This window comes from Nonomuraea sp. MG754425, from assembly GCF_021699195.1.
GTDB lineage: Bacteria > Actinomycetota > Actinomycetes > Streptosporangiales > Streptosporangiaceae > Nonomuraea.
Genome location: NZ_SSXE01000043.1, coordinates 1 through 56,441, shown reverse-complemented (window position 1 = coordinate 56,441; position 56,441 = coordinate 1). Strand labels below are relative to the sequence as shown.

Sequence of the window (56,441 nt, the reverse complement as noted above, 5' to 3'; positions counted from 1 at the left end):
CCGTAGGAGACGATCGTGAGTTCCCGCGCCGGGGCCCGGACCAGGGCCTCGACCAGGGCCATCGGCTTGCGGCGCGAGCCCCAGCCGCCGACGCCGACCGTCATCCCGCTCTGCACCGTCGCGGCCACCTGCTCGGCCGTCATCACCTTGCCCACTAGAAGCGCTCCCGGTGCCGGTCGCCGATGCCCATGAGGTTCAGCTCGAAGGTGAAGCCCTGCTCGAAGCGGTAACTGCGCCTGACGTCCACCGGGTCGATGCCGTTGAGCGACTCCTTGGCCCGGCGGATCACGTACGGGTCCTTGTCCGCGATCTGCTCCGCCACCTCCATGGCCGCCTCCCGCAGCCTGCCGGACGGCACCACCTCCAGCACCGAGCCGAACGCGCGCAACTCGGCCGCGGTGACGTTCCGGCACGTGTACACCATGGCCCGGACGAGCTGCGGCGGCACCAGCCGGGCCAGGTGGGTGGCCGCGCCGAGCGCGCCCCGGTCCACCTCGGGCAGCCCGAAGTAGGCGTCCTCGCCGGCCACCACGATGTCCGCGGTCCCGGCCAGGCCGACGCCGCCGCCCAGGCAGAAGCCGTGCACGGCCGCGATCACCGGGACCGCGCACTCGTACACGGCGGCGAACGCCTCGTGGCAGGCCCGGTTGACGCCGACCAGGGCGGCGAAGCCCTCGGCGTCGCGCAGTTCCTTGATGTCCACCCCGGCGTTGAACCCGCGCCCCTCGGCCCGCAGCACGACCACCCTGGTCGCGGGATCGTCCCCGGCCGCCCTGACGGCCCGCGCCAGCTCCTCCCAGCCCCGCACCGGCAGCGCGTTGACCGGTGGCACGTCCACGACCACCTCGGCGATCGGCCCGTCCCGCAGTGAGATCCCCAATGTACCTCCCTAACGCTTGCTTGGTACGGCGCCGGCGGCTCGCCGCCCGCCCCGCTCGAAGGCACCTCGCCGCGCCTGCACGCCCGCGTCATCGAGCTCAACCTGACGGCCCCGCTGCTGGTCGCGCAGCGCGCCCACCCGCTGCTCGCCGCCGTGGGCGGGGCCGTGGTGATGATCGGCAGCGTCAGCGGCGCCCGGCCCTCACCCGGTACCTCCGCCTACGGCGCCGCCAAGGCCGGGCTGCACCACCTGGCCCGCTGCCTGGCCGCGGAATGGGCCCCGCGGGTGCGGGTCAACACGGTCGTCGTCGGCCTGGCCGCCACCGAGGAGACGTCCGGCCACTACGGCGGACGCTCCGAACTGGGCGGCGACGCCATCCCGGCCGGCCGCATGGCCACGCCCGCCGACGTCGCCCTGGCCTGCCTGTGGCTGGCCGCGCCCGGCTACGTGACCGGCGCCGAGGTGCGGGTGGACGGCGGCGGCGAGATCCCGGCCTGGCGCCACCTGATCTGAGCGCCGCCCGGGTCGGGAAACCGTGACCGGGGGTGTCTGCTCTGTGCAAAGATTCGACTACCCGACGCTACCAAATGATCACACTAGGTTATATGCTCGCACTGGTCTTGATCCCTAGCGGTCAAGTCCGGTCAAAGGGGCGGTGATGCGTTCACGGGCCCGGCGTCACGCCGTCCCCGGAAGGTTTCCCCACAGGCGAAGGAGCAGAAGTGATCAGAAAGGTGTGCGCCGCCGCGGCCGTGCTGGCGGCGGTGGCCGGCGGCGCACTGCTTGCGGTTCCCGCTCACGCCGACGACGACTGGGCCGGTCCTCTGGGGGGCGGCAACTGGTCCGCCAACCGCAGCGGCAACCTCGACTCGTCCCAGTCAGGGAACAACTTCGGCGACGTCCTGTCGAGCAACCGCGGCAAGGACTTCGCGACCAACGTCAACAACGTCAACGGCATCGCCACGACGGCCACCAACGGTGGCATCGCGGTGACCTACATCTTCTACTGACCGGCTGACGTCCGAAAAGCAGCACTCGAAAGGACATCGACATGATGAAGAAGCTCTGCATGACCGGCATCGTCGCGGCGGCCGCGGGCGTGACCCTGCTGTCGGCCCCCGCCTACGCCGACGTCAACGCCGGTAACTCCAGCTCCAACCACCACTCCTCGCAGTCGGGCAACAACTTCGGCAACGTCTTCAACTCCAACGTCGGCGGCACCGGTGCGACCAGCATCAACAACGTCAACGGCAACACCGTGACGGGCACCAACGGCAGCGGCGTGGGTGTCGACGACTAGGCACGACTGATCGAGCGGTGGCCGCGCCACGCGACGCCAGAACGCAGCGCGGTCGTTGACGAATGACGTGCGGGTCGGGCCCGAAATGGCCCGGCCCGCGCCGTATTAGCATCCACGTGTGACTATCTGCGCCTATGTAACATTCGCCAACCCGAGCACGGACGACGAGCGCGAGCCGGTCCTCGCCGCCTGGCGGGCGGCGGGCATCGAGGGGCGCGTCGAGCGCTGGGACGATCCCGGCGTCGACTGGAGCGCCTACGACGCCGTGGTGGTCCGCTCCGTCTGGGACTACATCCTCAGGCGGGAGGAGTTCCTCGCGTGGGCGCGCGCGGTGGAGGCGGTCACCCGGCTGCTCAACCCGTACGCCGTCCTCGAGGCCAACACCGACAAGACCTACCTGCGTGACCTGGGCCTGCCGGTCGTGCCCACGCACTGGTCGTCGCACGACCTGCCCGACTGGCCCGACTACGTCGTCAAGCCGTCCGTCTCCGGAGGCGCCCGCGACACCACCAGGACCGCCGACCGCGCGCAGGCCGCGCGCCTGGCGGCGGCGCTGGAGGCCGAGGGGCGCACCCCGATGGTGCAGCCGTACCTCGACATGGTCGAGTCGGAGGGCGAGACCTCGCTCCTGTACTTCAACGGCCGTCTCAGTCACGCCGTCCGCCGCAGCCCCATGCTCGCCACGGGGGCCACGCCGGACGACAACGCGCGGGCACAGCTCCGCACCCCAGCCCCGGACCAGGTCGAACTCGCCGAGAAGGTGCTCACCGCCGTACCCCATGCCCTTCTCTACGCCAGGATCGACCTGGTCCGGTTGCCCGGCGGGGCTCCCGCGGTCATCGAGGTGGAGCTGACCGAGCCGTACCTCTACCTGGGCCACGAGCCGTCGGCGGCGGGCCGTTTCGCCGCGGCGCTGCTCGAACTGCTCTGATCGGGGCCGATCAGCAGGTGATCCCGCCGTCCACCGGGATGACCGTGCCCGTCAGGTACGCCCCCGCCCGCGACGACAGGAAGATCGCCGTGCCCGCCACGTCCTCGGGACGCCCGATGCGGCCCAGGGGCACGTTCGAGGCGACGATCTCCCGGGTGGCGGGGTCGTCGAGCGCGAACGCCATCATCTTCGACTCGAAGGGCCCGGGGGCGATGGCGTTGACCGTGATGTGCTCCCCCGCCAGCCGCCTGGCCAGATGCCGGGTCAGCATGTGCACGGCGGACTTCGTCGAGGAGTAGGCGAAGCTCTCCAGCGCGGGCACCCGGATGCCGTCCACCGAGCCGACGTTGATCACCCGGGCCGGGTCGTCGGCGCCGGCCGCCTCCCGCAGGCGCGGCAGGAACCGCTGGGTCAGGTAGAAGACGCCCTTCACGTTGATGTTCCACAGCTTGTCGAAGGCGTGCTCGGGATACTCCTCCAGCGGGGCGCCCCAGGTCGCGCCGGCGTTGTTCACCAGCACGTGCAGCGGCCCGTCCACCGCCGACACGAGCGCGTCCAGCCCCTCGGGCGTGGACAGGTCGGCGGGGACGGCGAAGCAGCCCAGCTCGGCGGCCGTCTTCTCGACCTCGGCCGTCTTGCGGGCGGAGATGTAGACGGTCGCCCCCGCCGCCACGAAACCGGCGGCGATCATGCGTCCGATGCCGCGCGACCCGCCCGTGACGACGACGGTCTTGCCTTCCACTGAGAACAGAGTCATGTTCTGGGAGCATGCCATACCGACTGGTCGGTCGCCATCTTTCAGGCTCCGGGGAGCCGCCCGTTGCGGAAGAGGTCGACGAAGTGCTGGTGGTCGCCGCGGGCCTGCGCGCCGTACCGGTGGGCGAAGTCCACCAGCATCGCGACGAACCCCGACCGGTCGTCGCCGATCGCCGCCACGATCGCCTCCTCGGTGGAGAAGTCCACCAGGTCGTGGCTGGACTCGTCGTCGGCCACCGCGTGCATGCGCGCCACCGCCCGCCCCAGGTCCTGGATGATCGAGCGCAGCTCGTCCGGCTCGTTGACGTCGTCCCAGTCCAGGTCCGAGCAGTACGGCGACACCTCGGCCACGAGCTGGCCCACCCCGCCGAGGCTGGTGTAGCCCAGCCAGGGATCGGCGTAGGCCTGCAACGCGCGCTGCGACTCGGCCGTGCGGTGCCCCTGGTGCAGGAAGTAGGAGGCCACCTTCTCGTCGGTGACGTGCCGCGCCACCGCCGGCACCGCCGCCTGCTTCATGTACAGCACGACGTCGTTCTCCAGCGCCTGCGAGCGCCCTTCGAGCAGCAGGTTGTACGAAGGCAGCCCCGCCGAGCCGATCCCCACGCCCTTGCGCAGCGCCACGTCCTTGATGACGTGCTCGGCCGGGCCGACCGGCACGGGCAGCGTGGTCAGGTAGTCGGCGAAGGCGTCCGTCACGGCCCGCCTGGTCGTCTCGTCCACCGGCTCGCGCCCCTCCACGAGCGCGAAGCGCCGGTCGTAGTCGTCGATCACCGTCTCGGCGTCCAGCAGCGCCACGCGGGTGCTGAGCCGGGCACGCTGCAACACCCGGCGCAGCACGCCCGAGGTGGTGCCGAGGGTGAGCGAGCCGATCGCGTCGTCCCCGCCGGCCGCGATCGCGGCCAGCTCCACCAGGTACGCGCCGGCGAAGTCGGTCACGAGGACGCTGATCGAGTCGTCCGACAGCGCCTTGGCGTACCCGATCAGAGCCACGCTGGCCGCGAACCGCTTGAGGTCCCAGACGTACGGCCCCACGTACGCCTCGTCGAAGTCGTTGACGTTGAAGACCAGCACGCCGGAGGCGTTCATGTACGTGCCGAAGTTCTCCGCGTGCAGGTCACCGTGGATCCACACCCTGCTGGTCGGCCCGTCGAGGTAGGACTCGTCGGCGTACCCGCCGGCCATGTCCGCGTAGAACAGGCAGGCGCTGCCCCGGTAGAAGGCGAACGGCGAGGCCGCCATCTTCCGGAACTTCCGCCTGAACGCCGCGGGGTCTCGCTTGATCGACTCGCCGAACTCCGTCATGAGGACATCGAGCAGGAAGGAAGAGCGTGTGCCCATGGTGTGGACACTAGATCCCTGACCCCCCGCCGCCTACCCTGATCTTTCCCTGACCTGGCGATCAGGGCTGAGGCGCCGGGCTCGGCAGTCTGCGTGCCCCGGCCCAGGCGAGCGGGACGGCCAGGGCCCACAGCAGCGCGCACTGGGCGCAGGCCGTCGCCCACATGGGGCCGTCGGGCAGGCCGCCGAGCCCCGTCAGGCGGACCATCAGCAGGAGCAGCCCGGTGGCCGACATCGCCAGCGCCCACGACGGCGTGGCCGGGCGGGTGAGCACCACCACGGCGCCCGCCGCCCACACCGGGATCGCGGTGCCGAGGTCCAGCCACAGGTACAGCCAGCCGGCGTCCGGCAGCCGCAGCGCGAGCAGCAGCCACATGCCGCCCAGCACGGCCAGGCCCGCGGCCGCGGGCGCCAGCGCGAGCGCCCACGGGCGGCGGCGCGGCGCGACGTCGCCGTGGAAGCCCAGCAGCAGCGCGAGCACCGGCACCACCGTGAACACCAGGGTGGCGGGCTCCGACAGCGGCCGGTCGGTCACCGGCCCGGCCAGGATCATCGGGATCAGCGTGTAGACCAGCGTGGGAGCGGCGCCGACGACGGCCGTGACCTTGGCCGTGCGCACGTGACCGCGTATGATCGCCACGAACGCGACCGTCGAGCAGAGGGCCGACACCGAGACGACGACGGCCACCAGCCGCTCGAAGGAGCCGGGCGCGCCGGCGTAGCTCTGCTCCGCCCCGAACACCAGCGTGCGCAGCAGCTCCACCCCCGTGTAGAGGCCGCCCATGGCTTGGTGGGCCAGCCCCAGCAGGGCGACGAGCCGGACGGTCTCGCCCCAGGCGAACAGGTGCGGCGGCGCGCCCGTGCCGCCCAGCCGCGACCGCACGGCCAGGGCCAGCACGCTGGCGATCTCACCCCATCGGGGCCGCGGGCTCAGCTCGTCGGGCACGTCGCCGGACATCTCCATGAACGCGTCCACCATCTCCTCCTCGCGTTCGGCGCGGTAGGAGGCGGGCAGCAGGCGCAGGACGGAGCGGTAACGCCGTTCGAGCAGGCTCATCCGGCCCTTCGGCCCGTCTCCGGGCGCTCCCGGGCGGCCCAGGCTGTGCGCGGACGGGCTCATGCGGCGCCTCCCGCGGTTCTGGCGCGCAGGCGGGCGGTGGCGGCCTCGGCGGTGGCGGCCATCCTGGCGGCCTCCTCCTGGAGCGCGCGGGCGCCCTCGTCGGTCAGGCGGTAGTAGCGGCGCAGCCGCCCCTGCCGGGCCTCCTCGCGGTCGAGCGCCACCAGGCCGGCCGCGGCGAGCCGGTCGAGCACGCCGTACAGCGTGCCGATCTTGAGCTGGACGCGGCCCTCCGACAGGCGATCGACCTCCTGGACGATCCCGTAGCCGTGCCGGGGCTCGTCGACCAGCGCGGTCAGCGCCAGGAACATCGGCTCCGTCATGTTCATGAGCCCACGATATCCTGTCTCGCAAGATATCGTCACGGGTGCTGCGACGAGACCGACACCACCTCACCCGTCATGTACGAGGAGTAGTCGCTGGCCAGGAAGACGATCACGTTCGCCACCTCCCACGGCTCGGCCGAGCGCCCGAACGCCTCCTTGGCCGTCAGCTCCGCCAGCAGTTCCTCGCTGGTCACCTTCGCCAGGAACGGATGCACGGCCAGCGACGGCGCCACCGCGTTGACCCGGACCCCGTGCGGGGCCGCCTCCAGCGCCACGCACCTGGTCAGGGCCATCACCCCGGCCTTAGCCGCCGCGTAGTGCGCCTGCCCCCGCTGGGCCCGCCAGCCGACCACGGAGGCGTTGTTGACGATGACGCCGGAGCCCTGGGCGATCATGCGGCGCAGCGCGGCCCTGGTGCAGCGCATGGTGCCGGTCAGGGTGACGTCCACGACCGCGTGCCACTGCTCGTCGGACATCTCGGCGAGCGCCGTCGTGCCGCCCAGCCCGGCGTTGTTGACGACCACGTCCAGCCGTCCGTGCGTGTCCGCCACGGCGTCGAACAGCGCCCGCACCTGCTCCTCGGAGGTCACGTCGCACGGGACGGCGAGCGGCTTGACACCGGTGAGCTCGCTCAGCGCCTCGGCGGCGGCGCTCAGCCGGCGCTCGTGCCGGTCCGAGACGACGATCGTGGCGCCCTCCTCGGCGCAGCGCCGGGCCGTGGCGTAGCCGATGCCGGCTCCGGCCGCGGCCGTGACCAGCGTGACCTTGCCGTCGAGCAGGCCGTGCGCCTTCGGGTAGGACGGTGCCATCGGGCGGCTCCAATCAGCGGGGGAGTCCCAGGGTGCGCTCGGCGATGATGTTGCGCTGGATTTCGCTGGAACCGGCGTAGATCGTGTCCGCGCGGCTGAAGAGGTAGAGCCGCTGCAACTCGCCGAGCCCGCCGTCGCCGTCGGTGACCAGCCCGGACCTGCCCTGTACGGCCTGCGCCAGCTCGCCCAGCCTGCGGTGCCACTCCGACCAGTACAGCTTGGCGATCGACGCCTCGGGCCCGGGGTCGGGGCGCAGTGTGCGCAGCGCGTTGAGCCGCATGATCTCCAGCTCCAGCCACGCCCTGACGATGCGGTCGCGCAGCACGGGGTCCTCGGCCGCGCCGGTCCGCTTCGCGGTCTCGACGACCTTGGCCAGCTCCCGCCGGAACCCGATCTGCTGCCCCAGCGTGGACACGCCGCGCTCGTGGCCGAGTGTGGTCATGGCGACCCGCCAGCCGTCGCCCGGGGCCCCGAGGATGTTGCCGGCCGCGGTCCTGGCGCCGTCGAAGAACACCTCGTTGAACTCGGAGGTCCCGGTGAGCTGCACGATCGGCCGCACCTCGATCCCCGGCCGCCGCATGGGGACCAGCAGGTACGACAGCCCGTGATGGCGCCGCGAGCCCTCCTCGGTGCGGCACAACACGAAGCACCAGTCGGCCAGGTGGGCGAGCGACGTCCACACCTTCTGCCCGGTGATCACCCACTCGCCGCCCTCCAGGCGGGCCCTGGTCCGGACGTTGGCCAGGTCGGAGCCGGCCTCCGGCTCGGAGTAGCCCTGGCACCACAGTTCCTCGCCGCGCCGGATGGGCGGCAGGAAACGGTGTTTCTGCTCGTCGGTGCCGCACTGGAGGATGGTCGGGCCGATGAGGCCCTCGCCGATGAGGCCCACCCGGGCGGGGGCGTCGGCCCTGGCGTACTCCTCGTGGAAGGCGACCTGGTCGTCGATGGAGGCGGCGCGACCGCCGAATCGTTCGGGCCAGCCCAGGCAGGTCCAGCGGTGCCGGCCCAGGTGGCGTTCCCACGCCAGGCGCACCTCGTGGCCCTCGTGCTCGCGCCCCGGGCCGCCCAGGCCCCTGGCGCCGGCGAACTCGCCGCTCAGGCTGTCCTCCAGCCAGGTCCTCGCCTCCTCACGAAGGCTCAACGAACCCCCCGTAGCCACCGCGGAAGAACACCAGCGGGCCGCCATCGGCGTGCGTGTCGAGCCGCAGCACCCGGGCCACCACGATGACGTGGTCGCCGGCCGGGTGCTCGGCCTCGACGGCGCAGTCGAGCCAGGCCAGCGCGCCTTCGAGCACCGGGTTGCCGCCGGGGGATTCGGTCCACTCCAGGCCGGCGAACTTGTCGCCGCCTTTGGCGGCCAACTGCGCGCACACGGACTGCTGGTGCTCGGCCAGCACGTTGACGGTGAGCGCCTTGGCGCCGCGCAGCTTGGGCCAGCTCGTGCTGGTGTAGGCGACGCAGAAGGCCACCAGGGGCGGGTCCAGCGAGACGGAGGTGAAGGAGTTGGCCGCCAGCCCGCACGGCAGGCCGTCCAGGGGATCGACGGCGGTGATCGCGACCACCCCGGTTGCGAACCTGCCGAGCACCTGCCGGAAGCGGAGGCTGTCGGGACGGCCGTTCTGGCCTGGCTGGAAGTGCCCCGTCGGCATGGTGGCTCCGTTGCGAATCCTGCTGCGCTGAGGGGACGTCGGAAGGCCGCGACAGCCGTCCGGCGAGATGAGCCGGGCAGCGTGTGTGCTCATGGTCTGCCTCCTCGATCCGCCGACTGCGCCTATCATACCAAGCGCTTGCTTGGACGGTAGGGGGAAGCGGCGAAAGGTGTCAAGTGGTGTCCCCCGGCCTCGCGTTGACAGGCCGGAAAGGCCATGCCTACCGTGCCGAATATGCCCAAGCGCTTGCTTGAATTCCGGGACCGCGCCGCGATCGCCGGCGTCGGCTACACCCCCTTCACCAAGGACTCCGGCGTCAGCACCCTGACCCTGGCCTGCCGCGCCGTGCTCGCCGCGCTGGAGGACGCCGGGCTCACCCCCGACGACCTGGACGGCCTGGCCACCCACCGGGTGGGCGACTCGGCCCCGCCCACCCTGGTCGGCCCCGCGCTCGGGCTGGCCGACCTGTCCTGGCACCTCGACCAGTTCGGCGGCGGCAGCGTGTCGCACGCGGTCGTCGGCCAGGCCGCGCTGGCGGTGGCCGCGGGCCTGGCGGAGACCGTCGTGTGCTACCGGGCCGTCAACGCGCGCTCGGAGTTCCGCATGGGCGGCACCGGACGGGGCGTCCCGGTCAGCCCGGAGACGCAGTACCAGGCCCCGTACGGGTACGTCGCGCCGCCCCAGCAGTTCGCCATGTACGCCCGCGCCCACATGCTGCGCTACGGCACCACGGCCGAACAGTTCGGCACGCTGGCGGTCACCCAGCGGGCCAACGCCGCCAAGAACCCGCGCGCCCTCATGCGCGCCCCCATCACCCTTGACGACTACCTGGCCAGCAGGTGGATCGCCGAGCCGTTCCGCCTCCTGGACTGCTGCCTGGAGACCGACGGGGCCTGCGCCGTGGTCGTCACCACGGCCGAGCGGGCTCGCTCGCTGCGCCGCCACCCGGTGCTCGTCTCGGCGGCGGCGTGGGGCGGCGGCACCTCCCACCTGTCCTGCCCGGACCCCACCGTGACGGCCGCCGCCGCCCTGGCCCCCCGCCTGTACGCCCAGGCCGGGCTCGGGCCGCAGGACATCGACGTGGCCGAGCTGTACGACTGCTTCACGTACTCGGTGATCGTGCAGCTCGAGGACTACGGCTTCTGCCCCAAGGGCGAGGGCGGCCCGTACGTGGCGTCGGGGGCCACGGCCCCGGACGGCGCGCTCCCCGTCAACACGCACGGGGGTTTCCTGTCGGAGGGCTACGTGCACGGCGTCAACCACATCGCGGAGGCGGTCTCGCAGCTCAGGGGCGATGCCGGGGACCGGCAGGTGCCGGGCGCCGAGGTGGCGCTGTCCACATCGCAGCCGGGCTACATCCTGCCCGCCACGTCCGCGCTGATCCTGAGGAGGGCCTGATGGCCGCCTACCGTCCGGAGCCCGACCGCGACTCGCGCGCCTGGTGGGAGCGGGTCGCCAGGCGGGAGTTCGCGGTGCAGGAGTGCGAGTCCTGCGGCACGCTCCGGTTCCCGCCGCGGGCGTTCTGCGCGGCCTGCCGTACGGAGGGGTGGCGCTGGCGGGAGATCGCCCCCGAGGGGGCGATCGAGAGCTGGATCGTCAGCCATCGTTCCTTCGCGCCGGGCCGGCACGATCCATACCCAGTGGTAATGGTCCGCCTGACGGCGGTACCCGGCTGCCTCGTGTACGGCAACTGGCGCGGGGAGCGCCCGCCGGAGGCGGGGGAGCCGGTACGGGCGGTGTTCACGCAGGTGGACGCGGAGCTGACGCTGATCGACTGGATGCCGGAAAGCTCCACGCCCGCTCGTTCCGGGGAAAATCAGGCCAATTGTTGACCTTGTCCGGAAAATTCTATTCGTACCCGTAAATCCCACCGGTCCCACCCTTACCAAGGGGCTCACAGGTTTGGCCCCCAGGGTCGATGATTGGGGCAGCAGACGTCGTCGTTGTGGACGGGGCTCATCCCCGGCCGGACTTGGTGGCAGATGTGAGTGGTGCGGATGCGGCGTCGAACACGACCACGAGGTCGCGGAGCCCGCCCGCGCGCGACGAGAAAAGCCCCCATCGGGAGATGGAGGCGGGTGATGGCCGGTCCTCGGAGGAAAACGCGTCCTGGCGGGCGTGGGGGACCCGCCAGGACGCGCTTCCTGCCCCGTGTGCGACGGGCCAGGACTCCGGCGAGGGATGGAGTCCTAGACCGTTGACTCGCACACGGAGTCGATGGGGGAGCACGAAGGCCCCTGCTGCCGGCGACGTGCGATGCGTCGAGCCGTACCGACCGGGTCATCGATGCGGTGCGTGACGGAGGCGCCACCCTTCTTGTTCCAGACAGGGGATCCGTCGTCGCGCAACGCGGTCAGTTCAGTCGACACCGAGTGCTCGGAGACGCCGTTGCTCTGGTAGGTGTGGGTGATCGCTTCACCAAGCAACACGTAACGCAGTAAACGGGTTGCTTCGCGAGGGTCATGCCAGGGCAGGTATGGCGTACCCGTGCGGACCGGCGACACTGGCCTTCACCCCCTCACCGGCCTTTAGATGGATTTGTACCAACGAATGGATGATGGGCCGGTGGAGGTGGTTCGGTCAAGGGGTTGTGGCCTGCTAGAACCAGATCGTCTAAATTGTTGGAACAAAAGGGGTGAAAGTGGCAAGGTCGGTGCTGTATCAGCAGGTGGCTTCGGAGTTGCGACGGGCCATCTACTCGGGTGTCCTCGGCCCCGGGGCGCAGCTGCCGACCGAGGCGCAGCTCATGGAAGACCATGGGGTGAGCAGGAACACGGTGAGGCTGGCTCTCGGCGAACTCGTCAACGAGGGGCTGGTCACGCGCACGCCGCGGCGCGGCACCGTGGTCAGAGACCGTCGGCCGCTGCTGATCTATCCGCAGCGGGAACTTGAGCCGCAACCCAGCGGGGAGTTGCGCGAGGCGTTCGCCTACGCCGTCGCGCAGGAAGGCCGCGCCCCCAGCCAGTACATCGAGGTGCTGACGGTGTCTCCCGTCGAGGAGATCGCCAGCAGGCTGGAACTGGCGGACGGCGAATTGTCGGTGGTGAGACGCCGTCTGCGGTTCGTGGACGGGCAGCCGTACAACACCAACGATTCCTACTTCCCCCGCGATCTGGTTGCCGACTCGGAGATCGCCAGGCCCGGTGACATCGCGAGAGGGGCGAACCGGGTGCTGGAGGAGTTGGGTCATGCCCAGGTGCGCGTCGTCGACGACATCTGGGCGCGCATGCCCAACCAGGAGGAGGCCGAGCGCCTCCAGCTTGAACTCGGAACACCAGTCATGGTGTACGTCCGAGTGGGGTACGACGGGGCGGACATGCCTGTGCGTGTCGCCGTGTCGGTGTTGCCAGCCGACAAACATCTGATCAGATACGAACTCGATCGCCGCTGACGAGTTCGTGGGTGAAGGGGTGATCCCGCCGGCCGGGCGCAGCGAGAAATAAGCCGCCTCGCTGGCCATGGGGAGTCGTGCATACTCCCCTAAATCGCCATTTATCCGTCTATGTCTGGATAATGCCTTCTTTCGCGCGCGTGCGACAACGCGCCATCACGCTGTGCGCGCGTGCGGACACCCAATGCTTCGAAGGGTCGACCTATGCACACCAATGCCCTCAGCACCCTCAGCACCTTCAGCGACCTCGGCACCCTCAGCCCCCTGTTCCATCCGCTCTCGCTGCGCCGGGCGGAACCCGCGGACCTGCCCGGCGTGCTCACCCTGCTCGCCGACGCGTCCGAATGGCTGCACTCGCGCGGCGTGCGGCAATGGCCCCGCGGGGGTTTCGGCCCCGAACGGATCGAGCCGCTCATCGAGGAGCGGACCCTGTTCCTCCTGGACGACGAGCTCAGATACCTCGACCCCGACGAATCGGCGCCGCCGGTGGCCACCATCGCCCTCGACGAGCACGCGGACCCGGAGTTCTGGACCCCCGCCGACGCCCCGGGAGCGGCGCTCTACGTCCACAAGCTGGCCGTCGCGCGCCCGTGGGCCGGTTCCGGCATCGGGGACGCCCTCCTCGGCTGGGCCTGCGCCTCGGCCTACCTGACGGGCCTGCCGTACCTGCGTCTCGACTGCGCCAAGACCAACCTGCGCCTGCAGGCGTACTACGCCCAGCGCGGCTTCCGCCACCTGCGCACCGTGGACCTGCCGCACCGGGCGTCGGGAGCGCTGTTCCAGCGTCCGTCGGAGGATGTGCCGACCCTGGCCTTCCGTGATCTCACGATCGCCGAGCTGATCAGCGTCTGACCGTCCCGTCCGGGTCCGGCCCCTTGCTCGGGCCGGGCCCGGACGAGCGGGCGTTCGGCCGTGACGTGCGACGACGCCCGCTGTGCCGGGCCTTCCGGGTCCGAGGATCCTGGGAGCACTCCTCTTTCTGGCACAAGTGGGTAAAGCGCCCTATAACCTCTCCTGCATGACCGGATCCCTGCTGGAGGTGATCGCGCTCAACGTGCGCGACGCCGTGGCCGCAGAACAGGGCGGAGCCGACCGCCTGGAGGTCGTGGCAGACATGGCGGCCGACGGACTGACGCCCGCCCCGGAGACGGTCGCCGCGATCGCCGCCGAATGCCCTCTCCCCCAGATGGTGATGCTGCGCTGCGACGCGAACTTCGCCGCCGACCCCCATGTCGTCGAACGCCTCCGCCAGGACGCCAAGGCGCTGAAACAGGCCGGGGCGGCCGGGTTCGTGTTCGGCTTCCTCGACAGCGCCGGAGCCGTCGACCTGACGGCCACTGAGGCGCTCATCCACGCGGTCTCCCCGCTGCCGTGGACGTTCCACCGCGCCGTCGATCACGCCGCCGACGTCCAGGCGGCCTGGCGGGCCGTGCGGCTGCTGCCGAACCTGGCCACCGTGCTCACCTCGGGCGCCTCCACCGGCGTCGGGGACGGCCTGCCCGTGCTGAAGACCCGCGCCGACGCCGGCGACGGCTCGATCGTGCTGGCCGGCGGCGGCCTGCGTCCCGCGCACGTGCCGGCCCTGCTCGACTTCGGCATCCGTGCCTTCCACGTCGGCTCGGCCGTGCGCGGAAGCTGGGCCGACCCGGTCGAGTGGCGCCTGGTACGCCAGTGGCGCGCCCTCGTCGAACGCGACTGAGCGGGTGCCGGCGCGCCTGACCGGGGCGGACGATCCGACCTGGCGGTCGCTCAACCGCGCGGTGCGATCCCGCTGCCGATGACCTGCTGGGCCGCGCGCAGTTCGACGTCGCGGGCCTGCCGGAACCGGTCGAAGTCGCCGCGGTGGGCGGCGATCGCGTCGAGCTGGACGGCCCGGTCGGCGGCGGACCAGGCGGCGACCAACCCGGTCGTCCGCTTGCAGCCGACGTCGGCGTCCGCCACGGCGATCTCCCGGGGCGAAGCCTGGCCGGAGCGTCCCCAGGCCGGGTCGCCGGCGGCGTCGAGGGGCGTGCGGTAGGCGTACCCCTTGGCCTGCATGCATCCGCTCCACGCGCCGAACACCGTGACGACGGCGGGCACCCGCTGGGACGCCTCGAAGGTCTCGCCGATGAAGCCGTTCAGGCGCTGCCGGTCGGCCTCGGGGAGGCCCCGCGCCAGTCGCGAACGGGCGGTGCGCCGGCAGCCGCCCTGGCCGTCGGGCCCGTACGCCGCGCGCCGTACGGCCGGGCGCAGCGCCTCCCGCCGTCGCCACACCTGCTCGCGCGCCTGCTGGTCAGGAGACAGGGGCGGCAGGTGGTAGCCGTAGCGCCTGGCCACCTCGGGCTCGATCACCCCGTAGCGCCTGCGGTGCACCGGGTCGGTGTCGGTGCGCTCGCGTGGCGGCAGCAGCTCCCAGTCGAAGCCGGAGGCGCGCATGCACGCGCGGGTGAGCAGGTCTTCGGCGTACTCGATCGTGTGGATGTCGAGGCGGGACAGGACGAAGTCGTCGAGCGGGACGCGAAGGCCGCGAGCCTCCGCGCTCGCCTCGGGGGCCTTTTCGGCCTCCGGTGTATGTGCACACCCGGCGAGCAGCGCCAGAGCGGCGACGACCACCAGACAGGCCCGGTGGGGCGGACGGGTGCCGGGGGCGGGACGGCAACGAGCGGCGCGGGAGAGACGTGCCGACCGGAAGGCGCCGGCAGACCGGGGAGTCCGCATGGCCTGCCTCCTGGTGGTGTCTCGCGGGATGCCGCCCCGCCGCCCGCTAGATCACGAAACGGACTGAGCTGGCGACGTTGTCGAAGTTGGCCGGGTTGTGGCTGTTGTGGGTCAGGTCACTGTCGGAGGAATGGGCGAGCGCGGAGTAGGCGGCACCGGTGTAGTTGGCGTCGGAGTACATCACCGCGCGCTGGTCGCCCTGGTTCTTGAACGAGCTGATGTTGTCGTTGATGCTCGCCCCGGTGCCGGACCAGTAGTTGTTCACGAAGTTGGAGTCGTTGGCCGTCAGGTGCGCCGAGCGGCCCTTGTAGTCGTCGTGCTCGTACACGTAGAGCGAGCGGGCTGCCCGCGCTTGCGCGTCCGCCGGGGCTCCTGCCACGAGCAGGCTGGAGATCCCGAGCACCGCGACACCGGCGGCCGTACCGAACCTGTGCTTCATACGCTCTCCCTGCGTGTAGGCTCTCGTCACGCTCAGCATAGTCAAGATAACGCAAAGTAGCAGCCCGGCCGCGAAAGTTCGCGGGAGCCGCCGGCCATGAGGGTCAGGGGAGAGCGGCCTCGGCGCGGCGCAGGGCGGCCGCCAGGGTGCGGATCGTGGCGGGCTCGTCCATCACGCCGTCCGCGGCCGGGCGGCGCTCCTGCCAGGCCAGCACCCGTTCCCGGTAGGAGTCGTAGCGCGCCAGGTGGAAGGCGTAGACGGTGGCGAACCGGCTCACCAGGTGCGACGGGTGCATGTCCCATCCCTGGTAGTAGCCGTGCCGCAGCGAGTGGCGGACCAACTCGGCGTGCCGCCGCCACAGCGCGTGCACGTCGGCCGCGCCGCCTGAGGCCGGCGCGGCCGCCAGCGACCCGTCGGACAGCTCCACCCCCGTCCCGGCGAACGCCGTCTGCATGACGTGCCGGGCGTGGTCGCAGGCCGGATGGTCGAGCCGCTGCTCGTGCGGGGGCAGCCCGAGCGCGGCCGTGTAGTCGAAGACCCCGAAGTGCGCCGCCGCCAGCCGCCCGCCCAGCGACTCGTTCAGGTCGGCGCGCAGGAACGGCAGCGTCTGCGGGGCCTCCACCTGCATCTCGAAGCGCAGCCGCACGCCCAGCTCCGCCTCCAGTTCGGCGAGCACGTCCGCGAACTGCCGGAGATACCCCTCCATCAGCACTTTTGGCAGGGTTACCGTGAACCCGCCGGGCAACTCCCCGGTCCGCTCCACCACCCCGGTCAGGAACCCGTGCAGGGTGCGCACCGACCGCTCGGGATCGCCGTCGGCGAACGACTTCACCCGAGGCCCCCACCGCCGTGGCAGCGTCCCGGCCGCGTGCATCGCGGCGACCGCCGTGGCGGCCTGCGCCACGTGGCCGTCCTCGACGTGGCCGGGACGCGTGCCGTAGCCGTCCTCGAAGTCGACGCGCAGGTCCTCCACCGGCTGGGCCGACAGCTTGCGCGCCACCGCCTCGTGCACGACGCCGGCCAGCCCGGACGGCACGTCGAAGACCTCCGCCACCTCCTCGGGCCCGGCCAGATGCTCCTTGAGCGCCGACAGCGCCTGCCCGCCCCACTCGGCGACCGTGCGGGCGGAGAAGCGGTCGGCGGGCACGTACACGGTGTGGACGGGCTGCCAGCCGGGCGCCGTCTCGGGATAGCGGGCCCGCTGGACCCGGTACGTCTCGGCGAAGCCCTCAGGGACGGCAGGCACGGAGCATGGCCTCCAGACCGGAGATCTTGACCCGCTGGCCCCGGTTGAGCGACTGGGCGAGCTCGGCCTCGGCCGTCTCGATGGCCAGCCACTCGGCGTACGTGATCGGCCGCACCCCGCGGGAGGCGAACAGCGCGTCGATGGCGCCGGAGCCGGCCGGCGGCCGGTCGCCGAGGTCGGCGAGGAGCGTGCGGACGGTCTCCGCGGCGTCAGACTTGTTGGTGCCGATCACCCCGGTGGGCCCGCGCTTGAGCCAGCCCGCCACGTACTCGCGGTCGCGCACCCGGCCGGCCTCGTTCGGGACGGTCATGGTGCGCTCCGAGAACGGCACCCCGGGCAGCGGCACGCTCTGGTAGCCGACCGAGCGCAGCACCATGCCGACCGGCAGCGTCTCGTACTCGCCGGTGCCGCTCACGCGGCCGTCCTCCGACAGCCTGGTGCGTTCGAGCCTGAGCCCCTCGACCCGGTCGGCGCCGAGGATCTCGACGGGCCGCATCCAGAAGCGCACGTCGAGACGGCGCGGGCGGCCCTCCGGCGGGCGGTCGGACCACTCCTGGAGCACCTTGATGTTGCCCTGCACCTGGCGCGGGAAGCCGCCGCCCAGGACCACGGCCTCGTCGCGGCGCACGCACACGTCGGCGTTGGCCAGCTCGCCCAGCTCGCGCAGCTCCTTCAGGGTGAACTTGGCGTGCTCGGGGCCGCGCCGCCCGATCATGTGGATGGCCTTGACCTGGCTCTCGCCGAGCCGCTGGAGCACCTCGTGCGGCACGTCGGTGGCGCGCAACTCCTCGGACGTCTTGGCCAGCACGCGCACGACGTCGACGGCCACGTTGCCGACCCCGATCACGGCCACCTCGGAGGTGTCCAGCCGGAACCGGCCGGGATCGACGTCGGGATGGCCGCAGTACCAGTTCACGAAGTCGGTCGCGGCCACGCTGCCCGGCAGGTCCTCGCCGGGGATGCCGAGCTTCCTGTCGACCATCGCGCCCGTGCAGTAGACCACCGCGTCGTAGGCGCCGAGCAGGTCGTCCACCGACACGTCGGAGCCGAGTGTGACGCCGCCGAGGAAGCGGACCTCGGGCAGCTCCAGCACCTTGCGCAGGTAGTTCGCGATCGACTTGATCGAGGTGTGATCGGGCGCCACGCCGTACCTGACCAGCCCGTACGGGGTCGGCAGGCGTTCGATGACATCGACCTGGACCGGCTGGTCCGCCTGCTTGACCAGCGCCTCAGCCGTGTAGATGCCGGCCGGGCCCGATCCGATGATCGCCACGTGCAACGTCACGCCGCCTCCCAACGCCGGTCTTCGAGTGACACGTCCCACTAGATGTAACCGGCCAGTGTGATCGATGTATCCCCGATCGCCGGTGCGGATGAACCCGTCCCTGGCGAGCACCGCATGATCGGTGCTCATGCCAACGTAACCCGTCGGCATGGTCTCCGGGTGGAACGCTGCCGCTAGCGGCGGCGCAGGACGGTCTTGTCCACCTTGCCGTTGGCGTTGGTCGGCAGGGAATCCAGGACGATGATCCGCTTGGGCACCTTGTATCCGGACATGTTGCCGCGCGCCCACGCCAGCAGCGCCTCCGGATCGGCCGCCAGGCCCGGCCTGGGCACGACGTAGGCGAGCCCCGCCTCGCCCGACACCGCGTCCGGCACGCCCACGACGGCAGCCTGGGCCAGCGAGCCCTCGCGCAGCAGCAGCGACTCGACCTCGGCGGGGGAGACGTTGAACCCGTTGACGATGTACAGGTCCTTCTTGCGGTCCACGATGGCCAGGTTGCCCGCCTCGTCGAGCACGCCGACGTCGCCGGTGTGCAGCCAGCCGTCGGAGTCGATCACCTCGGCGGTACGGGCCGGATCCTCCCAGTAGCCGCGCATCACGCCGTAGCCGCGCTGCAGGACCTCGCCGCGCTCGCCGGGCGCGACCGGCTCGCCGTCGTCGTCCACCACCTTCACCTCGATGCCGGGGACGGTCCTGCCGGTCGTGTTCGCGATCACGTCGATGGGGTCGCCCGCCCTGGTCATGGAGACGACCGTGCCCTCCATGAGCCCGTACGCGTTGATCATGCGCTCCAGCCCGACGCGCTCGGCCAGCCGGGTGATCAGGCGAGCCGGTACGGCGGCGGCCCCGCAGATGGCCACCCGCAGGGACGACACGTCCCAGGAGCCCCTGGTGTCACGGTCGAGCTCGTCCAGCAGCCGGTGGAACAGCGTGGGCGGCCCGGCCAGCACCGTGGCCCGCTCGTCGGAGACCAGCGACATCAGCGCGTCCGGCGTGAAGACCGGGATCGGGATCATCGTGGCCCGGCGCAGCACGCAGGCGACCAGCCCGGCGTTCAGCCCGAACCCGTGGCTGAACGGCGCGATCACCGGATAGCGGTCGTGCTCGCCCAGGGTGACGATCTCCGACCAGTCCCAGTAGCCGCGCAGCACCTGGGAGTGGTCGATCATCACGCCCTTGGGCGTGCCGGTGGTGCCGGAGGTGGACATGATCTCGCACAGGTCGTCCGGCCGCACGTCGAGCGCCCGCCGTTCGGCCCCGGGCGCCGCGGCGTCCGGCACCTCGGGGCCGACGTGCCGGAGCCCCGCGATGGGGGGCAGCAGCGCGGCGAGCCCGGCCTCGGCGATCAGCACCCGCGCGCCGGTCTTCTCGATGAGCTGGGCCGCCTCGATGCCCTTGTAGCGGGACGACAGCGGCACGAGCACCGCCCCCGCGTCCCAGATCCCGAACGCGTTCACCACCCAGCGCGCCGAGTTCGGCCCCCACAGCACGACCCGGTCGCCCGGCCGGACGCCCAGGGCGATGAGGCCGCGCGCGGTCGTCGCCGCCGCCTCCCTCAGTCCGGCCAGCGTCAGCCGCGAGCCCGAGGGGTCGGCGACGACGACCGTACCGGGGTGGCGTTCGGCCTGGTCGCGCAGCATGCGGGGGAGCGTCCCCCAGTCCGGAGCCGATCCCATCGGCTGCCCCTTCTCAGGTGATGAGCGCTCTGTCCCTGCCGAGGTGGTGGCCGCGCAGGTCGGTCACGACGCCGGGCGCGGGCGTCTCGGCGACCTCCTGGGCGACCTCGACGGCGATCGACACGGGGGTCAGCGCCCGGACGGCCTGCTCGATCCTGGCCTTCCACATCGGGTTGCCGACCAGGCTCGGCCGGGCGAACCGCACCGTGAGCGCGGCCGTGTCCAGCGTCCCCTGGCGGCCGATCGTCAGCTCCCAGCCCGCCACCCCGTCAATCCTGGACAGCGCCTTCTCCACCCGCGCCAGCGCCAGCCACACGCCTCTGACCAGCACGTGGTCGCCCACGGTGTGGACGGGCGCGGGGACGCCCCGTCCGTCGCCGAGCCCGACGAGCCCGGTCCTGAGCACGGCGTCGCCGAGCGTCGAGTGCGCGGACGGGGTCACGACCAGTTCGGCCGGGCCGGAGCCCGCGGCGGGGGCGTCCTTGTCCAGGGCCGCCGGCCCCAGCAGGCCGTCCGCGAGCGGCGTGAGCGGGTCCTCCTCGGCCGCCCGCCAGGCCAGCGCGCCGCCGCCGAACGGGCTGGACAGCACCTCCGTGACCTGGGCGCCGAACTCGCCCGCCAGGTGCGCCATCGTGCGCTTGGAGGCGATCTCGCCGGTCAGCACGATGGTCCTGAGTCCGAGATCCAGCGGGTCCAGCAGGAACTCCAGATGCAGGCGGGCCAGCAGGTCCATCGCGCCCGTGGGCGTGGCGACCAGCGTGGTGGCCTTCAGCGCGGACAGCGCGTGGTGCAGCCGCATCCGGCCGCGCGGCCCCACGCAGGCGCCCGCCTCGGCCACGTCCGCCGCGGCGGCGGCCCACAGCGCCCCGGCCGGCTCGGCGAGGGCCACCACGACACGGTCGCGCCCGCCGACGCCCGTCTCCCGCAGCGCCGCCCCGGTCAGCTCCGCGGCGATCGCGCGGTCGCCGGGGGACAGCGGGAAGACGCTGGAGACGTCGGGGGAGACCAGCAGCAGCCCGGTGGCCGAGCCCGCGCCCGCCCCGAGATCGTCCCGGGTGAGCCAGGCCGTCATCAACGCACCACGTCCTTCATGAACAGTGAGATCGACTCGCACACCCGCTCGTGCGCCAGCCCGCCCACCTGCGCCTGGATGATCAGGTCGGTCGCGCCCGCCTCGGTGATCCTGGCCAGGGCCTTGCGCGAGCCCTCGACGTCGTCCACGACCACCATGAGGTGCTCGCGGAGCGTGGCCATCGCCTCGTCGGAGGGCAGCCCCGCGGCGAGTTGCCCGAGCACGCGGTGGGTGGCGTGGCGGGCGTCGTAGTAGTCGGGCGGGGTGACGAGGTTGACCTGACGGCGGATGTACCACAGGACGGGGTCGGCCGCCGTGGTGTTGGCCTCGTCGCGGGTGGGGGCGACGTACCAGGGGATCATGAGCGCGACGCGCCGGGTGGCGGGGTCGAAGCCGTGCTCGGCCAGGCACTCCCGGTATCTCGCGATGTCGGCGGCGACGTCGTCGATGCCCTTGAGCATGGTCATGCCGAGCAGGTTGTACCCGTGCCGGGCGGCGGCCAGGTAGCCCTCCAGCGAGGTGGAGGCCACCCACACCGGGGGATGGGGCACCTGGGCCGGCCGGGGGTAGACGGCGACGTCGGGGATCTCGAAGAACTCGTTCGACCGGCTGACCGGCTCTCCGTCGGCCCGCCAGATGGCCAGCGTGGCCTCCAGCGAGTCCTCCCAGATCTGCCGCGACTTCTCGAACGGCCGCTGGAACGCCTGGTACTCCAGTGGTGAGGCGCCCCGTCCGGTGCCGAAGTCGACCCGCCCGCCGCTCAGGACGTCCAGGGTGGCGACGCGCTCGGCCGTGCGGATCGGGGACTGGAACGGCAACAGCACGACCCCGAGCCCCAGGCGGATGCGCTCGGTGCGCTGGGAGATGGCGGCCAGGACCAGATCGGGGGCGGAGGAGTGGGAGAAACCCCTGGTGAAGTGGTGTTCCACGAACCAGGCGGCCTCGCAGCCCAGCCGGTCTCCCAGCACGACCTGGTCGATCACGTTACGGAACGCCTGCTGCTCGACCTCGCGGGTACGCCCGCGGACCTCCAGTTCGTATCCCAGGCTGATCCGTAGGGACGACGTCATCGCGCCTCCGGCGAAGTAGGGAACCAAGCGCTCGCTTGGTAGAGCGTATCAGCGGCAAAGACTTGCGGGAAGGGCGCGACGGCGATCAGAGTGGATGTCTGTGAAGCGAAAGCACGCGTTGCGGCGGCCGAACAGCGGCATGGTCCCGGACCAAGGCGACGAACTCTCGCTCACCAGCGCCCGAAGATACGAGGCGTTCGGGCGCGTGATGGCCGCGCTGGCGGCCGACGCCGAGTTCATCGAGTCGTGCCGCGACCTGACCTGGTGGCGCGGCTCCGACCATAGCTGGCACATCGAGTGGCGCGACGGGCCGTACGCGTCCGAGGCGGCGGCGCTCCTCGCCGAGCAGGTCCGCGACCCCGGCTACGAGGGCTCCCTCGTCACCCAGGCCGGTCCGGGCAGCGCGGGATCGGCGGTGCTCGACGTGATGGGCGTGCGCTTCGAGCTGCGCGCGATCGACCCGATGGGACGCGCCACCGTCCGGGCCAGGCCCGGCCTGTGGCGGCTGGCCGAGGCCCTCGACACCACCCGCCGCACCAACACCCGACACCCCTGGGAAGAGCTCCTGGGCGGCTGACCCTGCGTCGGGCCGTGCGCCGGGTCGGGGCGTCGGACCGGAGTGGCCGGGGCGTCAGGCCGGGCCGAAGACGTGGGGGGCGAGCCGGGCGCGATGGGCCTGCGGGGGGCCGAAGAGCTGCGCGTCCGAGGTGGCCCGCTTGAGGTACCGGTGCGCGGGATGCTCCCAGGTGATCCCGATCCCCCCGTGCACCTGGATGTTCTCTCCCGCCGCCGTCAGATACGCCTCCGTGCAGTACGACCCGGCGATCGCCGCCGCCGCCTCGCCGCCGCCCGCCGCCCCGGCCGCCGCCGACCGCGCCGACTCCACCAGCAGCAGCAGGTCCGCCAGCCGGTGCTTGATGGCCTGGAAGGAGCCGATGGGCCGGCCGAACTGGTGCCGCCGCCCGGCGTGCTCCACCGCCATCTCCAGGCACCGCTGCGCCCCGCCCACCTGCTCGGCCGCCAGCGCCGCGATCCCGAGGTCGCGCACGCGGCTCCACCCCGTTCCGTCGCCCAGCCGCCGCACGGGGGTGTCGTGGAAGTCGAGCCGCTGCAACGGCCGGCTCTCGTCCATCGTCGCGTACGGCGTCCGCCGCGCCGGCACGGCCTCGACCAGCGTCCCGCCGGCGTAGACGAGCACCAGCTCCCCTTCCAGCGCGTACGGCGCCACCCCGGTGAGCCGGTCCCCGTCGAGGCGCAGGTCTCCGTCCCCCGGCAGGACCACGGTCGCGACGGCCCCGCCCGCCAGCCTCTCCAGCAGCTCGCCGGCGCCGCAGGACCGAGCCGCCTCGACCGCCATGACCGCCGACTGCAGGAAGGGGTGGGGCGACAGGGCCCGCCCCAGCTCCTCGGCCACGGCGGTCAGCTCGGCCGCCCCGCAGCCCGCGCCGCCCCGTTCCTCGGGGACGAGCAGCCCGGCGGCCCCCACGTCCCGCGCGAACGCCTGCCAGGAGGCGCCGGGGCGGCCGGCCAGATAGTCGCGGACGACGGCGCGAAGCTCCTCGGCGAGTGCCACGCGCTGATCATAACCAAGCGATTGCTCGGTTTGGCACGGAGATGACCGAAATTTGCCTTTTTGGGATGGATACATAATCTGTAGGTGGTCATCCCCATACATTTCCAGGGCGGGGTTGACCAGGGACTGAACATGAACCACACCACCATCGACTACGCCGACTTCGCCGAATACGACCGGCGGCAGCGCGCGATCGAACGCCATTTGCTGGCGGCCTTCCTCGGAGGACTGGTCGTCGGTCTGGTCGGCATGCTCATCTCCGGCAACGCCCCCGCGTGGGTGGGCCAGATCTACGACCCGTACGCCTATCACGCCCTGTCCCTGGCCGTCGGCGCGACCGCGTCGGGGTTCGGCTGGGCGCTGCTGACGACGTTCCTGGCGACGGTGTCCTCGCTGGTCGCCGCCCTGGGCGCGGGCGCGGTGCGCGGCCACGACGCCTTCGAGGTGATCGGCGGCAGCGCCGCCGGGCTCAACTGGACGCTCGCCCTGCTCGTGGGCCTGGGCCTGCTGGCCTACGCCACCCGGCGGGACGACGGCTGGGGCGACCTGGCGGCGGGCGCGGTCGGCGCGGTCCTGATCGCGGACGTGGTGGACCGGGCGACGCCGGGCTTCATCGGCAGCGAGCAGGCGTTCTGGCCGGGCCCGGCCACGGCGGTCGGGCTGGCGTCCGTGGCGCTGGTGCTCGCGCTGCGCAAGAACGCGCGCGGGCGGTTGCGCGCGCTGATGGTCTCGGTGATCGTCGCGGGGGTGTTCACGGCCTGCCTGGCCGCCTTCGTCACCGGCTGGTTCCCCGTGGCCGTCTGATCACCGGACGGAACGACCGGCGACGCGGCCCTGCGGGGATAAGCCCGAGCGCGGGGCTCCCCCGACTCGATAGCCTGTAATCCTTCACGTCCGGGTTCGAGCAAGGAGTAGCCGTGTCGCTGCGCATGTCGTCGTTGTTTCTTCGCACCCTGCGGGACGACCCGGCAGACGCGGAAGTGCCGAGCCACAAGCTCCTCGTCCGCGCCGGCTACGTCCGCCGCGTCGCGCCCGGCATCTACTCCTGGCTGCCCCTCGGCAAAATGGTCCTGGAGAACGTCGCGAAGGTCGTCCGCGAGGAGATGAACCGCATGGGCGGCCAGGAAGTGCTCTTCCCCGCCCTGCTGCCCCGCGAATACTACGAGCCCACCGGCCGCTGGACCGAATACGGCGACACGCTCTTCCGGCTGCAAGATCGAAAAGGCGTCGACTATCTTCTCGGCCCCACGCACGAGGAACTCTTCACCGACATGGTGAAGGGCGAATACTCCTCGTACAAGGACTATCCGGTCGTCCTTTACCAAATTCAGACGAAATATCGCGACGAGGCCCGGCCCAGGGCCGGCATCCTGCGGGGCCGCGAGTTCCTCATGAAGGACTCCTACTCCTTCGACCTCGACGACGACGGGCTCAAGCACTCCTACGAGCGCCACCGCGACGCCTACATCAGGATCTTCGACCGCCTCGGCATCGACTACAAGATCGTCTTCGCCCAGTCGGGCGCGATGGGCGGCTCGGCGTCCGAGGAGTTCCTGGCCCCCACGCCCACCGGCGAGGACACGTTCGTCGCCTGCCGCTCCTGCGGCTACGCGGCCAACGCCGAGGCCGTCGTCACCCCCGCCCCCGCGGCCGTCTCCGGCGAGACGCCCGCGCAGCGGGTGATGGACACCCCCGGCACCCCGACCATCGACAGCCTTGTCTCCTACGTCAACGAGCACCACGGCCTGTCCATCACCGCCGCCGACACGCTCAAGAACGTCGTCGTCAAGGTCTCCACGCCCGGCTCCGACAAGACCGAGACGCTGATCATCGGCGTGCCCGGCGACCGCGAGGTCGACTTCAAGCGCCTGGAGGCGTCGCTGGCCCCCGGCGAGCCCGCCATCTTCGAGGCCGCCGACTTCGCCAACCACCCCGGCCTCGTCCGCGGCTACATCGGCCCGCAGATCCTGCGCGAGCTCGGCATCCGCTACCTCGTCGATCCCAGGGTCGTCACCGGCACGTCCTGGGTGACCGGCGCCAACGAGCCCGGCAAGCACGCCGCCAACGTCGTCGCGGGCCGCGACTTCACCCCCGACGGCACCATCGAGGCCGCCGAGGTGCGCGCCGGCGACGCCTGCCCCCGCTGCGGCTCCGAGCTGTCCATCGACCGGGGCATCGAGATCGGCCACATCTTCCAGCTCGGCCGCAAGTACGCCGACGCCGCCGGCCTCGACGCGCTGGGCCCCGACGGCAAGCCCATCCGCATCACCATGGGCTCCTACGGCGTCGGCGTCTCCCGCGCCGTGGCGGTCATCGCCGAGCAGGCGCACGACCCGCTCGGGCTCGTGTGGCCGCGCGAGGTCGCGCCCGCCGACGTGCACATCGTCGGCACCGGCAAGGACAACCAGATCGAGGCCGCCCTGGAACTGGGCGCCGAACTGGAGTCGCGCGGCCTGCGGGTCCTGGTGGACGACCGCGCGCAGGTCTCGCCCGGCGTGAAGTTCAAGGACGCCGAACTGCTCGGCCTGCCGACGATCGTGGTCGTCGGGCGCGGGCTGTCGCAGGGCGTGGTCGAACTGCGCGACCGGGTCTCCGGGGAGAAGTCGGAGATCCCGCTCGCCGAGGCCGCCGACCGCATCATGGCCGCCACCCGCGCCTGACCCCGCCGCTCAGGCCCTCGCGCCACCCCGGAGCCCTCCCGCCCTGCGGGAGGGCTCCGGCCGTTCCCAGGGCTTCTCACCGCCCGCAGGTTCCTGCCACGCGGGGCGGGCTTCCGGCCGGAGGCGGGTTTCCGGCGTGTGGAGCGGGTTCCCGGTGCGTGGGGGACGTTCCCGGTGCCGGGAGGGCTCAGCCGCGCGGGCCGGACAGCACCGAGGCCAGGAAGTCCTTGACCGGATCGAGCACGTGCAGCGGTTCATGCCCCACCCCCGGCACGACGTCGAACCGCACGCCGATGCCGTGTGCCTCGAAGTTGTCGCGCAGTGCGGCGAGCCGCTCCACCCGTGTCAGGCCGTACGCGTCGGCGCCGTCCATCCAGTTGGAGCCCCCGGGGTTGTTGATCTCCCAGGTCTCCACGTCGGCCCCGCCCACGACCATCTGCACGGGGACGCCGCGCAGCTCCGCCACCCGCGCCGCGCGGCCGAACCGCTCCTCGAACCCCCGCAGCCCGATCCACCACGGACGCTCGGGATCGATGTACGTGATCCGCCCCGGCGCCCCGATCGACAGCCCGCGCAGCCGGTCGGGGTGCAGGTAGGCGAAGCGGTGCGCGAACTGGCCGCCGCCGGAGAACCCGTACAGCAGGAACCGCCCGGTGCGGACGTTGAAGCGCGCGCCCACCTCCTCGACCATGGCCAGCAGGGCAAGATCGAACCGGAGATCGCCGTAGCGGACGAACTTGAAGTTGTGCAGATCGTCCGGATCGTCCCCGATGCCCGCGGGGAACAGCGGCGCCAGCAGCAGGCAGCCGTGCTTCTCGGCCCATCCGGCGAAGGCGTCGCGGTACTGCGGCCCGCGCCGCCCCGTGCCGTGCTGCAGGACGGCCAGCGGCAGGGGCTCGCCGCCGGGGTCGTGGGCGGAGGGCACGTAGAGGCAGTAGGACAGCCGCTGGTCGTAGCGGGAGGCGAACACGGTGGTCGCGCCCGCCGAGTAGAAGCCGGTCGGGTGCCTGACCACGTGGAGCGCCTCAGCCACGGGCCGCTGTCACGGAAGCCGGACGGGGACGGCAGACGGAACGCAGCATTTCTCGATGTTAACTCACCGTATGCGACCGGAAACCGAACGTGTCTCGCCCCGGGTCGGGCGATCAGTTGCCCGCCTGCCCGGCCGAGGGCGAGGCCGGCGTGGAGACCGCGGGGGCGGCCGTGGACGGCATGCCGGGAAAGGCCGGGGGCTGGTCGGGCCGCAGGCCGTACGAGCGGGTCACCGCCTCCTGCATGGCCAGCGCGGCGTGCCGGCGCAGCGCCGGATCCCGCGCCGAGACCAGCTCCAGGTAGGCCGCCGTGACCCCGCTCTCCAGGTGCACCGCCAGCTTGACGGCCTGCGTGGCGTTGGCGGGGAAGAACGGCAGCGCGTACGAGGCGTCGGCCTCGGCGGGCCGGCCGCCCCGGGCCGTGATGAGCGTGCGGAGCTGGTCGCGCCGGGCCCGGTGCGCGTCGAAGGCCGCGCTCATCCGTTCCCGGACCGCCCCCGAGGTGCGCGCCCCCAGCAGCCCGTACGCGAACAGCGCCGCGTGCTCGGCGGCCAGCGCCCTGCGCAGCTTCTCGATGTCGTCGGCGGCTCTCACAGTGACCTCGGCAGGGCGACGGCGTGGGCGGCCTCACAGGCCCCGATGCTGGCGATGAGCTGGGCCACCCCGGGCGAGACGCCGTCGAGCTGGCGCGGACGCTGGGCGGCGGCCTTGCGTTCGAGCTCCCGCAGCCGCGACAGCGAGGGTTTGCCGGACGCGCTGGGTGACGGTGCCGGAGTTCCGGACGTCGGCGCGGTGGTGGCGGCCTTGGGCACGTATTTCCGCAACTCGGTCAGGTGGGCCTGATGGCGATCCCGGAACGGGGCCAGCTTCTCGCTCCCCTTGGCGACCGCGGACGAGTAGAGCGCGATCGTCCGCTCCTTCTCCGCGATGAGCGCCTTCAGCAGGACGGTCTCGGGCGAGTCGGGGGCCGGGACGGCCGGCCGCGGCGGCCCGGACGTGCTGCAGGCCGTCAGAGCGGCGGCCCCGCCCGCCAGCAGGGCCCGCCGGGAGAGCTGACGCGCGCGCACGGACTCGAACCTCCACTTGTCACCGACCTCGTTGGGCCTCGGTAGCATCGTACGGCCAGTGCCGCGGAACGCCGTCCGGCGACGCTCCGCCATTCGACCATGACGAGTGGCGCTCTCCCCGTGCCCTCATACGGATAGGGTGTCAACTGTCGTCGCTGGCTGAACAGCCAGGCGGCGGATGGCCAGAGGCGAGGTCCGCCCGGCTGAGACATGACAATAGGGGAGGTCGATATGGGCAGCGCATCATCCCGCGACCACCTGATGAAGCTCCTTGAACCTGTGGTCAGCGCGGAGGGCCTCGACCTGGAGGACATTACGGTCACCCAGGCGGGCAAGCGACGGCTGCTGCGCGTGATCGTCGATCGCGACGGCGGCGTGAGCCTCGACGACGTGGCCGACGTGAGCCAGGCCGTCTCCACCGCCCTCGACGACGACGACTCCATGGGCCAGGCGGCTTACACGCTGGAGGTGTCCTCGCCGGGCGTCGACCGCCCGCTCACCGAGCCGCGTCACTGGCGCCGCGCGGCCACGCGGCTGGTCAAGGCGGAGCTGAAGGACGGCACCGTGGTGGAGGGCCGCGTCGTGGCCGCCGACGCCGCCGGCGTCGACCTCGACGTCGCGGGCGCGGCACGCAGGCTTGGTTACGAGGACCTGACCCGTGGACGGGTGCAGGTGGAATTCCGCCGGATCGACGACGTCGACGGCGACGAAGGCTAAGGGGAGCCGCCGTGGACATCGACATGAGCGTCCTGCGCAGCCTGGAGCGGGAGAAGGACATCTCCTTCGACCTGGTGGTCAAGGCGATCGAGGACGCGTTGCTGATCGCCTACTTCCGCACCGACGGCGCCGCCTCCAAGGCGCGCGCCCAACTCGACCGCGCCAGCGGCCACGTCACGATCTGGGCGGCCGAGCTGGACGACGACGGCGAGATCGTCAGGGAGTTCGACGACACTCCCGGCAACTTCAGCCGGATCGCCGCCACCACCGCCAAGCAGGTCATCCTGCAGCAGTTGCGCGACGCCGAGGACGAGATCAACTTCGGCGAGTTCGCCAGCCGCGAGGGCGAGCTGGTCTCCGGCGTGATCCAGCAGGGCAAGGATCCGCGCGTGGTGCTGGTCGACCTGGGCAAGATCGAGGCCGTCCTGCCGCACGCCGAGCAGGTGCCCGGCGAGGAGTATGTGCACGGAGAGCGCATCCGCGCCTACGTGGTGCAGGTGAAGAAGGGCCACAAGGGCCCCTCCGTCACCTTGTCGCGCACGCATCCCGGGCTGGTCAAGAAGCTGTTCGCGCTGGAGGTGCCGGAGATCGCCGACGGCACCGTGGAGATCGCGGCGGTGGCGCGCGAGGCGGGCCACCGCACGAAGATCGCCGTCCGGTCGCGCAAGCCCGGCGTCAACGCCAAGGGCGCCTGCATCGGCCCGATGGGCTCGCGTGTCCGAAACGTGATGACCGAGCTGCACGGCGAGAAGATCGACATCATCGACTGGTCGGAGGACCCGGGAGAGTTCGTGGGGAATGCCCTGTCTCCCGCGCGCGTTTCCCATGTCGAGGTTCTCGACCTCGACGGTCGCGTGGCGCGAGTGACCGTGCCCGACTACCAGCTCTCGCTGGCCATCGGCAAAGAGGGACAGAACGCCCGGCTCGCTGCGAGACTCACGGGATGGCGGATCGACATCCGGCCCGATACACAAGCCGAGGACGCCGCCGGTTCCGTAGATGCGTCAACACGGTAAGCTGGAATATGGTGGCCACGCGGTCCCACAGCGCACCTGTGTGGGCTGCAGGGTTCGCGAGGCTAAGCCCGAGTTGCTCCGCCTGGTGCGGGTCGAGGATCAAGTGGTCCCCGACCTGCGAGGACGGCTCCCGGGGCGAGGTGCGTCGCTGCATCCGTCCCTGAGTTGTCTGGAGCTTGCCGAGCGGCGCCGAGCGTTTCCGCGCGCGTTCCGCGTGACGGGGCCGCTTGACGTGTCGCCCGTGCGGGCGCACCTGGAAGGAGATCACGAAATGTCATGTAGGACGCCGAGTTGATGGGCGGAGTCAGATTGCTATGAGCGCCTGATGAGCACGCGGCGATGAAGACGTCAAGGTAGCGACGGTCCGGACGGCACAGCCAGCCTCCCGGGCCGAGTAAGGGAGTGCAGTGGCGAAGGTCCGGGTATACGAGCTCGCTAAGGAGTTCGGCGTAGAGAGCAAGGTCGTCATGGCCAAGCTCCAAGAGATGGGGGAGTTCGTCCGTTCGGCGTCCTCCACCATCGAGGCGCCGGTGGTCCGCAGGCTCACCGAAGCGCTAGGGGTATCGAAGGGTGGCCCCTCCAGGGGCGGCGGTCAGCCGTCCAACAGGCCGCAGCCGCCCAGGGCTGCGCACCGGCCGGCGGAAGGCCAGGCCGGAAATGGCGCCGGGCAGGCGCCGGTTCCCGCTCCACCGCGTCCGGGCCCCAAGCCCGGTCCGCGTCCCGCCCCCGCGAGCGGTGGCGGCGCGGGTGGTCCGGGTGGCGGCGCTCAGCCGCGCCCGCCGGTGGCGATGCCGCACCAGCAGCCGCAGCAGCCCGAGGCCGCGCGCGGCGAGGCTTCCAATGCTCCGCAGGCACGATTCGAGAGCGGCGCGCCCGCTCGTCCCGCTCCCGCTCCTGGTCCGCGTCCCGGACCCGCGGGTGGTGGCGGCGGTGGCGGTGGCCCGCGTCCCGGGCCCAAGCCCGGTCCGCGTCCCGGCCCGCAGAGTGGTGGCGGAGCCCAGCAGGCGCCGCGTACCGGTGCGCCCGGCGGTGGCGGTGGCGGTGGCCCGCGTCCCGGGCCCAAGCCGGGCCCGCGTGGCCCGCGTCCGGGTAACAACCCGTTCTCGTCCAACGCCAGCGGCATGGGCCAGTCCCGTCCGCCGCGTCCGGGCGGCAACCGTGAGGGTGGTCCCGGCCAGCGTGAGCGTCGTGACGGTCCGCCGCGCGACGGCGGGATGCCGCGTCCGCCGCAGGCCCGTCCCGGTGGCGACCGGCCCGCTTCGGGTCCGCGTCCCGGCCCGCCCCCCGGCGGTCCGCGTCCGGGTGGTGGCGGCGGCGCCGGCGGTCCCCGTCCTGGTGGGCCGCGTCCCAACCCGATGATGATGCCGCAGGGTCGTCCTGCCGGTCCCGGTGGTGGCGGCGGTGGCGGTCGTCCGGGTGGCGGCGGCGGTGGCGGTCGTCCCGGCGGTGGCGGCGGTGGCCGTCCCGGTGGTGGCGGCGGCGGTGGCGGTCGTCCCGGTGGCGGCGGCGGTGGTTTCGCCGGTCGTCCGGGTGGCGGCGGCACCGGTCAGCGCACCGGCACCGGTGGTCCCGGTGGCGGTGGCGGTGGCTTCGGCGGTCGTCCCGGTGGCGGCGGCCGTGGTCGTGGCGGCGGCACCGCGGGAGCCTTCGGGCGTCCCGGCGGCCGTCCGGCGCGTGGCCGCAAGTCCAAGCGTCAGAGGCGCCAGGAGTTCGACAACATGTCGGCGCCGGCGATCGGCGGTGTGCAGGTCGCTCGCGGCAACGGCGCGACGATCCGCCTGCCGCGCGGCGCGTCGCTGTCCGACTTCGCCGACCGCATCGGCGCGAACCCCGCCTCGCTCGTGCAGATCATGCTGCACCTCGGCGAGATGGTGACCGCGACGCAGTCGGTCAACGAGGAGACGCTGCAGCTCCTCGGCTCCGAGCTCGACTACAACATCCAGGTCGTCAGCCCGGAGGAGGAGGACCGCGAGCTTCTCGAGGCCTTCGACATCGAGTTCGGCGAGGACGAGGGCGACGAGGCCGACCTGGCCGCGCGTCCGCCGGTCGTGACCGTCATGGGTCACGTCGACCACGGTAAGACCAAGCTGCTCGACGCCATCCGCAAGACCAACGTGGTGGCGCGCGAGGCGGGTGGCATCACCCAGCACATCGGCGCTTACCAGGTCTCCGCCGAGCACGAGGGCCAGGACCGGAAGATCACCTTCATCGACACCCCGGGTCACGAGGCGTTCACCGCCATGCGTGCCCGAGGCGCCAAGTCCACCGACATCGCGGTGCTGGTGGTGGCGGCCGACGACGGTGTGAAGCCGCAGACGATCGAGGCGCTCAACCACGCCCAGGCGGCCGAGGTGCCGATCGTGGTCGCGGTGAACAAGATCGACAAGGAGGGCGCAGACCCCAACAAGGTCCGTGCCCAGCTCACCGAGTACGGCTTGGTGGCGGAGGAGTACGGCGGCTCGACGCTGTTCGTCGACATCTCGGCGAAGAACGCCACGGGCATCGACAACCTCCTCGAGGCCATCCTGCTGACCGCGGACGCCGAGCTCGACCTGCGGGCCAACCCGACGATGGACGCCCAGGGCATCGCGATCGAGGCGCACCTCGACCGTGGCCGCGGCCCCGTCGCGACGGTCCTGGTCCAGCGCGGCACGCTGCGCGTCGGCGACTCGATCGTGTGTGGCGAGGCCTTCGGCCGCGTCCGCGCGATGCTCGACGACAACTTCGAGCCGGTCGAGGAGGCCACGCCGTCGCGGCCGGTCCTGGTGATGGGTCTGACGGCGGTGCCGAGCGCCGGTGACAACTTCATCGTGGTCACCGACGACCGGATGGCCCGGCAGATCGCCCAGCAGCGCGCGGCGCGCAAGCGCAGCGCCGACATGGCGAAGTCGAGCCGTCGCCGCACCCTCGAAGAGCTGTTCAGCGACCTTGAGAAGGGTCGTGTCGACGAGCTCAAGCTCATCATCAAGGGTGACGTGTCCGGTTCGGTGGAGGCGCTGGAAGACGCCCTGCTCAAGATCGACGTCGGCGACGAGGTCAGGCTCCGTGTCCTGCACCGCGCGGTCGGCGCGATCACCGAGTACGACGTCAACCTCGCCGTCGCCGACGACAACGCGGTCATCATCGGCTTCAACGTCCGCCCCGAGCCTCGGGCGCGCGACCTGGCCGAGCGCGAGGGCGTCGACATCCGCTACTACTCGGTCATCTACCAGGCGATCGAGGAAATCGAAGCGGCGCTCAAGGGCATGCTCAAGCCCGAGTTCGAAGAGGTCCAGATGGGCACGGCGGAGGTCCGCGAGGTCTTCAAGGTGCCGAAGATCGGCAACGTCGCCGGTTCGCTGGTCCGCTCCGGCGTGATCGTCCGCAACAGCAAGGCCAGGATCATCCGCGACGGCGTCGTCATCGCGGACAACCTGACCGTCTCGTCCCTGCGTCGCTTCAAGGATGACGCGACCGAGGTCCGCGAGGGCTTCGAGTGCGGTATCGGTGTCGGCTACAACGACATCAGGCTCGACGACGTGATCGAGACGTTCGAGATGCGGGAGAAGCCGCGCGTGTGACGCGCGGCCGGGCGCCCGGCGGGACATCCGCCGGGCGCCTCTCGCACGCCTTGGCCTGCTCCCCGCCGCAGCGGGCCGGTCGTGCTCACACCCCAGGTCAAGCGGCGGTTACCAACGATGTATGTGGGTTCTCTGACCCTGGACATCCTGCTCGGCGACGTCAGATCGCTGAAGCAGAAGCGCTCTGTCGTACGGCCGCTGATCGCCGAGTTGCAGCGCCGTTATCCCAGCATCGCGGTGGCTGAGACCGGCCACCTCGACCTGCATCGCAGGGCGGAGGTCGGCGTGGCGGTGGTCTCCTCCTCTGCGGGTAACTGCAAGGAGTTGCTGGACGCCTGCGAGCGGATGGTCGCCTTCCGACCCGAGATCGAGCTGCTGTCGGCCCGGCACCGGCTCTACAACGACGAAGACTGAACGACTGCACGGCCAGGTCGTGCGTGAGGGGGAGCCAACATGGTGGATGCCGCACGAGCGCGCAAGCTCGCCGACCGCATCCAGCAGATCGTTGCCGAGATGCTGGAGCGCCGGATCAAGGATCCGCGTCTGGGCTTCGTGACCGTGACCGACACCCGCGTCACCGCGGACCTGCGCGACGCGACGGTGTTCTACACGGTGTTCGGCTCCGATGCCGAGCGGGCCGACAGTGCCGCCGCTCTCGAAAGTGCCAAGGGCATCCTCCGCTCGGAGGTGGGCCGCCAGACCGGTGTGCGTTTCGCGCCGACGCTGACGTTCAAACACGACCCGCTGCCCGACAGCGCGCGTCACCTCGACGACCTGATCAACGTCGCCCGCGCGCGTGACGCCGAGGTGGCGCGGCAGGCCGAGACCGCCTCCTACGCGGGCGAGGCCGATCCGTACCGTAAGCCCGAAGAGGAGGAGGACGGCGAGGCCGGCCAGGAGGTCCGCGCGGAAGCCGGTCCAGAGAGCCGCAGGGACGATCAGGCGTGACGCCCGACGTGCGCGACCGTGCCGACAGCCCGGCCGGCGCGGGGCGGCGTCCGGCGGACGGCTGTCCGATCCCCGAGCCGTCGTGGGATCGGGCGCTGCGGCTGATCGGCCGGAGCGACGAGGTCGCGCTGGCCTGTCATGTGACCCCTGACGCCGACGCGCTGGGCTCGATGCTGGCGGTGGCGTTCGTGCTGCGCTCGCTGGGCAAGCGCGTGGTGGCGTCGTTCGGCGACCGGCACTTCGCGGTGCCCAGGTTGCTGCGGTTCCTGCCGGGGCAGGAGATGCTGGTGCCGCCGGAGGAGTATCCGCCGGCGCCCGAGCTGATGATCGTCTTCGACTGCTCGACGTTCGAGCGGGTGGGGCTGCTGGGCGCCAACGCGGCCTCGGCCCGCGAGGTCATCGTGGTGGACCACCATCCGTCGAACTCGGGGTTCGGCACGCTCGACCTCATCGACGCCAAGGCGGCGGCCACGGCCATGCTGGCCGAGCAACTCCTCTACCGGCTCGGCGGACGGCTCGACCGGGACATCGCCATCTGCCTGTACGCCGGGTTGGTGACCGACACCGGATCGTTCCGCTACTCCTCGACCACGCCCGCCGTGCACCAGATGGCGGCCAGGCTCGTGGCGACCGGGCTGCGCACCGACGAGATCGCCCGCGAGCTGTGGGACCGTTCCCCGTTCGGCTATCTCAAGGTGCTGGCGAACGCGCTGGAGCGGGTGACCCTCGAAGGCGGGCTGGTCTGGACGTACGTGTCGCGGGTGGACCGGGCCGCGTACGGGCTGCCGTACTCCGAGCTCGAAGGCGTCATCGACATCGTGCGCCGCACCGACGAGGCCGAGGTCGCGGTCGTGCTCAAGGAGGACGACTACGGCGACTGGCAGGTCTCCACCAGGTCCAAGGGCACGATCGACGTGGCGGCGGTGTGCACGGCGCTGGGCGGCGGCGGCCATCACAACGCGGCCGGTTTCACCTCGTACGACACCGTGGAGGAGACCATGGCGAAGTTCCGGCGCGAGTTGCGGAAGGTTTCCTAGATGGCCGAGAGCGGTCTGATCATCGTCGACAAGCCGGGCGAGTGGACCTCCCACGACGTGGTGGCCAAGATGCGCCGCCTCGCCGGCACCCGCCGGGTGGGGCACGCGGGCACGCTCGACCCGATGGCCACCGGCGTGCTGGTGGTCGGCGTGGAGAAGGCGACCCGGCTGCTGGGGCACCTGACGCTGACGGAGAAGGTGTACGAGGCCACGATCCGGCTCGGCGTGCGCACGAACACCGACGACGCCGAGGGCGAGGTCATCGCCACGGCGTCGGCGGCGCAGGTCACCGCGGCCGAGGTGCACAAGGGTGTCGCCGCGCTGACCGGGGAGATCATGCAGGTCCCGCCGCAGGTCAGCGCCATCAAGGTGAACGGCGAGCGGGCCTACAAGAAGGCCCGCGCGGGCGAGGAGGTCGAGCTGGCGGCCCGGCCCGTCACCGTGCGGCGCTTCGACGTGCTCGACATCCGGGCCGCGGGCGACGTCGTGGACGTGGACGCGGTCGTGACCTGCTCCAGCGGCACCTACATCCGCTCGCTGGCCCGCGACCTGGGGGCCGCCCTCGGGGTGGGCGGGCACCTGACGAAGCTGCGCCGCACCCGGGTGGGGCCGTACGACCTGTCGCTGGCCAGGAGCATCGAGCAGCTCGCCGAGGAGTGCGTGATCCTGCCGATCGGGCAGGCGGTGGCGGCGGCGTTCCCGCGCAGGGACGTCACGGCCGAGGAGGCCCGCGTCATCGGGCACGGCGGGCGGCTGCCCGCGGCCGGGCTGGGTGACGGGCCGATCGGCGTGTTCGGGCCCGAGGGCGAGCTGCTGGCGCTGGTGGCGGAGCAGGGCCGGGTGGCCAGGCCGCTCGCGGTGTTCGCCGGCTGACTCAGCGGGGCTTGCGGGCCACGATGATGTCGCGCACGATCGCCTGGTCCACCCAGTGCTCGAAGTCGGGGTAGTCCATCACGTCGAGACCCGCGTCGGTGAGGATCCTGGCCAGGTCGGCGCTCTTGCCGCCGTAGGTGTTCCAGGCGATGCCCATCGCGCCGCCGGGTCGCAGCAGTTCGGCCCAGCCGGGCACGGCCCTGCCGAGCAGTTCCAGCGGGCTGCGCGACAGCCCGCCGCCGCCCTTGCTGCCGTGCTGCACGCCGTAGGGGGCGTCGGTGACCAGGAGGTCGAACGAGCGGGGCTTGAAGAACTCGCGGCTCTTGAGCGTGTCGGCGTTCACCACGGCCAGGTGCTGTACGTCTCCGGCCTTGACGGCCTCCTTCGTCAGGCCGAAGGTGACGTTGAGCCGCCGCCCGACCAGGGCGCGTTCGCGGCGCACCGGCACGGTCTCGGCGGTGTGCTTGAGGCGCTTGTTGCGCAGCCAGGTCTTCACGAAGACGGAGTAGGCCTCGAAGTCCTTGGTGTCGACGTCGATGCCGTAGGCGTCGTAGCCGTACATGAGGGCCTGGTTGAGCGTGGTGCCGCGGCCGCACAGCGGGTCGAACACGGTCAGGCCGTCGCCGAGACCCTTCTCCCCGGCCAGCGCGGTGACGTTGAGCAGCAGCTTGGTGAAGTGCTCGTTGGTCTTGCCGGCGTACTTCTGGATCGTGATCAGATCGCTGCTCAGCCGGTCGCGCGGGCGCATGTCGAGAGGGCGGAGCAGGTCGCCTTCGAGGCCGAACACGGCGTAGACGGAGGACAGGTTCGACAGCAGCCGGACGTCGGGCTCGCTCAGCGGGTGCGCGGTCTCGAACGTCACGTACGGCACGCCGCCGATGCGGGTCTCGTCGCTGTCGAGCACCTCGCCCTCCAGGGCACGCGCGCTGAAGACGGCCAGTTCGGCGCGGGTCAGCCGGATGGAGCTCTCGCCGTAGACCCGGTTGAAGGCAGGCAGGATCAGAAGCGCGTAACGAGGCATGATGCCCGATGATAGCCCCCTCGATTGGAGGGAACGCCGCCGTGCATGGCAGGCTTGTACGGGTTGATCCGCGGACGAGCGAATGGGGCTCAGCGTGCAGGGTTCGGAGAGGTCTGCCGTCACCATCGGCGTGTACGACGGCGTCCACCGCGGGCACCAGCGGGTGGCCGGGCGGACCGTGGCCGTCGCCCGTGAGCGGGGGCTGCGTGGCGTGGTGGTCACGTTCGAGCCGCATCCCGACGAGGTCGTGCGGCCGGGCTCGCACCCGCACCGGCTGACCAACGCGCGGCGGCGGGCCGAGTTGCTGGAGGGGCTGGGGGTGACGGAGGTGGACGTGGTCGAGTTCACGCTCGGGCTGTCGCGGGCCACCCCCGACGAGTTCGCCCAGAGCGTGCTGGCCGAGCGGCTGCGGGCGGAGATCGTCGTCGTGGGGGAGAATTTCGTGTTCGGACAGGGCGCCAAGGGCGACGTCGAGACCCTGCGGACGCTGGGCGAGACGTACGGGTTCGAGGTGGAGGCCGTGCCCCTGCTCGACGGCGTCTCCTCGACCTCGATCAGGGAACTGCTGGCCGAGGGCGACGTCGCGCGGGCCAGGGCGCTCCTGGGCCGTCCGCACCGGGTGGAGGGCGTGGTCGTGCGCGGCTACCAGCGCGGACGCCAGCTCGGTTTCCCCACCGCGAACGTCGAGACGCCCCAGTACACCGCCATCCCGGCCGACGGCGTCTACGCGGGGTGGCTGGAGTGCGTGCCGGTGGGCAACCTGCCCTGCGTGTACGAGGGGGAGCGCTGGCCCGCCGCGATCTCGGTCGGCACCAACCCGACGTTCGAGGGGGTGCCGCGCACGGTGGAGGCGTACGCGCTGGACCGCGACGACCTGGAGCTCTACGGGGTGCACGTGGCGGTGGAGTTCGCCGCCCGGCTGCGCGGCAACACCCGTTTCGAGTCGATCGACGCGCTCATCGCCCAGATCCACGCCGACGTCGACGCCACCCGCCGCCTGACCCGGGCGTCGGCCGGCCACGGCGCGTGAGGACACGGCGGGTAAAGAATGGCGAGATCTTCGGATCGAGGCGACACGCGGGCACGGTGAGCGGCGCGTCCGAGCACCGGACACGAGGTGGTAGCCTTGCGTGTCGGCTCTGTAGCGGTAGCGCCGCGCGCTGCCCATGACGGCCTTCACGCGGCGACTGTAGGCACGCACGGTCGTTCGCGCATTCATCTCATTCGCGCGTGTCCGTAAATTGAAGGAGAGCCGTGTCCCTCGACACCGCTGCCAAGAAGACCATCATCGGTGAGTACGCGACGACCGAGGGCGACACCGGGTCGCCCGAGGTGCAGATCGCGCTGCTCAGCAAGCGCATCAGCGAGCTGACCGAGCACCTGAAGACGCACAAGCACGACCACCACAGCCGTCGTGGCCTGCTTCTGCTCGTCGGTCGCCGGCGTCGGCTGCTGAAGTACCTGCAGAAGGTCGACATCCAGCGCTACCGGACGCTCATCGAGCGCCTCGGCCTGCGCCGATAGCATGAAAGGGAGCGGCGTCCGCGCCGCTCCCTTCTCATATGGGGTAGGACCCATACGGGCCCGGGTTCCGGGCCCACCGCCGGGAGCGTGGCGGCGTGAATCAGCCGCGCGCCTGGCGTACAACTGAAGATCCGAGACACACAGCCCCCGCGTCCGCTCAGCACCATGCGACCCGCGACGCCTGCGGGCCGGTCCTCGGTAGTGGCTTCCGGTAACAAACACACTTGACCGGGCGCTTCGATCGAAGACCGGCGCTGCACCTAACGAGGGTGCCGGTGAGAAAAGGGCGCGGGAGACCGACCACAAGGAGGTCCCCCGTGGAGGGTGTCCACACCGCTGAAGCCGTCATAGACAACGGCTCATTCGGCACGCGCACGATCCGGTTCGAGACCGGTCGGCTCGCGCAGCAGGCGGCGGGCTCCGCCGTCGCGTATCTCGACAGCGACACGATGGTACTCGCGGCGACCACCGCCTCGAAGGCGCCGAAGGAGCAGTTCGACTTCTTCCCGCTGACGGTGGACGTCGAGGAGCGCATGTACGCCGCGGGCCGCATCCCCGGCTCGTTCTTCCGGCGTGAGGGCCGTCCGTCCGAGGACGCCATCCTCACCTGCCGGCTCATCGACCGGCCGCTGCGCCCGTCGTTCGTCAAGGGCCTGCGCAACGAGGTGCAGGTCGTCGCCACGATCATGGCGCTCAACCCCGACCACCTCTACGACGTGGTCGCCATCAACGCCGCGTCGCTGTCCACCCAGCTCGCCGGCCTGCCCTTCTCGGGCCCGATCGGCGGCGTGCGCGTCGCCCTGATCGACGGCCAGTGGGTGGCCTTCCCGACGCACCCCGAACTGGAGCGGGCCACGTTCGACATGGTCGTGGCCGGCCGCGTGCTCGACGACGGCGACGTCGCGATCATGATGGTCGAGGCCGAGTCCACCAAGGACACGCTGAAGCTGGTCGCCGAGGGCGCGGTCGCGCCCACCGAGGAGACGGTCGCGCAGGGTCTCGACGCCGCCAAGCCGTTCATCAAGGTGCTGTGCGAGGCGCAGTCGCGCATCGCGCGGGTCGCGGCCAAGGAGACGGCCGAGTACCCGGTCTTCCTCGAGTACCAGGACGACACCTACGCCGCCGTCGAGGCCGCGATCAAGACCGAGCTGGCCGCCGCGCTGACCATCGCCGGCAAGCAGGAGCGCGAGAACGAGCTGGAGAAGGTCAAGGCGCTGGCCGCCGAGAAGCTCCTGCCCGAGTTCGAGGGCCGCGAGAAGGAGATCAGCGGCGCCTTCCGCTCGGTCATGAAGAAGCTCATGCGCGAGCGGGTCGTCAACGAGGGTGTCCGCATCGACGGCCGCGGCACCAAGGACATCCGCGCCCTGTCGGCCGAGGTCCACGTGGTGCCCCGGGTGCACGGCTCGGCGCTGTTCGAGCGCGGCGAGACGCAGATCCTCGGCATCACCACCCTGAACATGCTGCGCATGGAGCAGGTCATCGACACGCTCAACCCCGAGCGGACCAAGCGCTACATGCACAACTACAACTTCCCGCCCTACTCCACCGGTGAGACCGGCCGGGTGGGCTCGCCCAAGCGCCGCGAGATCGGTCACGGCGCGCTGGCCGAGCGGGCGCTGATCCCGGTGCTGCCCACGCGTGAGGAGTTCCCTTACGCGATCCGGCAGGTCTCCGAGGCGCTCAGCTCCAACGGCTCCACCTCGATGGGCTCGGTCTGCGCCTCCACGATGGCGCTGCTCGACGCCGGTGTGCCGCTCAAGGAGATGGTCGCGGGCATCGCGATGGGCCTGATCGGCGAGGGCGACTCGTACGTCACGCTGACCGACATCCTCGGCGCCGAGGACGCCATGGGCGACATGGACTTCAAGGTCGCCGGCACCAAGGACGTCATCACCGCCCTGCAGCTCGACACCAAGCTCGACGGCATCCCGGCCCACGTGCTGGCCGGCGCGCTCAAGCAGGCCAAGGGCGCCCGCCTGGCGATCCTCGACGTGATGCAGGAGGCCATCAACTCCCCGGCGGAGATGAACCCGACCGCGCCGCGGATCATCACGATCAAGGTCCCGGTCGACAAGATCGGCGAGGTCATCGGCCCGAAGGGCAAGATGATCAACCAGATCCAGGACGACTCGGGCGCCGAGATCACCATCGAGGACGACGGCACGATCTACATCGGCGCCACCGACGGGCCCTCCGCCGAGGCCGCCCGTTCGGCGATCAACGCCATCGCCAACCCGCACATGCCGGAGGTCGGCGAGCGTTACCTGGGCACGGTCGTCAAGATCGCCGCCTTCGGCGCGTTCGTCTCGCTCATGCCCGGCAAGGACGGCCTGCTGCACGTCTCGCAGATCCGCAAGCTGCACGGCGGCAAGCGCATCGAGAACGTCGAGGACGTCATGGGCGTCGGCGAGAAGATCCAGGTCGAGATCGCCGAGATCGACGGCCGGGGCAAGCTCTCGCTGGTGCCGGTCGAGGTCATCGAGAAGGAGGCCGCCGAGAAGGAGGCGAAGGGCGAGGCTCCCGCCGACGGGTCCGAGCAGCCCGAGGCCGCCGCTGGGGCCGCCGCTGGGGCCGGCGAGGACAAGCCCGAGCGTCCGCGCCGCACCCGCACCCGCACCCGCACCCGCGGTGCTGAGGGAGACGACCGGAACTCGTGACGACGACCACGCTGCACCCCGGCAAGGACGGAGCCGGGGTCGTGAGGCGCACCGTCCTCCCGGGTGGGCTGCGCGTGGTGACCGAGACCATGCCGACCGTGCGTAGCGTCGCGGTCGGCATGTGGGTCGGCATCGGCTCGCGTGACGAGGCCCCCGAGCACACGGGGGCCACCCATTTCCTCGAACACCTGCTGTTCAAGGGCACACCCACGCGTGACGCGATGGAGATCTCCGCCTCGATCGAGGGCATCGGCGGTGAGATCAACGCCTTCACCGCCAAGGAGTACACCTGCTACTACGCGCGGGTCCTCGACGAGGACCTGCGGATCGCGGTCGACGTGCTCGCCGACGTGGTGACCAGTTCGCTGGTGACCGCCGACGACGTCGAGTCCGAGCGGGGCGTGATCCTCGAAGAGATCGCGATGCACGACGACGACCCGTCCGACGTGGTGCACGAGCAGTTCGCCGCGGCGCTCTACGGCGACTCGCCGATCGGCCGGCCCATCCTGGGCACGGTCGAGTCGATCAACGCCCTCGGGCGGGAGCGGATCGCCGAGTACTACCACCGTTACTACCGGCCCCGGGCCACGGTGGTGTCCGTCGCGGGCAACGTCCGGCACGAAGAGGTCGTCGAGCTGGTCACCCGGGCGTACGAGCGGGCGGGCGCGCTGGGCGGCCCGGCCGAGTTCACGCCGCCGCGCACCAGCGGCCCCGGCGCCGAGACGAACTCCCGCGCGGTGGTGCTCGACCGGCCCACCGAGCAGGCCAACCTGGTGCTCGGCACGACCGGCCTGGCCCGCACCGACGAGCGCAGGTTCGCGCTCGGCGTGCTCAACGCGGCGCTGGGCGGCGGCATGTCGTCCAGGCTGTTCCAGGAGATCAGGGAGAAGCGCGGCCTGGCCTACTCCGCCTACAGCTACACCTCGGCCTACGCCGACACCGGCCAGTTCGGCATCTACGTGGGCTGCCTGCCGTCGAAGATCGACGACGTGCTCAAGATCTGCCGCGACGAGGTGTCCCGGGTGGTGAGTGAGGGCCTCAGCGCCGACGAGATCATGCGCGGCAAGGGGCAGATGCGCGGCGGGCTCGTGCTCGGCCTGGAGGACACCGGCTCGCGGATGTCCCGCATCGGCAAGAACGAGCTGGTCTACGAAGAGCTGATGTCGGTCGACGAGGTGCTCTCGCGCATCGAGTCCGTCACCCCCGACGAGATCTCCGAGGTGGCCCGCGACGTGCTCAAGCGGCCGCTCACGCTGGCCGTGATCGGCCCGTACGGCGACAAGGACTTCGGCGACGCCATCCGCTGAGCTCCGGGTTCGCCGTTGGGATAGGCTCACCTCTGTGATCAGGGTAGGTGTGCTCGGCGCCCAGGGGCGTGTGGGCGTCGAGGTGTGCAAGGCGGTCGAGGCGGCCACCGACATGGAGTTGGTGGCCGCGCTCGACAAGGACGACTCCATCGAGGGGCTCGACGGCGCCGAGGTGGTGGTCGACTTCACCCATCCCGATGTGGTGATGGGCAACCTCGAATGGGCCATCGGCCATGGCATCCACCCTGTGGTGGGCACGACCGGGTTCGACGAGGCGCGGCTGGCGACCGTACGCGGCTGGCTGGCGGCCGGCCCCGGCGCCAACTGCCTGATCGCCCCCAACTTCGGCATCGCGGCCGTGCTCATGATGCACTTCGCGCAGCAGGCGGCCCGCCACTTCGAGTCCGTCGAGATCGTGGAGCTGCACCACCCCAACAAGGCCGACGCGCCGTCCGGCACGGCCCGGCGCACGGCGGAGCTGGTCTCCGAGGCGCGCGCCAAGGCGGGGCTGGACGCCATGCCCGACGCGACGACCACGGCGCTCGACGGCTCACGCGGGGCCGACGTCGGCGGCGTGCACGTGCACGCGGTGCGGCTGTCCGGGCTGATCGCCCACCAGGAGGTGCTGCTCGGCGGCGACGGCGAGCTGCTCACCATCAGGCACGACACGATGAGCCGGGCGGCGTTCACCCCCGGCGTGCTGCTCGGCGTGCGCCGGGTGGGCGGGCTGCCGGGCCTCACGATCGGGCTGGAGCCGCTGCTCGACCTCTGAGCCGGCACACGATGAGCCGGCACACGATGAGCCGGCACACGATGAGCCGACACACGATGAGCCGACACACGATGAGCCGGCACACGATGAGCCGGCACACGATGAGCCGACACGACATGCCCACGCCCGACGGCCGGGCGTGGGCACCTCGTGAGGAGAGGGCCCCGGCTCCGCACAGCCGGGCCTACGATCATCAACCCTAATACGAGCGGTGAGATCCGCCCGAAACATGAGATCGTGTCGCCATGGTGCGATGGGCCGAGAAGGATGATCTGCCCGGTCTGGTGGCCGTGGAACTGGCCGCCGACGGGCTCTTCGAGCAGGTGGGCATCGTCTTCCCGCCCGGCACGACCCAGATCGAAGAGGTGGCCGACCCCGGCGCGGTGCTCGTCGAGGGGACACCACCGGCCGGGTTCGCGCTGGTCGGCTGGGTGGACGGGAACCTGCACCTCGAACAGCTCGCCGTGCGCCCCGCCAGCATGCGCCAGGGCATCGGCGGGCGGCTGATGGCGGCCGTGATCGACCACGCGAGGGCCGCGGGGGCGGCGGCCGTCACCCTGACGACCTTCCGCGACGTGCCCTGGAACGCCCCGTGGTACGCGCGGCACGGCTTCACCGTGCTGCCCGAGGCCGAGTGGGGGCCGGAGCTGCGGGAGATCGTCCGGCACGAGCGTGACCTGGGGATCGAGGTCGCGCCCCGCGTCGTGATGCGCCGCGTCCCGTGAGTCTCTTCGCACGTCGGTCTTCTGCCGGGTTGCGGAGGCCCGCAGCGGGTCACAGGGCCCTTGCCGCCGGTCAGCCGCGGCCGGCGGTGCGCTGCGGCGGCTCCTGGAAACGTGAGCGCTGGGGCGGCTCGCCGCTCACCTTCTCCACGATCGAGGCGGCGACCTGGTGCAGCTTGACGTTGCGGTCCTGGGAGACGTGGCGGAGGATCTCGAACGCCTCCCGCGCCGTGCACCGGCGTTGCACCATGACGATCCCGAGCGCCTGATCGATGACCGCGCGCGTGGTGAGCGCCTCCTTGAGCTGCGCCGCCACCTCGCGCATGCGGGCCGCGTCGAGAGCCGTGCGGAACACCACGCCGATGTGCGCCGCCGTGAGACGCACCGCCACCCACACCTCCTCGGCGAAGCCGTGGGCCAGGTCCGAGTAGACGGTGAGCACCCCCAGCAGCCCGCCCTCGAACGTCAGCGGCTCGCAGTGCACCCCCCGCACCTCCGGCGCCGCCGTCCGGAAGCGCGGCCAGCGGTCGTCGGCGACCAGGTCGAGGGCCGTCACCGGCGCGCCGGAGTCGATCGCGTCGAGCACCGGCCCCTGCTCCAGGGCCCGCTGCAACCCGTCGAGGAGCTCGGCCCGCCGCTGCGAAGCGGCCACGGTGCGGACGTCGTTGTCGTCGTCGCACAGCGCGATGCTGAGCACCACGAAGTCCGGCATCGCCCGGTCGGCGATGGTGACACACTCAGTGAGCGCCCGCTCGAACTCCTCGATGCCGGTGGGCAGGCTCGGCCGGTTCACCACGATCCCTCGCGATCGTTCGGATGCCTTCAGGCTAGCGGCTCAGGGACGCCGTCACGAGACGTACGCGTCCACCTCGGCGAGATAGGCGTCCTTGAGCTGCCTGGGCAGCCAGGTGATCTCGAACGCGTTGCGCTGGAGCTGGGCCAGTTCCTCGCGGGTGAGCTGGAGCGCGTCATGAAGGGCCAGGAGGTTCTCCCGTACGTAGCCGTCGAAGTACGCCGGGTCGTCGGAGTTGATCGTGACCCGCACGCCCAGGTCCATCAGCTTGCGGATGCCCTCGGCCTTCATCGAGTCGGTGACGTAGCCGTTGGAGATCGGGCAGCAGGTCAGCCCCATGCCGCGGGCCAGTACCGTGTCGACCAGGCGCTGATCCTCCAGGATGTTGACGCCGTGGTCGATCCGGTCGACGCCGATCTCCTCGACGGCCTGCCGGATGTGCTCGATCGCGTCGTCCTGGTCGACGTCGCAGTGCATGGTCAGCAGGTAACCCTCCTGCCTGGCCCGCTCGTAGACCGCCGCGAACTTGCGCGGAGGGTTGCCCCGCTCGTCGGAGTCGAGCCCCACCCCGGCGATCCACTCCTTGTACGGCAGCGACTCCAGCAGCGTCGCCATCGCGTACTCGGCCTGGAAGTCGCGCAGGAAACACATGATGAGCTGGGCCCGCACGTCGAGCTGCGTGTGCGCGTCCATCAGCGCCCGCCGCAACCCCCTGATCACCACGTCGAACGGCACGCCACGCGAGGTGTGCGCCTGCGGGTCGAAGAAGATCTCCGCATACCGGACGTTCTGCGCGGAGGCCTTGCGCAGGTAGGCCATGGCCAGGTCGTAGAAGTCGGGCTCGGTGCGCAGCACCCGCATGCCCTCGTAGTAGATCGTCAGGAACGAGGACAGGCTGTCGAAGGTGTAGGCGGCGCGCATCTCCTCCACGGTGGCGTAGGGGAGCTCGAGACCGTTGCGCGCGGCCAGTTCGAACTTGAGCTCGGGCTCCAGCGTGCCCTCGATGTGCAGGTGCAGCTCGCATTTGGGCAGCCCGGCGATGAAATCCTTCACCGTCTCACCTTAGAAGATGAGCGCGAGCCCCACGGCGAAGAGTGTCCCGTAGGCCATCTGCAGCTTGCCCGTCTGCTGCAGCACGCCGATGAGGGCCGGCCCCACCGCCCTGCCCAGCACCGTCTTGACGGGGCCGACCGCCAGCGGCGCGGCCAGCAGCACCAGCGCCGCCCAGGGCGTGATCGGCACCATCGCCAGCGCCACCGCGAACGGCAGCACCTGGCAGGCCACGTACAGCGTGCGGGTGCGCTCGGCCCCCAGCAGCACGGCCAGCGTGCGCTTGCCCGACTGCCCGTCCGTGCCGACGTCGCGCAGGTTGTTCACCACCAGCATCGAGCACGACAGCAGCCCCACCGGCACCGACGCGAACAGCGCCGCCCAGCTCAACTGCTCGGTCTGCACGTACGCCGTGCCGACCACGGGCACGACCCCGAAGAACACGAACACGGCCGCCTCGCCCAGGCCGCGATACCCGTACGGGCGTTTCCCGCCGGTGTAGAACCACGCCGCCGCGATGGCCGCCGCCCCCACCAGCAGCACCCACCACGCCTGCGTCACCAGCACCAGCACCAGCCCGAGCACCGCGGCGAGCGCGAAGCAGCCCAGCGCGGCGGTCAGTACCTGCCGCGGCGTGGCCGCACGCGAGCCCACCAGCCGCATGGGGCCGACCCGCTCGTCGTCGGTGCCGCGGACGCCGTCGCTGTAGTCGTTGGCGTAGTTGACCCCGACCTGCAGCGTCAGCGCCACCAGCAGCGCCAGGATCGCCCGCCACCACACGAAGCCGCCTTCGCCGACGGCCACGCCGGTGCCCACCATGACGGGGACGACGGCGTTGGGCAGCGTGCGCGGGCGGGCCCCGGCGATCCACTGGGCGGAGGTTGCCATGGAGTCGTTCTACCTCTAGCTGATGTCTGTGGTGAGCCTGATCATCCGGACCGGACGGCCCATGTCGAGGACCCGCTCGGCCATGTCCTCGCCCCAGCCGGCCGACTCCAGGAAGCCGAGCATCGCATAGTTCTCCGCGAACACCCAGGTGACGATCTGCCGGAAGCCGTCCTCGCGCATGTAGTCGACGGTGGCGTTGAGCAGGCGGCTGCCGTGCCCCCGGCGGACGAAGTCGGGGTCGACCAGCAGCGTCAGCATCTCGGACACCCGGCCGGGGTCGAGATCGGGATCTTCGGCGGGGGCATGGGAGACGAGCCCGACGACGCGCTCGCCGCCACGGGGCGTGACCAGGGCGGCGCTGCCGCCCGCGCCCAGGGCGGGGAAGCCCTCGGTGTCGAGGATGGTCTCCACCGCCACCAGCACCCGGTGCATGGGGCTGGGCGGGGCGACGATCGCCTCGTCCCACTGGCGCAGCCACATCTTCTCGGCCGCCGCGCCGGTCATCTGCTCGAGTGGGCCTTCGGGGAGGAAGTCCCGATAGCCGTAGCGCCAGGCGCGGATCTGACAATTCGCAACCTGGAGCACATCCTCGCGCCGGGCCGCCCGGACGCCTACGTCTGCCATCTCGGCCCGCTCCTTCGCCTGCCGTTCAGTGCCACAAGGCACGAGTTACACCGTATCGGTGTTTGAGCCTTGCAGACGACGCGAACCCCGCTTCCTCGCCCGGTAAGCGCGTGTCTTGGTGCGATTGCCGCAGACCCGCATGGAGCACCACGAGCGGGAACGGTTCTTCGACGAGTCGATGAACGCCCACTGACACGTTTCCTCCGCGCAGACCTTGAGCCGGTCCCACGACGCGCCCATGGCCGCCGCCGCGACGCGGGCGAGAGCGCCGCGTACGCCGTCCACCGCCGGGTCCAGTTCCAGCCCCTCCTCCCGCGCCACGACCCGCAGCGGCAACTCCGGGAGCTCGGCCGGTTCCCGCCTGAGCGCGGCCCTGAGGCCCTCGCGTAGGGCGTGCGCGATCTGGAGGTCGTCGTCGCCGGCCCGGTCGTGGGGGCCGGCGAGCCCGCGCTCGCACAGCCAGCGGGCCAGTTCAGCGGGGGAGGACAGCTCGTCTGCCTGGGCTTCGACGTCGAACGTGTTCACGAAGTCTCGGACGAGCTCCGCGGGGAACGGCATGCCGTCACTCTACTTGCCCGTGATCGCGAACGGTCTGGTGTCCGCCGGTCGCCTGGCCGCCTACCGGCCGGTCGTCAGGGTCGCCATCGCCTCGGCGAGCCTGCGCACCCCCTCCCGGAGCTCGGCCACGTGGGCGGCGGCCATGTGCGTGATCCGGAGCCGCGGCCCGGGCGGCTCCGACGGGTAGTACAACCGTCCGGGGCTGACCAGCACGCCGTTGCGTCTCGCGGCCTCCACCAGGGCGCTCTCGTCCACCTCGGCGGGCAGCCGGACCCACACGTGCAGCCCGCCGGCGGGCAGCAGGTGCGGCTCGGCGTCCGGCAGGTGCTCGGCGAGGGCCGCCACCAGCGCGTCGCGACGGGTGGCGATCTCGGCGTGCACCGCCGCCAGATGCCGCCGCCAGGCCGGGGACCCCACAAACTCCAACGCCGTCTCCTGCAGCGGACGCGCCACGAAGAACGACTCGACGAGCTGACCGGCCCGCAGCCGGTGCGCCGCCGGACCCCTGGCGATGACCGCCGCCACCCGCATGCTCGGCGAGAGGATCTTCGTCAGCGAGACGATGTGCACCACGGTGCCGTGCCGGTCCATGGACGCCAGCGACGGGGGCGGCTGCGGGGTCAGGTAGCGGGCGAAGTCGTCCTCCACCACGAACGCCCCCGCCGCCCTGGCCACCTCCAGCACCTGCTCCCTGCGCTCAGGCGGCAACGTGGCGCCCGTGGGATTGTGCAGGGTGGGCTGACAGCAGAACACCCGCGCCCCGGTGACGGCGAACGCCTCGGCGAGCAGTTCGGGACGCACGCCGTCGCGATCGATGGGCACGGCCGTGGCGCGCAGCCCGGCCGCCTTGGCCGCCGCCAGCGCGCCCGGGTAGGTGGGCGTCTCGACCAGGACCGGCGTCCCGGGGGCCGCGAGCGCCCTGAACGCGTGCGTGAGAGCCGCCTGCCCGCCGCTCACGATGATCGTGTCGGACGCCGTCACGTCGCCCCCGGCCTGCGTCGCGAACCACCGCCGCAGCTCCGGCAGGCCCGTCAGGGGAGGCATGGCCCAGGCGTCCGGCCTGCGGACGGCGCGGGCCGCGGCCACCGCGAGCTGCCTGTCCGGGCGCAGGCCCGGCCGCAGATATCCGCCGGTGAGCGGCACCACCCCCTCGGGGGCCGACTCCAGCAGCGTCGACACCGGCCGATCGTCCACCACCCGGTCGCCCAGGGCGACGGTCTGCCAGGACAGGTCGGGAGCGTCCTGCGCGCGGCCGGCGCGCTGGGTCACGAAAGCGCCGCTGCCCGGCTTCGTCACGACCCGGCCCTCCGCCGCGAGCTGGCCGATGGCCCTGGAGACGGTGACGGGGCTGACGTTGTGCCGGCGCATGATCTCGCGACTGGACGGAAGCCGGGCCCCCGGGCCGAGCCGCCCGGCCTCTTCGCGCAGTATCGCGGCGATCTGGGCGATACTGCTATCGTTGTTCATGAAAGATGAGAATAGCGCTACTGATGGTGGCGGAGTAGCGCTCCCCGAGACTCTCGACGCGCCCGGCCGTCCGGACGGGGCGCACGCGCCGCACGGGCTCCACCAGGGCGATGACCACGACGGCGGGCACCTTGACGACGGCGAGCAGCCTGGTTACCGCGACGGCGAGCGCCTTGGCCACCGCGATGGCGAGCACATTGACCACCGCGAGGGCGGGCACCTTGAGTACCGCGACGGCGAGCGCCTTGGCCACCACGATGGCGAGCACATTGACCACCGCGGCGGCGGGCACCTTGAGTACCGCGACGGCGAGCGCCTTGACCACAGCGACGGCGGGCGCCTTGATCACCGCGACGGCGAGCAGCCTGGCCGCCATGGCGGTGCGCAGATCGGTCACCGCGGGGGCGATCGATCGGGGAACCCTGAGCACCCCGGTGACCGCCTGATCGAGTCGCACCGCCACCCCGGATCACGCGACGGCCGTGCCTCAGGAGCGTCACCGGAGCACGGCGCGAGGCCAGGACCGGGCCGGGGCGCGGGAGCGGAACCGGCGCCGGTCCGGCGCGCGAGATGGGCGCCAGGCGGGGGCACGGGGCTGGCGTTCCTCGGTGTCCTGGCGTTCTCGGGCTCCTTCCCGGCCACCGTCTACGCGATGCGCGGCTTCGACCCGTGGCTGGTGGCGGTCGGCCGGGCCGCCGTGGCGGGCGTCATCGCCCTGGCCTGCCTGAAAGCCGCGAAACGCCCGCTCATTCCCCCCAGGGCGGACTGGCCCTCCTACGCCCTGATCGTGCTGGGCGTGGTCGTCGGCTTCCCCGTCTTCAGCGGCCTGGCCCTGGACCTGGGCTCCAGCACCGCGCACGCCGCCGTGGTCATCGGCCTCCTCCCGGCCGCGACGGCCGCCTGCGCCGTCCTGCGCGCCTCGGAACGCCCTCGCCCCCTGTTCTGGGCGGCCTGCGCGTCCGGAGCCGCCGCCATCACCGCGTTCACCCTCGTCCAGCACCAGGGCAGACCCTCCTGGCCCGACCTCCTCCTGCTGGCCGCCCTGCTCTCGGCGGCGGTCGGCTACACGGAGGGCGGACGCCTCGCCAGGCACACCCCCGGCTGGCAGGTCATCTCGTACGCCCTCGTTCTCTCGCTCCCCCTGACGGCCCCCGTCACGGCCGTCCTCGCCCTCACCACCCCCATCACCCTCAGCCCGCAGGCTCTCGCGGGCTTCGCCTACGTGTCGGTCATCTCCATGTTCCTCGGCTTCATCCCCTGGTACGCGGGCCTGGCCAGAGGCGGGATCGCCAGAGCCGGCCAGACCCAGCTCACCCAGCCCCTGCTGACGCTCGTCTGGGCCTGGTTCCTGATGGGCGAACGATTCGGCCCCGCGACCCTGGTGGCGGCGCTGGCCGTGCTCGTATGTGTTGCCGTCACCCAGCGCGCGCGTACTTGAAAGCCGTGACGTCGCACCACAGGATGGGAGTGGAGGTGTCACACCGATGGCGGACGTCACAATCCCGGAGGGCGGTTTCTGGCCTGCGCCGGAAATACCGCAGCCCAACATCTATCCCATGGAATGGCGGGTCGAGACGGAGAAGCTCGCCGCCATCTACGAGAAGTCCAAGCGCGTGGTCTGGAACCCCGCCGACCTTCCCTGGGACGACCTGAATCCCGAGGATTTCACCCGGGAACAGCGCCTGGGCATCATGTACTGGTTCTCGGTCCTGGCGAATTTCGACGCCTCCGGGCCGGCCGTGTTCGCGCGGGCCACCATTCAGGCATTCGAGAAGCACGAGGAGGACCCGGTCCGGAAGTGTTTCTTCTCGATCACCCGCGACGAGATGAACCACGAAGAATGCTGCCAGCGCACCATCGCCAGACTCTGGCCTGGCGGCCCGCTCGACTGGACCCCGTCCGACGACCTCGAATCAGCCGCGCACAACAACATCGGCTGGCTCTACCACAATGGCGGACGCTACTGGACCGGTTACACCTCGGCCGTCGGAAGATATTCGCTGCCGGTGCTGTTCACGAGTTTCATGATGGGGGAGATGGCCGCATCGACCCTGTTCCGAGGAATGTCCTCGGGTACGCGGCACCCGGTCTTCAGCGAGATGTTCCGGCGCATCGGCCGCGACGAGTCCCGGCATCTGCAGATCTGCATGACGATCCTGGAGAACGAGTGGCCGGGCCTCACCGACGAGACCCGCGCCCTCATCACCCGCCAGCTCAGGGCGGGCTTCGTCTTCCTCAGCATGATCCTCTGGGAGCCGCCCGAGGGCTTCTGGGAGCTTCCGCCGTACTTCCTGCCCAACCACCGCGTCCTCATGGACCACGCCAGGCAGGCGGGGCTGGGCGTGCTGTCGTACGAGGAGCAGGCGGAGAACTGGCGGGTGGCGATGGCCAGGATCCGCGCGATCGTGGAGCGGTGGGGAATCGCGTTCCCGGCCATTCCCGAACTGGACCTGGAGGGGGTGGAGGTGAGCTTCATCGACCCCGAGGAGATCATCCCGGTCTTCTGACCTCCTGCACCAACCGGCCACCGGCACGATCGGGCGCTCAACCGGTCGCACGTCTGTCGTTCTTTCGGTCTGCCCCTTCGCACCGGTCGGCCGTGAATGGACGCTCCGCTCCAGATGGACCCTGAGCCGGCCCGCCACTTCGGGCCGGCCGCCGGTCAACCGGCCACGTCAAACGAGAAGGCCGGCCCCTTAGCCGGCCTGTCACCTCACGTGGGCCCGATCGCCAGTCGGGTTCGCTGTCCAGGACCGGCCCCAAGCCGCCGCCCCGCCCCGCCTCAGGCCGGCCACTGCTCCTCGGGCGAGACGTAACTCCCGCGATGCGGAATGCTGTAGAGCCACCCTTCCTCACGCAACAGGGCGATGGCCCGCCGTACGGTCTCGCGCGCCGCGCCGTACTCGCGCACCAGCACCACTTCACTCGGAATCTGCTGCCGCGACATAAACTCCTGCCGCTTTATCCGCTCCCGGATTTCACCGGCGATATACCGATAGAAGGGCGACTGCCGCCCCAAGGGCCCTGACTGTCCGGGAGCGTTGACGAATGTCCCTTCGCCCTGCCTGGTATGCACCAGTCCTTGGTTTCGCAGCACCCGGATCGCTCTGCGCGCGGTGGTACGCGCGACCTTGAACTCCCGCTGTATCTCCGCCTCGCTGATCACGAGGTCTCCGGGCGAGAGCTCCGCGGTGATACGTGACCTGAGGACGTCGCTGATCTGGAGATAAAGATAGGTGTCACCCTCGCGATTCAGCACGCACCAAGGATATCCAACGGCGCGGTCATCGGAAGGGTAATCAGGAGCCCTGGTTTATGGGCCATTTTTCGGGGTCGGCCACGTATGTTCCCCGATATGGCACCGTGAACACCCAGCCCAGATCCCGGAGATGCGAGACGGCCTGCCGGGCGGTCACCTTTGCGACGCCATATTGCCGCATCATCGCTTTCTCGCCGGGAATGGCCCTGTTCGGCGGGATCTCGCCCCGCTGGATGCGTTCGATGATCTCCGCGGCGATCTTCTGATAAACCGGCAACTTCCTGGGCGACCGAGGTGTCCCGGGCGGGCCCACGAACGTGCCCTCGCCCTGGATCGTGTACGCCAGCCCCTGCTCTCGCAACTCCCGCGCCACCCGCCGCGCGGTGGTCCGGGCGATGTCGTACGTCTTCTCGAGAGTCGCCTCGCTGGGTACGGGATCGCCGGCTTTGAGCTCTCCGCGTTCGATCTGATCGCGGACCAGGTCGGCGACCTGCTTGTAGATGGGCACGGGGCCTTCGCGATCTAGCACGCCGGGATTATAGACGAAAGCGTACATGCCTGCCTAAAGTAGACGTTTGGTGACCGTAGCCATACGTGATGTAGACCATGAGAGACGCATGGGATACAGTTCCTATGTGCACCAGCGAGACCAGAGGGTGCTCCTTCCTGAAAGGACCATGTCGAAAGAGAGCGAACCACCTGAATCGATCCGGGGCCGACCCTTCGCGATTTCCTCAGCTTGTTCTTTATCCTCCGGACTGTTGTAGTACTGCGAGGGTGCGGCCGCGTTTGACGGTCTTGCCGACGTCGTAGTGGGGTGCGGGCCGGCGGTTGGGGATGCCGGGTGGGCGTCCGGGGCCGGGCCTGGCGGCGCGGTGGGTGAGCCGGGGGTGAAGCCGGTCCCAGGCGCTGGTCTCGGCCTTGCCGTAGTGGGTGGTGTCGGTGACCGTGGTCACCGCGGCCTTGGGCCAGGTGGCGGGGTCGGCCAGGGCGAACTCGTCGCCGTGCTTGGGCGGCCGCCCGTTGGTTCCCGGCAGCCGTGGTGGGGCGGGCAGGCGCAGTACCCGGTCGGAACGGATGCGCCCGAGCAGTTCGACAGGTAGGTCACGCAGGGCGTAGGCCAGGCGGGTGATGTCGTAGCCGGCGTCGGCCACGACGAGCATGTCCGGGTCCCCGCTGCGCCACTGGCCGGCGGCGATCAGCCGCTCGATCACCCCGCGCATCTGGGCGGCGGTGACGGCGGTGGCGTCGTCGGCCGGCCCCAGTCGCACCACGTCCAGCGGCGCCGTCCACGAACTGCGGCCCATCTCCAGCGCCGCGACGAACGAGTACGGCCAGCCCGGGATGAACTGGGAGGCGCTCTTGGCCCGGCCGTACACGTGGCAGAACAGCCGCTCGGCCGAGCAGGCGGCGTCCGAGCGCAGCCATGGCGACACATCCACCGCCAGCACGATGCGGCCATCCGGCCAGCGCGGTAACGGCAGCCTGGCCAGCACTTCACGCAACTGTTCCACGTCGATCCGGCCGTGGTTGAGCCCGCCGTACAAGGCGCCGTGCCCGCGCCGATACTCCGCCGACAAGGACAGATCCACCGGCGAGTGCACCGGCCCCGGCGCGCACAACAGCGCGTCGGTCAACTCGAACAACGCATCGCCCCGCGCGCGAAGGCACGCGTAGACGTCCTTCCGGAACCGGGACAACACCCTTGAGGACTCGACACAGGCGGCATCGTTCAGCAGACTCACCCTCACGGCCTTGTAGTGATCGGCAGCGACTCGACACCGCACATGATCACTCAAGGCCGTCTTGCTGTCCGCGAAACGATCAACCCGCCCCTCGGCACAACAATCTGGACGATAAAGAACAAGCTCAGTCCTCAGTCCGAACCGCACAAGTTCCCGGCTCTATCAATGCCGCCCAGAGCCGGGTCCCACACGACTGCCGCATAAAGGATTTAAAGTGCTCGCGGGGTCGTGTTCCACGGGTCGGCGGCATCAGGCCGCGCCCGTTCATCCGAGGCAGGGGTAATGGTCGGACCTGCCTGGTTCCGCCAGCAAGTGTCATCTGAGCACAGCACTTGCCGCGGCACTCGATCGACCCCGTACGAATATCTCCCCGACAGCGGCCGTTGAACCCATTTCAGTAGTTGTTCCGCCCGTAGCCGCACTTGCCGTACGTCACCCCGCATGGGCCCGAGAATGACCTCAACGCTTCGCCCATGGCTTGGAATAAGTAGGGGTCCCCGATGGCAATCGCCTGCGCGCCGGTCACCGCCGGTGCCACACTGTTTTCGCGGCCATCGCTTGCCCTCCTTCTCTTTGGATTGCACACCATTCGAAGGATCCGTCGCGGTGGCCGTCACCCATGCATGACACGGACGCGATCGATCGCTATGACCCGGGCCACCACCTGGAGCTCACAACATGACTCCTGAAGTCCCCGCCCTCGCCGGAGGGCCCGGCCTGCCACCCGCGCGCAGTCGCGACCGGGCCTCACTCGCCTCCGGCCGCAAGACAGGGCCCGCACTCGGTACTCGTAGCAGCGCCCCACCGTCGTGGCCCGGGCCTACCCCTTCGGCCCGGGCCACCCTTTCCAGCAGGTCCGGACGGCACCCTGCGGACCGACAGTGCTTCCCGCCCGCTCAGCCCTGTTCGCGGTGACGCCGACGTTCGCAGCGGCGGGCGCCGCGCTCAGGGGGCGCTTTGAGGCTCACCTCCTGGCTGGGGCGTACCTCAGTGGTAATTCCTCCCATGAGCCGAACCGGACCTGCCGCCCTGCCCGCTCGTGTCGTACCGGGAGACGCGAACGTCGCCATAAAGCCGGGGTTCCCAATCCTCGAACGCCTGCGTCCCCACCGTGCGCAGGCGTCACAATGATGCCGACGGCCATCGCATTGTTTCTCCTTCGATCTCGACCAGGCCCTCGAAGGGATGCGCGATGGCCGTCACCATTGCGGTAACTCGCCACTCCAGATGTGCTACGACGAAACGCGTAGCACGGACCAGACAAGCGGTGACCAACGGCATCACAGGCGAGGTGATCTTCGCCGCATAGTCCGCCGGCCCTGTGGCGTGGGAGCCCTATGTGCCCACTCTGCCTGTGGGGCCCGGCGCAGGCTATTGCCACTTCTGCAGGCTGGCCCGATTGAGGCCGTATACACGCTAGCGCGGCCACCGCACATACCCCTTCAAAGCAACGATTCAAGGCGAAGGAGAATGGCGGTGGCCGCAGGCATAAGTGAACGCTTTTCATCCTCACGCCGCCTGCGAAACTCGGTGATTCTGCAGGACGGCGATGGCCTTGCACAGGTGGCCGGCCTTGGACGGGCTGCACCG

The 56,441-nt window shown here is 71.0% G+C and carries 58 protein-coding genes and 1 pseudogene (1 of these 59 running past the window's edge); 28 read left to right on the top strand and 31 right to left on the bottom strand.

The annotated features are described in order from the left end of the window. Positions 1-143: the 5' portion of a CoA transferase subunit A gene (locus tag FAF44_RS17375; protein ID WP_237104213.1), read on the bottom strand. It extends 610 nt beyond the left edge of the window; the window shows 143 of its 753 coding nt (coding positions 1-143); the start codon lies at positions 141-143; its stop codon lies beyond the left edge, outside the window. 11 nt (positions 144-154) lie between these two features. Beyond that, positions 155-880 carry an enoyl-CoA hydratase family protein gene (locus FAF44_RS17370; RefSeq protein ID WP_237104212.1) on the bottom strand — a complete coding sequence of 242 codons (726 nt, stop codon included), beginning with the start codon at positions 878-880 and terminating at the stop codon, positions 155-157. Between the two features lie 36 nt (positions 881-916). Here FAF44_RS17370 and FAF44_RS17365 point away from each other — a divergent pair. From FAF44_RS17365 to FAF44_RS17350, 4 genes and pseudogenes are all read left to right on the top strand, one after another. Then, positions 917-1,393 (top strand): annotated as a pseudogene (locus tag FAF44_RS17365) (SDR family oxidoreductase); the annotation flags it as partial. Positions 1,394-1,602: 209 nt separating this feature from the next. Next, the gene (locus tag FAF44_RS17360; RefSeq protein WP_237104211.1) at positions 1,603-1,890 is read left to right on the top strand and encodes a hypothetical protein; all 288 of its coding nucleotides are present in this window, start codon (positions 1,603-1,605) and stop codon (positions 1,888-1,890) included. Between the two features lie 41 nt (positions 1,891-1,931). Then, positions 1,932-2,180: a hypothetical protein gene (locus FAF44_RS17355; RefSeq protein WP_237104210.1), complete on the top strand. Its 249-nt coding sequence runs from the start codon at positions 1,932-1,934 to the stop codon at positions 2,178-2,180. Positions 2,181-2,298: 118 nt separating this feature from the next. Continuing rightward, positions 2,299-3,111, top strand: a complete 813-nt coding sequence (locus FAF44_RS17350; RefSeq protein WP_237104209.1) for a RimK family alpha-L-glutamate ligase — start codon at positions 2,299-2,301, stop codon at positions 3,109-3,111. Positions 3,112-3,121: 10 nt separating this feature from the next. On the opposite strand, the gene FAF44_RS17345 is transcribed toward FAF44_RS17350, so the two are convergent. The 7 genes from FAF44_RS17345 to FAF44_RS17315 all read right to left on the bottom strand — a co-directional run bounded on the left by FAF44_RS17345 (position 3,122) and on the right by FAF44_RS17315 (position 9,106). Beyond that, a complete protein-coding gene (locus tag FAF44_RS17345) occupies positions 3,122-3,868 on the bottom strand; it encodes an SDR family oxidoreductase (RefSeq protein ID WP_237104208.1) in 747 nt (248 codons plus the stop codon). A 41-nt stretch (positions 3,869-3,909) separates the two neighbouring features. Then, positions 3,910-5,205, bottom strand: a complete 1,296-nt coding sequence (locus FAF44_RS17340) for a DUF2252 domain-containing protein (RefSeq protein ID WP_237104207.1) — start codon at positions 5,203-5,205, stop codon at positions 3,910-3,912. Between the two features lie 61 nt (positions 5,206-5,266). Beyond that, positions 5,267-6,325 carry a hypothetical protein gene (locus FAF44_RS17335; RefSeq protein ID WP_237104206.1) on the bottom strand — a complete coding sequence of 353 codons (1,059 nt, stop codon included), beginning with the start codon at positions 6,323-6,325 and terminating at the stop codon, positions 5,267-5,269. Continuing rightward, complete coding sequence (locus tag FAF44_RS17330) at positions 6,322-6,651, bottom strand: PadR family transcriptional regulator (protein ID WP_308193334.1); 330 nt, start codon at positions 6,649-6,651, stop codon at positions 6,322-6,324. The genes FAF44_RS17335 and FAF44_RS17330 overlap by 4 nt, the downstream gene beginning before the upstream one ends. A gap of 32 nt (positions 6,652-6,683) precedes the next feature. After that, positions 6,684-7,457 carry an SDR family oxidoreductase gene (locus tag FAF44_RS17325; RefSeq protein WP_237104205.1) on the bottom strand — a complete coding sequence of 258 codons (774 nt, stop codon included), beginning with the start codon at positions 7,455-7,457 and terminating at the stop codon, positions 6,684-6,686. Positions 7,458-7,470: 13 nt separating this feature from the next. Continuing rightward, positions 7,471-8,598 (bottom strand): acyl-CoA dehydrogenase family protein, encoded by a 1,128-nt coding sequence (locus FAF44_RS17320; RefSeq protein ID WP_237104204.1) that lies wholly within the window; start codon positions 8,596-8,598, stop codon positions 7,471-7,473. Further along, positions 8,585-9,106: a flavin reductase family protein gene (locus tag FAF44_RS17315; RefSeq protein ID WP_237104203.1), complete on the bottom strand. Its 522-nt coding sequence runs from the start codon at positions 9,104-9,106 to the stop codon at positions 8,585-8,587. The genes FAF44_RS17320 and FAF44_RS17315 overlap by 14 nt, the downstream gene beginning before the upstream one ends. 234 nt (positions 9,107-9,340) lie before the next feature. Between FAF44_RS17315 and FAF44_RS17310 the strand changes: the two genes are divergently transcribed. The 5 genes from FAF44_RS17310 (at position 9,341) to FAF44_RS17290 (ending at position 14,196) form a co-directional block, all read left to right on the top strand. Then, a complete protein-coding gene (locus FAF44_RS17310; protein ID WP_237104202.1) occupies positions 9,341-10,504 on the top strand; it encodes an acetyl-CoA acetyltransferase in 1,164 nt (387 codons plus the stop codon). Next, entirely contained in the window at positions 10,504-10,938 is a 435-nt protein-coding gene (locus FAF44_RS17305) for a Zn-ribbon domain-containing OB-fold protein (protein WP_237104201.1), read from the top strand. The genes FAF44_RS17310 and FAF44_RS17305 overlap by 1 nt, the downstream gene beginning before the upstream one ends. 821 nt (positions 10,939-11,759) lie before the next feature. Then, on the top strand, positions 11,760-12,497 hold the full coding sequence (locus FAF44_RS17300; protein ID WP_237104200.1) for a GntR family transcriptional regulator: 738 nt from the start codon (positions 11,760-11,762) through the stop codon (positions 12,495-12,497). Positions 12,498-12,701: 204 nt separating this feature from the next. Continuing rightward, positions 12,702-13,349, top strand: coding sequence for a GNAT family N-acetyltransferase (locus FAF44_RS17295; protein ID WP_237104199.1), 648 nt, complete (start codon positions 12,702-12,704; stop codon positions 13,347-13,349). A 166-nt stretch (positions 13,350-13,515) separates the two neighbouring features. Next, positions 13,516-14,196, top strand: coding sequence for a copper homeostasis protein CutC (locus FAF44_RS17290; RefSeq protein WP_237104198.1), 681 nt, complete (start codon positions 13,516-13,518; stop codon positions 14,194-14,196). 50 nt (positions 14,197-14,246) lie between these two features. Here FAF44_RS17290 and FAF44_RS17285 read toward each other — a convergent pair whose 3' ends face one another. The 7 genes from FAF44_RS17285 to FAF44_RS17255 form a co-directional block, all read right to left on the bottom strand. After that, positions 14,247-15,194, bottom strand: a complete 948-nt coding sequence (locus FAF44_RS17285) for a hypothetical protein (RefSeq protein WP_237104197.1) — start codon at positions 15,192-15,194, stop codon at positions 14,247-14,249. 46 nt (positions 15,195-15,240) lie between these two features. Next, on the bottom strand, positions 15,241-15,633 hold the full coding sequence (locus FAF44_RS17280; RefSeq protein ID WP_237104196.1) for a peptidase inhibitor family I36 protein: 393 nt from the start codon (positions 15,631-15,633) through the stop codon (positions 15,241-15,243). Positions 15,634-15,736: 103 nt separating this feature from the next. Continuing rightward, positions 15,737-16,879: an aldolase gene (locus tag FAF44_RS17275; RefSeq protein ID WP_237104195.1), complete on the bottom strand. Its 1,143-nt coding sequence runs from the start codon at positions 16,877-16,879 to the stop codon at positions 15,737-15,739. Then, positions 16,863-18,164 (bottom strand): FAD-dependent oxidoreductase, encoded by a 1,302-nt coding sequence (locus tag FAF44_RS17270; protein ID WP_237104194.1) that lies wholly within the window; start codon positions 18,162-18,164, stop codon positions 16,863-16,865. The genes FAF44_RS17275 and FAF44_RS17270 overlap by 17 nt, the downstream gene beginning before the upstream one ends. 173 nt (positions 18,165-18,337) lie before the next feature. After that, positions 18,338-19,840 carry an AMP-binding protein gene (locus tag FAF44_RS17265; RefSeq protein WP_237104193.1) on the bottom strand — a complete coding sequence of 501 codons (1,503 nt, stop codon included), beginning with the start codon at positions 19,838-19,840 and terminating at the stop codon, positions 18,338-18,340. Between the two features lie 13 nt (positions 19,841-19,853). Further along, positions 19,854-20,912, bottom strand: a complete 1,059-nt coding sequence (locus FAF44_RS17260; protein ID WP_237104192.1) for a hypothetical protein — start codon at positions 20,910-20,912, stop codon at positions 19,854-19,856. Continuing rightward, positions 20,912-21,982: an LLM class flavin-dependent oxidoreductase gene (locus FAF44_RS17255; RefSeq protein WP_237104191.1), complete on the bottom strand. Its 1,071-nt coding sequence runs from the start codon at positions 21,980-21,982 to the stop codon at positions 20,912-20,914. Before FAF44_RS17255 ends, FAF44_RS17260 begins: the two co-directional genes overlap by 1 nt. 94 nt (positions 21,983-22,076) lie before the next feature. Between FAF44_RS17255 and FAF44_RS17250 the strand changes: the two genes are divergently transcribed. Then, positions 22,077-22,559, top strand: a complete 483-nt coding sequence (locus tag FAF44_RS17250) for a hypothetical protein (protein WP_237104190.1) — start codon at positions 22,077-22,079, stop codon at positions 22,557-22,559. A gap of 54 nt (positions 22,560-22,613) precedes the next feature. Here FAF44_RS17250 and FAF44_RS17245 read toward each other — a convergent pair whose 3' ends face one another. Next, on the bottom strand, positions 22,614-23,555 hold the full coding sequence (locus FAF44_RS17245; RefSeq protein ID WP_237104189.1) for an acyl-CoA dehydrogenase family protein: 942 nt from the start codon (positions 23,553-23,555) through the stop codon (positions 22,614-22,616). A gap of 132 nt (positions 23,556-23,687) precedes the next feature. On the opposite strand from FAF44_RS17245, the gene FAF44_RS17240 reads away from it, so the two are divergent. After that, a complete protein-coding gene (locus FAF44_RS17240) occupies positions 23,688-24,359 on the top strand; it encodes a hypothetical protein (RefSeq protein ID WP_237104188.1) in 672 nt (223 codons plus the stop codon). 113 nt (positions 24,360-24,472) lie between these two features. Then, on the top strand, positions 24,473-26,215 hold the full coding sequence (locus tag FAF44_RS17235) for a proline--tRNA ligase (protein WP_237104187.1): 1,743 nt from the start codon (positions 24,473-24,475) through the stop codon (positions 26,213-26,215). A 187-nt stretch (positions 26,216-26,402) separates the two neighbouring features. Here FAF44_RS17235 and FAF44_RS17230 read toward each other — a convergent pair whose 3' ends face one another. The 3 genes from FAF44_RS17230 to FAF44_RS17220 form a co-directional block, all read right to left on the bottom strand. Next, positions 26,403-27,248, bottom strand: coding sequence for a hypothetical protein (locus FAF44_RS17230; RefSeq protein WP_237104186.1), 846 nt, complete (start codon positions 27,246-27,248; stop codon positions 26,403-26,405). A gap of 112 nt (positions 27,249-27,360) precedes the next feature. Continuing rightward, positions 27,361-27,840, bottom strand: coding sequence for a ferritin-like domain-containing protein (locus tag FAF44_RS17225; protein ID WP_237104185.1), 480 nt, complete (start codon positions 27,838-27,840; stop codon positions 27,361-27,363). Beyond that, on the bottom strand, positions 27,837-28,313 hold the full coding sequence (locus tag FAF44_RS17220; protein WP_237104184.1) for a hypothetical protein: 477 nt from the start codon (positions 28,311-28,313) through the stop codon (positions 27,837-27,839). The genes FAF44_RS17225 and FAF44_RS17220 overlap by 4 nt, the downstream gene beginning before the upstream one ends. A gap of 231 nt (positions 28,314-28,544) precedes the next feature. Here FAF44_RS17220 and rimP point away from each other — a divergent pair, with 231 nt between their 5' ends. The 8 genes from rimP to truB all read left to right on the top strand — a co-directional run bounded on the left by rimP (position 28,545) and on the right by truB (position 36,464). Further along, the gene (gene rimP / locus FAF44_RS17215; protein ID WP_237104183.1) at positions 28,545-29,030 is read left to right on the top strand and encodes a ribosome maturation factor RimP; all 486 of its coding nucleotides are present in this window, start codon (positions 28,545-28,547) and stop codon (positions 29,028-29,030) included. 11 nt (positions 29,031-29,041) lie between these two features. Next, the gene (nusA, locus tag FAF44_RS17210; RefSeq protein ID WP_237104182.1) at positions 29,042-30,046 is read left to right on the top strand and encodes a transcription termination factor NusA; all 1,005 of its coding nucleotides are present in this window, start codon (positions 29,042-29,044) and stop codon (positions 30,044-30,046) included. Then, positions 30,030-30,341 carry a YlxR family protein gene (locus FAF44_RS17205; RefSeq protein ID WP_237104181.1) on the top strand — a complete coding sequence of 104 codons (312 nt, stop codon included), beginning with the start codon at positions 30,030-30,032 and terminating at the stop codon, positions 30,339-30,341. Before nusA ends, FAF44_RS17205 begins: the two co-directional genes overlap by 17 nt. A 112-nt stretch (positions 30,342-30,453) precedes the next feature. After that, positions 30,454-33,606: a translation initiation factor IF-2 gene (gene infB, locus FAF44_RS17200; RefSeq protein WP_237104180.1), complete on the top strand. Its 3,153-nt coding sequence runs from the start codon at positions 30,454-30,456 to the stop codon at positions 33,604-33,606. A gap of 117 nt (positions 33,607-33,723) precedes the next feature. Beyond that, positions 33,724-34,020 carry a DUF503 domain-containing protein gene (locus tag FAF44_RS17195; RefSeq protein WP_237104179.1) on the top strand — a complete coding sequence of 99 codons (297 nt, stop codon included), beginning with the start codon at positions 33,724-33,726 and terminating at the stop codon, positions 34,018-34,020. Between the two features lie 39 nt (positions 34,021-34,059). Next, positions 34,060-34,554, top strand: a complete 495-nt coding sequence (gene rbfA, locus FAF44_RS17190) for a 30S ribosome-binding factor RbfA (protein WP_237104178.1) — start codon at positions 34,060-34,062, stop codon at positions 34,552-34,554. After that, positions 34,551-35,591: a bifunctional oligoribonuclease/PAP phosphatase NrnA gene (locus FAF44_RS17185; RefSeq protein WP_237104177.1), complete on the top strand. Its 1,041-nt coding sequence runs from the start codon at positions 34,551-34,553 to the stop codon at positions 35,589-35,591. The genes rbfA and FAF44_RS17185 overlap by 4 nt, the downstream gene beginning before the upstream one ends. After that, entirely contained in the window at positions 35,592-36,464 is an 873-nt protein-coding gene (truB, locus tag FAF44_RS17180; RefSeq protein ID WP_237104176.1) for a tRNA pseudouridine(55) synthase TruB, read from the top strand. 1 nt (position 36,465) lies between these two features. On the opposite strand, the gene FAF44_RS17175 is transcribed toward truB, so the two are convergent. Continuing rightward, positions 36,466-37,485: a TRM11 family methyltransferase gene (locus tag FAF44_RS17175; RefSeq protein ID WP_237104175.1), complete on the bottom strand. Its 1,020-nt coding sequence runs from the start codon at positions 37,483-37,485 to the stop codon at positions 36,466-36,468. An 82-nt stretch (positions 37,486-37,567) separates the two neighbouring features. On the opposite strand from FAF44_RS17175, the gene FAF44_RS17170 reads away from it, so the two are divergent. The 6 genes from FAF44_RS17170 to FAF44_RS17145 all read left to right on the top strand — a co-directional run bounded on the left by FAF44_RS17170 (position 37,568) and on the right by FAF44_RS17145 (position 44,470). Then, positions 37,568-38,515, top strand: a complete 948-nt coding sequence (locus FAF44_RS17170) for a bifunctional riboflavin kinase/FAD synthetase (RefSeq protein ID WP_237104174.1) — start codon at positions 37,568-37,570, stop codon at positions 38,513-38,515. Between the two features lie 224 nt (positions 38,516-38,739). Further along, positions 38,740-39,009 (top strand): 30S ribosomal protein S15, encoded by a 270-nt coding sequence (gene rpsO, locus FAF44_RS17165; protein ID WP_237104173.1) that lies wholly within the window; start codon positions 38,740-38,742, stop codon positions 39,007-39,009. Between the two features lie 317 nt (positions 39,010-39,326). Next, on the top strand, positions 39,327-41,666 hold the full coding sequence (locus tag FAF44_RS17160) for a polyribonucleotide nucleotidyltransferase (RefSeq protein WP_237104172.1): 2,340 nt from the start codon (positions 39,327-39,329) through the stop codon (positions 41,664-41,666). Continuing rightward, positions 41,663-42,973, top strand: coding sequence for a pitrilysin family protein (locus FAF44_RS17155; protein WP_237104171.1), 1,311 nt, complete (start codon positions 41,663-41,665; stop codon positions 42,971-42,973). The genes FAF44_RS17160 and FAF44_RS17155 overlap by 4 nt, the downstream gene beginning before the upstream one ends. Positions 42,974-43,007: 34 nt before the next feature. Beyond that, complete coding sequence (gene dapB / locus FAF44_RS17150; protein ID WP_237104170.1) at positions 43,008-43,745, top strand: 4-hydroxy-tetrahydrodipicolinate reductase; 738 nt, start codon at positions 43,008-43,010, stop codon at positions 43,743-43,745. Between the two features lie 245 nt (positions 43,746-43,990). Beyond that, the gene (locus tag FAF44_RS17145; RefSeq protein ID WP_237104169.1) at positions 43,991-44,470 is read left to right on the top strand and encodes a GNAT family N-acetyltransferase; all 480 of its coding nucleotides are present in this window, start codon (positions 43,991-43,993) and stop codon (positions 44,468-44,470) included. Between the two features lie 70 nt (positions 44,471-44,540). Here FAF44_RS17145 and FAF44_RS17140 read toward each other — a convergent pair whose 3' ends face one another. Genes FAF44_RS17140 through FAF44_RS17110 form a run of 7 tightly spaced genes read right to left on the bottom strand, consistent with a single transcriptional unit; the run spans position 44,541 to position 50,310 of the window. Further along, positions 44,541-45,260: a GAF and ANTAR domain-containing protein gene (locus tag FAF44_RS17140; protein WP_237104168.1), complete on the bottom strand. Its 720-nt coding sequence runs from the start codon at positions 45,258-45,260 to the stop codon at positions 44,541-44,543. Between the two features lie 54 nt (positions 45,261-45,314). Beyond that, the gene (locus FAF44_RS17135; RefSeq protein WP_237104167.1) at positions 45,315-46,313 is read right to left on the bottom strand and encodes an adenosine deaminase; all 999 of its coding nucleotides are present in this window, start codon (positions 46,311-46,313) and stop codon (positions 45,315-45,317) included. A 9-nt stretch (positions 46,314-46,322) separates the two neighbouring features. Beyond that, positions 46,323-47,198, bottom strand: a complete 876-nt coding sequence (locus FAF44_RS17130) for a 1,4-dihydroxy-2-naphthoate polyprenyltransferase (RefSeq protein WP_237104166.1) — start codon at positions 47,196-47,198, stop codon at positions 46,323-46,325. Positions 47,199-47,213: 15 nt separating this feature from the next. Then, a complete protein-coding gene (locus FAF44_RS17125) occupies positions 47,214-47,822 on the bottom strand; it encodes a GNAT family N-acetyltransferase (protein ID WP_237104165.1) in 609 nt (202 codons plus the stop codon). 45 nt (positions 47,823-47,867) lie between these two features. Further along, entirely contained in the window at positions 47,868-48,380 is a 513-nt protein-coding gene (locus FAF44_RS17120; RefSeq protein ID WP_237104164.1) for a CGNR zinc finger domain-containing protein, read from the bottom strand. Between the two features lie 60 nt (positions 48,381-48,440). Continuing rightward, positions 48,441-49,847, bottom strand: coding sequence for a PLP-dependent aminotransferase family protein (locus tag FAF44_RS17115; protein ID WP_237104163.1), 1,407 nt, complete (start codon positions 49,845-49,847; stop codon positions 48,441-48,443). Then, positions 49,834-50,310 carry a hypothetical protein gene (locus tag FAF44_RS17110; protein ID WP_237104239.1) on the bottom strand — a complete coding sequence of 159 codons (477 nt, stop codon included), beginning with the start codon at positions 50,308-50,310 and terminating at the stop codon, positions 49,834-49,836. Before FAF44_RS17110 ends, FAF44_RS17115 begins: the two co-directional genes overlap by 14 nt. 132 nt (positions 50,311-50,442) lie before the next feature. Between FAF44_RS17110 and FAF44_RS17105 the strand changes: the two genes are divergently transcribed. Both FAF44_RS17105 and FAF44_RS17100 read left to right on the top strand, forming a co-directional pair. After that, entirely contained in the window at positions 50,443-51,285 is an 843-nt protein-coding gene (locus FAF44_RS17105; RefSeq protein WP_237104236.1) for a DMT family transporter, read from the top strand. A gap of 118 nt (positions 51,286-51,403) precedes the next feature. After that, positions 51,404-52,354 carry a hypothetical protein gene (locus FAF44_RS17100; RefSeq protein ID WP_237104162.1) on the top strand — a complete coding sequence of 317 codons (951 nt, stop codon included), beginning with the start codon at positions 51,404-51,406 and terminating at the stop codon, positions 52,352-52,354. Between the two features lie 275 nt (positions 52,355-52,629). Here the strand turns inward: FAF44_RS17100 and FAF44_RS17095 are convergent, their stop codons facing one another. The 3 genes from FAF44_RS17095 to FAF44_RS17085 all read right to left on the bottom strand — a co-directional run bounded on the left by FAF44_RS17095 (position 52,630) and on the right by FAF44_RS17085 (position 54,809). Further along, positions 52,630-53,106, bottom strand: a complete 477-nt coding sequence (locus FAF44_RS17095) for a GntR family transcriptional regulator (RefSeq protein ID WP_237104161.1) — start codon at positions 53,104-53,106, stop codon at positions 52,630-52,632. Between the two features lie 40 nt (positions 53,107-53,146). Then, a complete protein-coding gene (locus FAF44_RS17090; RefSeq protein ID WP_237104160.1) occupies positions 53,147-53,662 on the bottom strand; it encodes a GntR family transcriptional regulator in 516 nt (171 codons plus the stop codon). A gap of 190 nt (positions 53,663-53,852) precedes the next feature. After that, a complete protein-coding gene (locus tag FAF44_RS17085) occupies positions 53,853-54,809 on the bottom strand; it encodes a transposase (protein ID WP_308193333.1) in 957 nt (318 codons plus the stop codon). Between the last annotated feature and the right edge of the window lie 1,632 nt (positions 54,810-56,441).

Coding starts and splice junctions, on each gene's coding strand:
- FAF44_RS17355 (WP_237104210.1), top strand. CDS start 1,932: ATGATGAAGAAGCTCTGCATGACCGGCATCGTCGCGGCGGCCGCGGGC.
- FAF44_RS17345 (WP_237104208.1), bottom strand. CDS start 3,868: ATGACTCTGTTCTCAGTGGAAGGCAAGACCGTCGTCGTCACGGGCGGG.
- FAF44_RS17340 (WP_237104207.1), bottom strand. CDS start 5,205: ATGGGCACACGCTCTTCCTTCCTGCTCGATGTCCTCATGACGGAGTTC.
- FAF44_RS17335 (WP_237104206.1), bottom strand. CDS start 6,325: ATGAGCCCGTCCGCGCACAGCCTGGGCCGCCCGGGAGCGCCCGGAGAC.
- FAF44_RS17330 (WP_308193334.1), bottom strand. CDS start 6,651: ATGAACATGACGGAGCCGATGTTCCTGGCGCTGACCGCGCTGGTCGAC.
- FAF44_RS17325 (WP_237104205.1), bottom strand. CDS start 7,457: ATGGCACCGTCCTACCCGAAGGCGCACGGCCTGCTCGACGGCAAGGTC.
- FAF44_RS17315 (WP_237104203.1), bottom strand. CDS start 9,106: ATGCCGACGGGGCACTTCCAGCCAGGCCAGAACGGCCGTCCCGACAGC.
- FAF44_RS17310 (WP_237104202.1), top strand. CDS start 9,341: ATGCCCAAGCGCTTGCTTGAATTCCGGGACCGCGCCGCGATCGCCGGC.
- FAF44_RS17305 (WP_237104201.1), top strand. CDS start 10,504: ATGGCCGCCTACCGTCCGGAGCCCGACCGCGACTCGCGCGCCTGGTGG.
- FAF44_RS17295 (WP_237104199.1), top strand. CDS start 12,702: ATGCACACCAATGCCCTCAGCACCCTCAGCACCTTCAGCGACCTCGGC.
- FAF44_RS17290 (WP_237104198.1), top strand. CDS start 13,516: ATGACCGGATCCCTGCTGGAGGTGATCGCGCTCAACGTGCGCGACGCC.
- FAF44_RS17285 (WP_237104197.1), bottom strand. CDS start 15,194: ATGCGGACTCCCCGGTCTGCCGGCGCCTTCCGGTCGGCACGTCTCTCC.
- FAF44_RS17280 (WP_237104196.1), bottom strand. CDS start 15,633: ATGAAGCACAGGTTCGGTACGGCCGCCGGTGTCGCGGTGCTCGGGATC.
- FAF44_RS17265 (WP_237104193.1), bottom strand. CDS start 19,840: ATGGGATCGGCTCCGGACTGGGGGACGCTCCCCCGCATGCTGCGCGAC.
- FAF44_RS17260 (WP_237104192.1), bottom strand. CDS start 20,912: ATGACGGCCTGGCTCACCCGGGACGATCTCGGGGCGGGCGCGGGCTCG.
- FAF44_RS17255 (WP_237104191.1), bottom strand. CDS start 21,982: ATGACGTCGTCCCTACGGATCAGCCTGGGATACGAACTGGAGGTCCGC.
- FAF44_RS17250 (WP_237104190.1), top strand. CDS start 22,077: ATGTCTGTGAAGCGAAAGCACGCGTTGCGGCGGCCGAACAGCGGCATG.
- FAF44_RS17240 (WP_237104188.1), top strand. CDS start 23,688: ATGAACCACACCACCATCGACTACGCCGACTTCGCCGAATACGACCGG.
- rimP (WP_237104183.1), top strand. CDS start 28,545: ATGGGCAGCGCATCATCCCGCGACCACCTGATGAAGCTCCTTGAACCT.
- FAF44_RS17205 (WP_237104181.1), top strand. CDS start 30,030: ATGCGTCAACACGGTAAGCTGGAATATGGTGGCCACGCGGTCCCACAG.
- FAF44_RS17195 (WP_237104179.1), top strand. CDS start 33,724: ATGTATGTGGGTTCTCTGACCCTGGACATCCTGCTCGGCGACGTCAGA.
- rbfA (WP_237104178.1), top strand. CDS start 34,060: ATGGTGGATGCCGCACGAGCGCGCAAGCTCGCCGACCGCATCCAGCAG.
- truB (WP_237104176.1), top strand. CDS start 35,592: ATGGCCGAGAGCGGTCTGATCATCGTCGACAAGCCGGGCGAGTGGACC.
- FAF44_RS17175 (WP_237104175.1), bottom strand. CDS start 37,485: ATGCCTCGTTACGCGCTTCTGATCCTGCCTGCCTTCAACCGGGTCTAC.
- FAF44_RS17170 (WP_237104174.1), top strand. CDS start 37,568: ATGGGGCTCAGCGTGCAGGGTTCGGAGAGGTCTGCCGTCACCATCGGC.
- FAF44_RS17145 (WP_237104169.1), top strand. CDS start 43,991: ATGGTGCGATGGGCCGAGAAGGATGATCTGCCCGGTCTGGTGGCCGTG.
- FAF44_RS17130 (WP_237104166.1), bottom strand. CDS start 47,198: ATGGCAACCTCCGCCCAGTGGATCGCCGGGGCCCGCCCGCGCACGCTG.
- FAF44_RS17125 (WP_237104165.1), bottom strand. CDS start 47,822: ATGGCAGACGTAGGCGTCCGGGCGGCCCGGCGCGAGGATGTGCTCCAG.
- FAF44_RS17120 (WP_237104164.1), bottom strand. CDS start 48,380: ATGCCGTTCCCCGCGGAGCTCGTCCGAGACTTCGTGAACACGTTCGAC.
- FAF44_RS17115 (WP_237104163.1), bottom strand. CDS start 49,847: ATGAACAACGATAGCAGTATCGCCCAGATCGCCGCGATACTGCGCGAA.
- FAF44_RS17100 (WP_237104162.1), top strand. CDS start 51,404: ATGGAATGGCGGGTCGAGACGGAGAAGCTCGCCGCCATCTACGAGAAG.
- FAF44_RS17090 (WP_237104160.1), bottom strand. CDS start 53,662: ATGTACGCTTTCGTCTATAATCCCGGCGTGCTAGATCGCGAAGGCCCC.